This is a genomic window from Nonomuraea sp. NPDC049504 (assembly GCF_040676845.1).
In the GTDB taxonomy this organism is placed as follows: Bacteria; Actinomycetota; Actinomycetes; order Streptosporangiales; family Streptosporangiaceae; genus Nonomuraea; species Nonomuraea salmonea.
In genome coordinates this window covers 332,480-387,492 of the sequence record NZ_JBFAPT010000005.1, presented here as the reverse complement: position 1 = coordinate 387,492, position 55,013 = coordinate 332,480, and the positions used below count along the sequence as shown (strand labels likewise).

The following is a 55,013-nucleotide window of genomic DNA, read 5'->3' as shown; positions in this document are numbered from 1 at the left end:
GACCTTCTTCGACACGCTCCAGCGCGACTTCGGGGCCGAGGGCGGGCCTTTCGCGCAGGCGTACGTGATCGCCCATGAGTACGGACACCACGTACAGAACCTGCTCGGCACCATGGACCAGCGGGGCCGCGACAGCCGGCCCGGCGCCGACAGCCCTTCCGTACGTCTGGAGCTCCAGGCCGACTGCTACGCCGGCGTCTGGGCCCGCAACGCGGTCAAGACCGGCTTCTACGAGCAGCCGTTCTCGCAGAACGACATCCAGCAGGCGCTCAGCGCGGCGGCGGCCGTCGGCGACGACAGCATCCAGCGGCGCTCCCAGGGCCGCGTGACGCCGGACGCGTTCACGCACGGCACGTCGGAGCAGCGCGAGAAGTGGTTCAGCACCGGGTACGACAGCGGCGACCCCCAGCGGTGCGACACGTTCTCCGGGCGGATCTGAGCCTGGCTCGATAGAGAGGTCCTGGTTCGGGGCAGTCTGTCCTGCGGGCAATACCCCAGAAAGGGATGTCAGCATGGACTTCAGGGACCAGGCGGACCTCGACGCCTCGCAGGTGGAGGACGCGGGAGGAGGCGGCGGCTTCTCCGGCTTCTCCGGTTTCCCCGGGGGTGTGGTGGTCGGCGGTGGCGGGATCGTCGGCCTGATCGTGCTGGTGCTGGTGTTCGTCCTCAACAACGTGAGCGCCGAGCCGGGGCAGGGCAGGCCGCCCGCCGATCTGTCGGCGCGGTGTCAGAAGGGCAAGGACGCGGACCAGTCGGAGAAGTGCCGGGTGGTGGGCGTGGTCAACAGCATCCAGGACTACTGGAAGCAGGACATTTCGGAATATCGGGCGGCGAAGACCGTCCTCTACTCGGGACGGTTAAGGACCGCCTGCGGCTCCGCGAGTTCCTCCGCCGGCCCCTTCTACTGCCCCGGCGACCAGCGCGTCTACCTCGACCTCAGCTTCTTCGACCAGCTCCGATCCCAGTTCGGCGCCAAGGGCGGGCCCTTCGCGCAGGCGTACGTGATCGCCCACGAGTACGGACACCACGTACAGAATCTCCTCGGCGCCCTCGACGGCGGGAGCTCGGTCGCGGTCGAGCTGCAGGCCGACTGCTACGCCGGCGTCTGGGCCCGCAACGCGGTCAGCACCGGCTTCTACGAGCAGCCCTTCACCTCCGCCGAGATCTCCGAGGCGCTCGACGCCGCCGCGGCGGTCGGCGACGACAGCATCCAGCGGCGCACGACCGGAAGAATCGATCCTGAATCGTTCACCCACGGCAGCTCAGGGCAGCGCGTGGCCGCGTTCAAGCGCGGATACGAAAACGGCGCCCCCACCGACTGCGATCTCCAGAACCCGGCCTGACGCGACCGGACAACGCGAGGAATCGGATTCTCTCCTAAAATCGGGGGGGTGATCTTCAAGCTGGTCGGCGACGGACGCCCTTATCCCAACCACGGTCTGACGAACCGCGATTGGGCCCAAATCCCTCCACGGCAGGTCCGGCTCGACTCGTTGATCACCACGAAGGCCATGCTGGACCTGCACTCGCTGCTCGCGGCCGACTCCACGTTCTACGGGGATCTCTTCCCGCACGTGGTGCAGTGGCAGGGCGAGCTCTATCTGGAGGACGGCCTGCACCGAGCGTTGCGGGCCGCGCTGCACCAACGATCGATCCTGCACGCCAGGGTCCTCGAACTGCCCAACTGAGAAAGGGGGGCGCCGCGAATCTCGCGGCGCCCCCTTTGATTTTTTTCCGCCAACATCATTTTCCGGCCGTGAACGACCGGTGAACACGATTACGGTTGTCGCCCGCCGCATGGTCCTCGGACATGCGAAAGGGCCCCCGAGATCTCGGAGGCCCTTCGGCGTGGCGGTGGTGGTGGGATTTGAACCCACGGATGAGTTGCCCCATCACACGCTTTCGAGGCGTGCGCCCTCGGCCACTAGGCGACACCACCGCGGAAGAGCTTACCGGATCCTGCGCGTAGCGAAGAACCGCTTTAGGGCCGCACCGCACTCTTCTGCGAGCACGCCCATGACGACCTCGGGCCGATGATTGAGCCTGCGGTCGCGTACGACGTCCCAGAGCGAGCCCACGGCGCCGCCCTTCTCGTCCGTGGCGCCGTACACGATCCGCTCCACCCTGGCCAGCACCGCGGCGCCCGCGCACATCGTGCACGGCTCCAGCGTCACCACGAGCGTGCAGCCCCCGAGCCGCCACTCGCCGCGCCGTGCGGCGGCCGCGCGCAGCGCGAGCACCTCGGCGTGGGCCGTCGGGTCCGCCGTGGACTCGCGATCGTTGCCCGCCCTGGCCAGCACCTCGCCGTGCTCGTCGAGCACGACCGCGCCGACGGGGATCTCACCCCTCGCGGCGGCCGAACCGGCCTCCGCCAGGGCCAGACGCATGGCGTCCTCGTACGTCACCGCAACCGGTCGAGCTCGTCCGCGAACGACAGCCGCTCGGCGATCACCGACAGGATGTCGGCCGGCAGCATGCCCTCCTCCATGCTCAGCTCAAGCAGCTCCTCGGAGCTCACTCCCAGGTCGCTGAGCAGCTCGAAGTCGCCCGCCGGGCGTACGCCGAGCCCGTTGCCCTCCTTGTCGGGCGCCACCCCGGCGAACTCGGCGAACAGCTCGCCGAGATTGTCGGCCACGACGGCGTGCACGTCGGACAGGAAGACCCGCGGCTCCTCGATGCCGTGATAGCGGGCGATCGCGAACCACTCGTCCTCGACCTCGACGCACAGCAGGGCTAGCTCGTCGCCGGAGAGTCCCAGCGTCTCCGTGACGGCGTCACCGAAGTCGTCGACGATCTCGGCGTCCCCGAGATCGACCTCGGCACCGTTCCAGCCGTCAGAGGTCCTGACGAAGGCCGCAGAGAAGGTGTTGGACGCCATGTCCGCGCTCCAGGGGGGTCAGCCGAAGACCGATTCGATGGCACGCTCGAACGGCTCGGAGAACCCCAGCCGCGCGGCGATGCTGGACAGCACATCTTCGGGAAGCAGGTCAATGTCGCCGGAGAGGATGCCCAGCTCCATCTCGTCCAACCCGAGATCGGCGAAGATCGACAGATCTCCTGCGGGGAGCACGGTCTCCTCGTCCTGGAGGATCTCGTCGAGCTCCTCCTCGTCCGGCACGGGGACGTCGAGGTAGTGAAGGACCTGACGGGCCAGCGGGAAGTCCCACGAGGCGGCGATGTCGGACAGGAACACGTCGACCCGGTCGCCGATGACCCTGAGCGCCACGAAGAACTCGTCGCCGACCGCGATCAGCCCGATCGTGCCGCTCTCGCTCGGCTGCTGCTTCAGGGCATGGATGAGCCCGTGCAGGTCGGACGTGAGCGTGACCGGCAGGAGCTCGGCCTGCCAGCACTCGTCCTCGCGATAAACCACGATGGCGAAGTCGAGAGCGTCTTCGTCTGTCATCGCCATCCCCACCCGACCTCTGACACGGCAGATATCACCAGGACCCAATCGTTCCAGAACCGGCCACCGGGCGTGTGCCTCTCCGACCAAATTGTGATCAAAACCAAAGATGTGATGCCCCCGCACCCCTCCCGTCACGTTCGACCCTCCCCGCCGCGCCGGTTCCCGGCCTTCGGGGGGAGGGAGGAGGAAGCGCAGCCCAGCGCCCCCACCCGCACGCCTGCCACTCCCCGGCCGCGAGACTTCCCGTCCTTTGAGAAGGAGAGGAGGCCACTCCCCCGGGCACGCGGCTCTCCGTCCCTTGGAGAGGAGAGCCACTCTCCCGGACGCGGGACTTCCGTCCTTTGGGCAGAAGAGGAGGCCGCTTCCCCGGAACGGGGGACCTTCCGGCCTCCAAGGAGGGGCGGAGGCTGGTCTTTCCCGTGCTGCTGGCATGGCGGGTTGAGGGGCTGGTGGGGGGTCGATAGCAGGGTTGGGCAGGAGATAGCGTTGGGTGCCATGGAGACCCTCGTCGTCGATCATCCGCTCGTGGCCCACAAACTCACCACGTTGCGTGATGTCCGCACCGACTCGCCCACCTTCCGCAGGCTCGCGGACGAGCTGGTGACGTTGCTCGCCTACGAGGCCACGCGCGACGTCCGGGTCAGCGAGGTCACCGTGCAGACGCCGGTGGCGCAGGCCGAGGGGGTGCGGATGGCGAAGCCGTACCCGCTGGTGGTGCCCATCCTGCGGGCCGGGCTGGGCATGCTCGACGGCATGATGCGGCTGCTGCCGACGGCCGAGGTCGGGTTCCTCGGCATGATCCGCAACGAGTCGACGCTGCAGGCCGAGACGTACGCGACGCGCCTGCCCGACGACCTGTCCGGGCGCCAGTGCTACGTCGTCGACCCCATGCTGGCCACCGGTGGCACGCTGGCGGCGGCGGTGCAGTTCCTGTTCGACCGGGGCGCGGTCGACGTCACGGCCCTGTGCCTGCTGGCGGCCCCCGAGGGGCTGGCGTACATGGACAAGGTGTTCGCCAACTCCGGCAAGCCGATCCGGGTGGTCACGGCGGCCCTGGACGAGCGGCTCAACGAGAACGGTTACATCGTTCCCGGGCTCGGTGACGCCGGCGACCGCCTCTACGGCGTCGTCTGACGCACTCTCCGAGCCTCACCCCCACGTCCGAACCCCCGCCCCACGAGCCTCACCACGCGCCGCCCCCTCCGGAGCGGCGCCCATCCGCCCCGGGAAAGTTCTCTCGGAAAAGTCCACGACCCGTCACGACACGTCATCACTTCGTTACATACTGTGGTTGGGTGGGTACGAAGAGACTGGAAGACATCTTCCGCATGCGCGTGGGGGCACGATGAGCGAGCACACCGAGGCGGACCCGACTCCGTACGCCGACGTGGAGACGGTGCTGTGCGACGAGTTCGCCGGCATCCACTCCGCGACCACGGTAACGCGCTGCGTGGAGGCGGCGCACTACGGCGCGCTGGAGGTCACCGGCTACGCCCATCCGAGCCTCGTGGAGCGCATCGCGCGTAAACATCTACACGTCCTGGCTCTGGTGGCCAGCGACCGCGGCTAAGCAAGATCAGAACTTACCTGCCAAGTTACCTTTACCCCGGCATCCGGGTGGGTAATGTATAGGGCGGGTGGAGTGGGTAAGTGGGTACGGAGGCGACGGTGCAGGTCAAAAAGGTCCTCACATACGGTGGTATCGCATTTGTTGCGTACTACCTGTTCGCGCGACCAGCTGACGCCGCAGACGCGGTGAAGGGAGCGTTCGACACGGTGTTCAACGCGGCCGACTCGCTGGCCCAATTCGTGAACAGCCTCTCATGAGACTTGTGACCCACGGGGACTCTGCTCCATCGTCGGTCAACCGCTACCTCCTCCCCCAGGAACAACAGGTCATCATGGTGCGGCGGCATCCCGCCATTCTGCTGCGCCCGGTCGCCGAGGTGCTCGGCGGCCTCATCGTCGCCGGGCTCCTCAGCAGATTCTTCGGCGGTGGCGAGGCGGGCGGCACGGCCCTGGTCGTCGTCTGGTGGTTGTGGCTGCTGTTGCTGATCCGCTTCGTGTGGAAAGCCGCGGAGTGGTCGGTCGATTACTTTGTGGTGACATCCAAGCGAATGCTGCTCACCACCGGCCTCATCACGCGCAAGGTCGCGATGATGCCATTGGGCAAGGTCACCGACATGAGCTTCCAGAGATCTCTGCTTGGGCGCATGCTCGGTTACGGTGAGTTCATCCTCGAATCGGCCGGTCAGGATCAGGCTCTGTCAACGGTCGAATACATTCCGTATCCGGAGACGCTCTACCTAGAGGTCTGCCAGATGCTTTTCCCCGGCAAGGACGACGGGGACGATTAATCTCGACGTGGTCAAATTCTTCACGCGGGGATACCAGATTCGGGTACTTCATGCAATCATTGCGTGTTGTTGACCCTTCCCCGCCTTGAGAGATGAGATGCCGAGTCAGGGAACCATCGGTGACCGCGTCCGTGGATTGCGGCTGAACAGGCGGATGTCTCAGGCCCAGCTGGCCGGACCCGACCTGTCGGACAGTTATGTCTCGCTCATTGAGTCGGGTAAGCGTACGCCGACTCCTGTGGTTGCCCGGCTCCTGGCCGAGCGGCTCGGATGCACGACGGAGTTCCTCCTTCACGGGATCGAGCCTCGCCAGCGCATCGACACCGAGCTCGGCCTGCGCCATGCCGAGCTAGAACTCCAGCACGGCGACCCCGCCACCGCCGCGGACCGGTTCACGGAGATCGTGAAGGCCGCGGACGAGGAGAACGCGATGCTGACCGCGCAGGCGCGGTTCGGCAGGGCGCGTGCCCTCGAGGCCCAGGGGCGGCTCGGGCAGGCGGTGGAGGCGTTCGAGAGGCTGCGCAGAGAGGCGGCGGCTCACCCTGAGCGGCTGGCCGACCTGCCGCTCACGATCGCGTTGAGCCGCTGCTACCAGCAGGCCGGCGACCGGCTGCGGGCCCGCGACCTCGCGGCCACGGCGCTGGCGCAGGCCGAACGGCTGCGGATCACCCAGGGCGAGCTGGCCGTCGAGCTGGCCGCGGCCCTTGTCGAGGCGCGTGGTGAGAGCGAGACCGACTCCCCCGCGCTGGCCTACGTCAAGCAGGTGCTCGACACGGCGGGCGTCCCTCAGGTTGTGGACCGTTCCGCCGAGATCCGGGCTCTGTGGCACGCGAGTGCCGCCGCCGCGGCGGGCGAGGACTCCGCGCTGGCCGTCGCGCTGGCCGACGACGCCATCATGGCCGGGCGGCCGACCCGGCTCGCGCTGGTGCTGGCCGGGGCCGCCATGCACTGGGCCAGGATGGGCGTGGGACCGATCGAAGAGGCCGAGCGGCTGGCCGGCGAGGCCGTCAGCGCGTTCTCCGTCTTCCCCGCCACGGCGCGCGAATACGGCGAGAGCCTGATCGTCCACGCGCGGGTGAAGCTGCGTGCCGGCGACCTGGTGGGCGCGGGCGAGCTGGCCGTCAAGGCGTCCGGGCTCGACCACGACGGCAGCGGCACCACCGCGGCCGAGGCGCACCTGGTGCTGGCCACCGTCGCCTTCGAGCAGGCGGGCGACGCCTCCGGTCAGCTGCGCGACGCGTACGAGCTGCTCGACACCCTCGACCGGCCGGTGTTCGGCTCCGATCGGCAGGCCGCGCGGTGCTGGCGTGAGCTGGGCGACCTTTATGGCAGGGGCGAGTCCAGGGCACTTCAGACGGCGGCATATCGTAAAGCCCTCGAAGCTGCCGGAGTTCGCTCCGCCATGGCAGGGGTGACGATTGACGCCACAGTTTCTCGCTGACCCTCCGGGAGCTCCAGATTTGGCCTATTGAGTCTGGAATAATTAGGGTCTACCAGTCATTGACTCATAGGATGATTGGCTTTCCCGGAGGAGGCGGACTGTGAGTCTGCGTACGGCGCAGCGGGCTTCGCTCGTCGACCAGGTGATCGATCAGCTCAAAGAGCAGATCACCTCAGGGTCGTGGCCGATGAACGGCAAGATCCCGACCGAGACCGCGCTCGCCGAGCAGCTCGGAGTGGGTCGCAACACCGTTCGGGAGGCCGTGCGCGCGCTCACGCACGCCGGATTGCTCGAGTGCCGTCAGGGGGACGGCACTTACGTCCGCGCGACGAGCGAGCTGTCCGGCGCGATGCTGCGACGGCTGCGCCAGGCGGAGCAGCTGGAGATCCTCGAAGTACGCCGTGCGCTGGAGGTCGAGTCCGCCCGGCTGGCCGCCACCCGGCGTACGGATGAGGATATCCGGCGCATCGAGGCGGCGCTGGCCGAGCGGGAGCGGGCCTGGGAGCTCGACGACCCCGACTTCTTCGTGGAGGCCGACCTGGCCTTCCACATGGCGGTCGCGCACGCGACCCACAACCTCGTGCTGATCGACCTCTACGAGGACTTCTCGGCGGCCCTGCGGGCCAGCATCACGGCCGCGGGCACGTCGCTGAACAAGAACTACATCCCCCACGAGGCCATCGCCAGGGCCATCGCGGCCGGCGACGCCGCGGCGGCGGAGCGTGCCGGTCACGCCTGCATGGAGCACATCCTCATCGCGCTCACCGAGTCCTGAGCCGCTCGCGGGGAGCGCGGGGAGCATGGACAGGAGCCGGCGCACCCAGGAGGACCCCGATCTGGGGATGCTGAGCGGGCGCACGTTGTTCGGGCTGCAGCGGGAGCTGTTCGCCGCGCTGGCCGAGCAGGGACATCCGGGGCTGCGGCCGCGCCACGGCGCCGTGCTGGCCTACCTCGACGACGACGGCAGCCGCGCGACGGACCTCGCCGCGCGCTCGGGCCGGCACAAGCAGGTGATCGGCACGCTGGTGGACGAGCTGGTCGAGCTCGGCTACGTGGAGCGCCGGCGCGACCCCGCCGACCGGCGCGCCAAGCTGATCGTGCCCACCGAGAGGGGGCGCGACTTCATCGTGCGCTCCGACGCCATCCTGGCCGAGCTGGAGGCGGCCCACGCGCGGGCCGTGGGCGAGCAGGCGTACGCGGAGTTCAAGCGGGTCTTCAGGCTGGTCGCCGCCCGTCAGGCGGCGCTCACGTCTGACGCAGGGACATGACGAGGTAGCGGAAGGCCGGCTGGGCGTCGCCCGGCACGTCTTGGATGAGCGCGGGCCTGGTGGGCGACTCGAGGTTGATGCGGGCCAGCTCGGTCTCGATGCCGGTGAGCCCGTCGAGCAGGAACTGCGACTGGAAGGCGATCTGGATGTCGTCGCCGCGCAGCTCGCACGGCACGACTTCGGTGCCGCGGCCGATGTCGCCGCCGCCCGCCTGGATCAGCACCTGCCCCTGGCTGAACGACAGCCGCACCGCGGTGTTGCGTTCGGCCACGAGGGCCACCCGCTTGATCGCGTTGACGAACGGCGCCACCGCGATGTCGGCCCTGATCGACCACTCGGACGTGAGCCGCGCGCGGTAGTCGATGAACTGCTCGTCGAGCAGCCGCACGGTGGTGCTGCGGCCGACGCTCTCGAACCCGGCGACCCCGTCGCCCATGGCCACGGAGACCTCGCCGCCGCGCAGCGACTTGGCCACCTCGACGAGCACCCGGGCGGGCACCATGGCGGAGACGGCGACGTCGGGGGCGGCCGGACGCCAGGTGAAGTCGCGGGCGGCGATGCGGTAGCGGTCGGTGGCGGCCATGGCCACCGACTCGCCCTCGATGTCGACCCTGATGCCGGTGAGCATGGGCAGCGTGTCGTCGCGGCTGGCGGCCGGCGCGACCTGGCCGACCGCGGAGGCGAACACGCCGCCGCCGATGGCGCCGATGGCCGGCGGCATGGCGGGCAGGGCGGGGAAGTCTTCGACCGGCATGGTGATGAGGCCGAACTCGGCGCTGCCGCAGGTGAGCACCGCCTCGGCGCCCTCGGTGACCAGCTCGACGTCGTCGGCGGGCAGGCTGCGGCTGATCTCGGCGAGCAGCTTGCCGGGGATGAGCACGCGGCCCTCCTCGGACACCTCGGCCTCGATCGCGGCGCGCGCGGAGACGTCGTAGTCGAACGCCGACAGGGTGAGCTCGTCGGTCGCCTCCAGCAGCAGCCCGGACAGCACGGGCACCACGGGACGGCTGGGCAGGACTCGGGCAGCCCATGCCACCGCATCTGCCAGAACATCGCGGTTAACCCGGATTTTCACCTCATACCACCTTCTCGTCGCCGCCTGCCCTATGAAAATAGCCGGTGCCACCGACAACTCAGCGCAGTTCGGGGACAGGCGGTCAGCGGCTGTTGAGGTAGGCGAGCACGGCGAGCACCCGCCGGTTGTCGTCGTCGGACGGCGCCAGGCCGAGCTTGGCGAAGATGGAGGCCGTGTGCTTGGCCACGGCGCTCTCGCTCAGATAGAGGCGCTGGGAGATCGCCGCGTTCGAGCGTCCCTCTGCCATGGCCTCCAGGACCTCGCGCTCGCGTGGGGTGAGGCCGCCGAGCGGCTCCCGCTTGGCGTTGCTGGCCAGCAGCTTCGCGATCACCTCCGGGTCCATGGCGGTGCCGCCTGCGGCGACCCGGCGTACGGCGTCGATGAACTGCTCGGCGTTGAAGACGCGGTCTTTCAGCAGGTAGCCGATGCCGCCTGAGCCGTCGGCCAGCAGCTCGCGGGCGTAGAGCTGCTCGACGTGCTGGGACAGCACGAGGATGGGCAGCCCGGGCACCTGCCGCCTGGCCGTGAGCGAGGCCTGCAGGCCCTCGTCGGTGAGGGTGGGCGGCAGCCGTACGTCGACGATGGAGACGTCGGGGCGCAGCTCCAGCAGGCCCTTGAGCAGCTCGGGCCCGCTCTCGACGGCGGCGACGACGGTGAATCCGTGGGCCTGCAGCAGGTGGACGAGGCCGTCACGGAGCAGGTAGAGGTCTTCTGCGACGAGGACGCGGTTCATGGTTTCCAGGGCTTGACGAGCGTGAGCGGGGAGAAGTCTTGCATGAGACGCCCGTGGTCGTGGGTCGCCGGGATGCGGATGGCCATGACGTGCATGAAGACACCTACCGCGATCATGCCGATGATCGTCGGCCACTGCCAGGGCAGCGGCAGGTGCAGGGCGAGGAACCAGGTCTTCTCCTCGACGCCGAAGATCTTGAAGACGGCCGCCACGATCCCCTGGGGGAAGGTGGGGCACCAGGCCGTGGCCCAGAGGGCCGTCACGACGACCATCTTCCAGCGCGGCATCTTGCGGGCCGCGGCCTCGGGCACCGGCAGCACGCGAGGCAGCTCCATGGTGACCGTGGTCGGGCCGCCCGGCGGGCTGCGCAGGGCGAGCACGCCGTCGAAGGCCGCGATCCGCCGCTCGATGCCGGACAGGCCGCTGCCCTTGGACGGGTCGGCGCCGCCCATGCCGTCGTCCATGACCGTGACGCGCAGGTCGGCGCCGTGGGCGCTGATGTCCACGCTGACCTTCTGGGCGTCGCCGTGCCTGGCGGCGTTGGTCAGCAGCTCGCTGATCGCGAAGTAGACCGCCGCCTCCACCGGCGCCTCCGCCCGTTTCGGCAGGTCGGCGTCCACGGTGACGTGCATCGGGTGGTCCATGGCGAGGGCGCGTACGGCGTCGATCAGGCCGCGCTCGGCCAGCACCGGCGGGTGGATGCCGCGGATGACCCTGCGCAGCTCGGTCAGCGTCTCCGACGAGGCGTCCCTGGCCCTGGCCAGCAGCGCCTTGGCCGCGGCCGGGTCCTTTTCCACGAGCTCCTCGACCGCGCCCAGCGTCATGCCGATGGCGACGAGCCTGGCCTGCGTGCCGTCGTGCAGGTCGCGCTCGATCCTGCGCATCTCGGCCGCCTGGGAGTCGGCGGCCAGGTTGCGGGTGCGCGTGAGATGGCTGACCTGGCCGGCCAGGCGGCTGGCGGCGGTGGCGTCCAGCAGCAGCCGGCACCAGCGGGCGTAGATCGCCAGGCCGCGCCTCGGCACCAGCAGGAGCGCCGGGAGGAGCAGCAGCTTGACCAGCGGGTCGAGCAGCATCCAGCTCTGGTCGCGCCAGGTGCCCGGGTCGCCGAGCAGCCACTTGAACCGGTTGTTCCACTCGGGCACGCGGGGCGTCTTGTAGAGCGTACGGTCGGCGCGGTAGAAGCCGTCGGGCTGCGGCACGGGAGGCGGGGGCGCGGGCAGGTAGGGCGACTCGATGGTGACGCCGAGCCGTTCGGTGACCAGCCTGCGGTGCAGCTCGGCCATCCGCCTGACCAGCATCACCTGCGTCGGATACAGGAACACCATGCCGAGCGCGAACGACAGCATCAGCAGGAAACCGCTCACGACGATCATGGGCACCTGCAGGACACCGAGTGCCAGCAGCGTGACGACGTGACCGTACCTCTTGAGCATGACATCAGTCTGCGGCACCAGGAGGGGTCAGGTCACTGCACCTAAGTACACCCTTGCCGGGCATCTAGCGAGATTCCGCCCTCTTGTCCGCGTCCCTAGCGTCAATGGCATGAAAATCATCGAGGTCAGGAACCTGCGCAAGCAGTACCCCGATCACCTCGCGGTGGACGACGTGTCGTTCGAGGTGGCGGAGGGCGAGATCTTCGGCATCCTCGGGCCCAACGGGGCCGGCAAGACGACGACCGTCGAGTGCGTCGCCGGTCTGCGGCAGCGCGACGGCGGTACCGTACGCGTGGCCGGCCTCGACCCGGCGACCGACCGCGACGAGCTGCGCCGCGTGATCGGCATGCAGCTCCAGAGCGCCGCGCTGCCGGAGAAGATCAAAGTACGCGAGGCGCTCGACCTGTACGCCTCCTTCTACCCCGACCCCGCCGACTGGCACGAGCTGATCGACCGGGTGGGGCTCGGCGGCAAGCGCGATACCACGTTCAGGAACCTGTCGGGCGGGCAGCGGCAGCGGCTCTCCGTGGCGCTGGCCCTGGTGGGCAGGCCGCGCGTGGCCGTGCTCGACGAGCTGACCACCGGGCTCGACCCGCAGGCCCGCAGGGACACCTGGGAGCTGATCGAGCAGGTACGCGCATCCGGCGTGACCATCGTGCTGGTCACCCACTTCATGGAGGAGGCCGAGCGGCTCTGCGACCGTCTCGCCCTCATCGACGCCGGCCGCGTCGTCGCCACCGACACCCCCGAGGGGCTCATCGCCCAGGTGGGCGGCGACCAGCGGCTGCGCTTCCGCCCGTCCGCGCCGGTGGACGACGCCGTCCTGCTGGCGCTGCCCGAGGTGCGCGAGGTCACGCGGAGCGGCGAACAGGTCATCGTCAGCGGCTCGGGCAACCTCGCGCCCGCCGTCACCCTCGCCCTGGCCCACCACCAGATCGTCCCGGGAGACCTGCGCATCGAGCAGGCCACGCTGGACGACGCGTTCCTCGCGCTGACCGGAAGGAAGCTGTCATGAAGCTGCTCGTCACGGAGACCAGGCTGCACCTGAGGGAGTGGCCGCTGCTGTTCTTCACCATCGGGCTGCCGCTCGGGCTGCTGGTCGTGCTGGGGCTCAGCATCCCGTTCTTCACCGAGGCGGGCGCGGGCGGTGAGCGGTACGTGGACGCGCAGTGGCCCAGCATGATGGTGCTGCTCGCGCTGCTGACGCTGGCGTGCAGCGTGCTGCCCGCGACGCTGTCCACGTACCGGGAGCAGGGGGTGCTCAGGCGGATGTCCACCACCCCGGTCGGTCCCGCGCGGATGCTGGGGGTGCAGCTGCTGATCAACCTGGGCATCGGCGTGGTCACCACGGCGCTGCTGGTCGTCGCGGGGGCGGCGGTGTTCGGCTCGGCGCCGCCGCGGCAGCTCGCCTGGTTCGTGCTGGTGTTCCTGCTCGGCACCGCGGCGCTGCTCGCCATGGGGCTGGTCATCGCCTCCCTGGCGCCCAACGCCAAGGTCGCGCCCGGCATCGGGTCCGCGGTGATGTTCCCGCTGATGTTCCTCGCCGGGATGTGGGTGCCGCGCGACGTCATGCCGGACGTGCTGCGCACGATCAGCGACTACTCGGTGGCCGGGCCGTTCGCCGCGGCGCTCAGGGACACCTGGGCCGGGCACCCACCGCAGGTCCTCCACCTGGTGGTGGTGACGGCAGGGCTGGTCGTCTTCGGCGGTCTCGCCGTACGGCTCTTCCGATGGGAGTGAGCCGCGCACCCGCCGTCGCGGGGGCGCGGCGGGAGGAGTCAGCGCCCGGTGGCCCACACCGGGCGCGCTCCTGTGACGTTGGTCAGCAGGGAGTACAGCGAGGTCGCGGACGCGATGAACAGCCGGTTGCGCTTGGGGCCGCCGAACACCAGGTTCGCGGTCGGCTCGGGCAGGCGCAGGCGGCCGAGCAGCGTGCCGTCGGGGTCGTAGCAGAGCAGGGCCTTGCCGGCCGCGGCCCACACCCGGCCCTTGTCGTCGAGGCGCAGGCCGTCGTACGCGTCCGGCTCGCCGCCCGTCGCGAACACCTTGCCGCCGGCGAGGCTGCCGTCGTCCTGGACCTCGAACACGCGGATGTGCCTGGCCCGCGTGTCGGCCACGTAGAGGTGCCGCTCGTCCAGCGAGAACGCCAGGCCGTTGGGGCGGTCGAAGTCGTCGGCCACCCGCCGCACCTCGCCCGTCACCGGGTCGGCACGGTAGACGTGGCAGCCGCCGATCTCCTGCTCGGCGGCCACGCCCTCGTAGTCGCTGAGGATCCCGTACGGGGGGTCGGTGAACCAGATGGAGCCGTCGGAGCGTACGACGACGTCGTTGGGGCTGTTGAAGCGCTTCCCCTGCCAGCGGTCGGCGATCACGGTGATGGAGCCGTCGTGCTCGGTGCGGGTGACCCGGCGCGGGCCCTGCTCGCAGGAGATCAGCCGGCCTTCGCGGTCGAGGGTGTTGCCGTTGACGTAGCCGGACGGCAGGCGGAACGGGCCCACCGCGCCGGTCATCTCGTCCCAGCGGAGCATGCGCTCGTTCGGGATGTCGCTCCAGACCAGGAACCGGCCGGCCGGGAAGTAGACCGGCCCCTCGCCCCAGCGGGTGCCGGTGTACAGGATCTCGATTCTCGTGTCGCCGCCGATCGCGGCCATGCGCTCGTCGAGGACCTCGAACTCAGTGGGGAGCGTGTCCGTCATGGCGACCACCCTACGATCCTGAAGTAATGTCGAGGTATGACGAAGGTCGCCTGGAACACCAAGGAGCTCACCGTCGGGCAGCTCGCCGAGCGCAGCGGCGTCGCCGTCTCCGCCCTGCACTTCTACGAGGCCAAGGGCCTGCTCACCAGCCGGCGTACGGCGGGCAACCAGCGCCGCTACCCCCGCGACAGCCTGCGCAGGGTCGCCTTCATCAGACTGGCCCAGCGCATCGGCATCCCCCTCAAGGTCATCAAGGACGCCCTCAGCGAACTCCCCGACGAGCGCACCCCCACCCGCGAGGACTGGGCCCGGCTGTCGGCGGCCTGGCGCGGCGAGCTGGACGACCGGATCGAGCAGTTGCAGCGCCTGCGTGACGACCTCACCGACTGCATCGGGTGCGGCTGCCTGTCGCTCGACCGGTGCCCTGTCGCGAACCCGTACGACCGGCTGGGTGAAGAAGGGCCCGGCGCGCGCCGCATCGACACCCGCCTGTGCCCGCCCCAGCAGTGCTGCGCCTCCTGACCCTCAGTTCTTGGGGGCGGGCGGGACGATGAGGGTCGGGCGGTGGGCGTGGTGCAGCACGTGGTTGGAGACGCTGCCGAGCAGCACCGACCGTACGCCGGCCAGCCCCCGCGAGCCGGTCACGATCAGCGAGGCGTCGATCTCGTCGGCCACGTCCACGATCGTCTTCCAGATCGACTCGTTGTCGGCCACCGCCCGGTAGGTCACCTCGGAGAGCCCCGACGCGACGGCCAGCTCAGCGCCCTCCTTGGCGTGCTGCTCCGCCTGGGCGTGCGCCTCGTCCTCGGTGCCGGGGTCGATGGCCCCCGCGGCCAGCGGATACTTCTTGAGCTGGACGAGCAGCGGCTCCCAGACCGTGACGATGACCGCGGGCTCGGCCGTGAGGTGCTTGGCGGCGAACTCGATCGCGGCGCGCGCGTCGGCCGAGCCGTCGTAGGCGACGAGGATGGTCATGGTGTTTCCCTTCGCTTCAGTCCTCTCGTAGAGCACTGAGGCGATCAACCGCCATTCCGTGGCGACTTGTCTGTTAGGTCACAGCCTCGTAGTCGGGAAGGTCGACGCCGTTGATCGCGCGCTCGATCAGGTCGGCGAACCAGGCGCCGGAGAAATCGGGGCCCGGCTCGGCGTCCCCGAGGCTGTGGACGTGCAGCCGGCCCATCTCCTGGTTCGCCTCCACGTACGGGCGCATCCTCGCCTCATACCCGGCGAACCCGGCCTTCGGGTCCCACCCGGCGGCGGCCAGCTCTCCGGCCAACAGGTAGGCGCCCACCAGGGCCAGCCCGGTGCCCGCCCCCGACATCGGCGACGCGCAGAACGCCGCGTCGCCGAGCAGCCCCACCCGACCGCTCGACCAGCGGTCCATCACCACCTGAGCGACCTGGTCCAGATAGAAGTCAGGGGCGTCGTCCACGTGCGCCAGCATGCGCTGGGTCAGCCAGCCGAAACCGTCCATCCGCTCGCGCAGCAGGCGCTTCTGCGCCGCGACGTCGCGGTGATCGACGTCGAAGTCGGCCGCGGGGAAGGAGAACATGGCCATCGCCCGGGTCGCGTCAGGGACGGGCCGCAGACCGGCGGACCGTCCGCCCTCCTGGTGGTCGATCATCCAGCGGTCCACGCCGAACTCGTTGGGCACGCTGTAGAAGGCCAGCACGAGCCCGAGGTGGCGGACGAACTGCTCGCGCGGCCCGAACACCATCCCGCGCAACTGCGAGTGCAGCCCGTCGGCCCCGATCACCAGGTCGAAACGCCGCCGGTCACCGCCCTCGAAGACCACGTCGACCCCGTCCGCGTCCTGGCCGAGCTCGGCGATCCGGTCGCCGAAGACGTACTCGACGCCGTCCCTGGTGTCGTCGTAGAGCACGCGGGACAGGTCCCCGCGCAGGATCTCGATGTCCGCGATGAACCCGTCGCCGCCGTGGTCGTCCGCGCGGTGGGTCTCCAGCACGTTCCCGTCCGCGTCCACGATGTACGCGCCCGCGGTGTCGGTACGGGCCGCGCGCACCGCCGCGTCCAGCCCCATGCGCCCGATGACGTCCTTGGCGACCCCGCGCGCGTCCACCGCCTGCCCGCCGGGACGCAGCTCAGGAGCCCGCTCCACCACGGTCACCTCGGCTCCCCGCCGGCGCAGCCAGTGGGCCAGCGCCGGCCCCGCGACACTCGCCCCCGCCACCAGCACCCTGGGACCCTGCTCGGAGCCGCCAACGCTCATCACTGCCTCCATGCGCTTCCCGCCCCTGTCGATTCACCCGTATCGACCACGGACGCGCACAGAACTCATCGGTGGGAGGCGTCCCCGCGTCCGAGCGGACTGTAGGGTCTCAGTCTCTGTGTCACCCGCCGAGCGTCTGACCTGCGGAGCATGGTGGTGTCTCAGGGGCTTGGCACGGTTGTTCGTCTCACGGTGATGTCACTCTCCTCAGGTGTGAGCTCCTCTGGGGTGTGACCCAGATAGGCTCCGAACCCGCCACGAGATGATCTTGGGCCAGGCCGTCGCGACGTCGTGCCGCCCCGGACCATTGCCCGGCCTCCGCTCAGCGCTTCCGCCAGTGCCTCCGCTCAGCTCTTCCGCTCGCTCAGGACGCAGAACTCGTTGCCCTCCGGGTCGAGGAGGGTCACCCAGTGCTGCTCGTCCTGCACGGTGTCGGCGCGCCGGGCACCGAGGGAGAGCAGCCGGGCGACCTCGGCCTCCTGGTCGTCGGGGCGGAAGTCGGGGTGGAGCCGGTTCTTCGACGTCTTGCCCTCGGGAACAGGCACGAAGAGCAGCCCCGGCATCTGGTCCGGCTCAGGCCGGATCTCGATGATCTCCTCGGTTTCGTCGACCACTACCCAGCCGAGAGCCTCGGCCCACCAGCGCCCGAGAGCGACGGGGTCGGCGGAGTCGACGATGATCTGTTCCCATTCCAGTGCCATGGGCCTGAGCATAGACCGCACCGGCGGCCCACCCGTCTCTCCGTCGAGGGGGGCCGCCCGGCGGTCCTGGCTCATCATCTCTCGGCGGTGACAGGAGAGCGGTACGGTCGGACGGCTCAGTGCTGGGCCATGTCCACGAACCGGCTGTAGTGACCCTGGAAGGCGACCGTCACCGTGGCCGTGGGGCCGTTACGGTGCTTGGCCACGATCAGGTCGGCCTCACCGGCCCGCGGGGACTCCGGCTCGTACGCGTCCTCCCGGTGCAAAAGGATGACCATGTCGGCATCTTGCTCGATGCTGCCCGATTCACGTAGATCGCTCACCTGTGGGCGCTTGTCGGTGCGTTGTTCCGGGCCTCGGTTGAGCTGGGAGATCGCGATGACCGGGACCTCCAGCTCCTTCGCCAGGAGCTTGATGGCTCGGGAGATCTCCGAGACCTCGTTCTGGCGGCTTTCGACCTTCTTCGGGGAGCTCATCAGCTGGAGGTAGTCGATGACCACGAAGCGCAGGTCGTTGCGTTGCTTGAGACGGCGGCACTTGGCGCGGATCTCCATCATCGACATGTTGGGCGAGTCGTCGATGAACAGCGGGGCCTCGGCCACCTCGCTCATGCGGCGGGCCAGGCGGGTCCAGTCGTCGTCGCCCATCATGCCGGAGCGCATGTGGTGGAGGGCGACGCGGGCCTCGGCGGACAGCAGGCGCATGGTGATCTCGTTGCGGGACATCTCCAGGGAGAAGATGACCGTGGTCATGCCGTGCTTGATCGCCGCGGACCTGGCGAAGTCGAGGCCGAGCGTGGAGTTGTGGGTGGGGATCAGGGTGCGGCCGGCGAGGTAGAGGTGGTCGGCGTTGTCCACCTCCACGCAGCGCACCGGCACCGAGGGCACCGGGCGGACCTCCGTGATCGTGCGGTGGAGGGGGGCGGCGGCGGTGTCGATGCGGACGTTGGCGTCGGTGCGGCGCTGGAAGACCTTGTCGGGCGGGGTGAACGTGACCGCCGTCTCCGCGATGGCCGCCGTGTGGCCGAGGCTGTGGATCAGCTCGCGGACCTCCTCGGCCAGGCCGGGGTCCGTGAGGTCGAGGTGCACCGTTCCTGCGGCGTCGATGGTGGCCGCCGTGTCGAGCAGGCCCGCCAGGAGGTCTCTGCGCTGGTCTTCGGACGCGCGCAGGTAGGCCGTGGGGATGCGCAGCGAGCCGCCGTCCGTGCCCGCGGTGACCAGGCGGGTGCCCAGGGTGTAGGGGGGCTCAGGGAGGTCGCGCTCGGGGAGGGCCAGGGGGCTCGTGTTGGTGATCGTGTGGCCTCGGGCGAGCTCTTCCGTCGTACGGATCCGCGCCTCTCCCCCGTCGTGCCTGGTGAGCCACTGGTGATGGGCGTCGGCCACGATCACCGTGCCGTCGGCGAACTCCACCTCGTAGCAGGGCCGCCCCCGCAGCACCCCGGTGGCCGCGACCACGCGGGTGGGCCGGCCGTCGGCGCCGATGAGCAGGTCGCCCACCTGGACCTCGCCCATCGTCGTCCAGCCCGAGGGCGTGGGCAGCGGGGTGTCGAGCGCGAGGGCCTTGCCGATGGCGGGACGCGCGGCCACGACGATCATCTGGCCGGGGTGCAGGCCGTTGGTGAGCTGGTCGAGGTCGGCGAAGCCGGTGGGGACGCCGACCATCTGGCCGCCGCGGCTGCCGATGGCCTCGAGCTCGTCGAGCGCGCCGGGCATGATGTCGGCGAGCGGCGCGTAGTCTTCGGACGTGCGGCGCTCGGTGACCTGGTAGATCTCCGCCTGGGCGCGGTCGACCAGCTCGTCGACCTCTTCGTTCTGGCCGCCGTAGCCGAAGGAGACGATGCGGGTGCCGGCCTCGATGAGGCGGCGCAGGATGGCCTGCTCGCGGACGATCTTGGCGTAGTAGCCGGCGTTGGCGGCGGTGGGGACGACGGCGGTCAGCGTGTGGAGGTAGGCGGCGCCGCCCACGCGGGCCATCTCGCCGCGCTTTTGCAGCTCGTCGAAGACGGTGACGGCGTCGGCCGGCTCGCCCCTGCCGTAGAGGTCGGTGATGACGTCGTAGACCATCTGGTGGGCGGGGCGGTAGAAGTCGTCGGAGCGCAGGATCTCGACGACGTCGGCGATGGCGTCCTTCGACAGCAGCATGCCGCCGAGGACCGACTGCTCCGCCTCGATGTTGTGCGGAGGGGTGCGCTCGAACCCCGGACTGCCGACGGCCTCTTGGTCAATGCTCACCGCGCCCCCTCGTGCACCTCGCAGATGGTCGCACCACCCCCACTTGTAGTCGACCGGTGTGACAGTTTCGCGGAGTCCTGGCCACTCGGCAACGTGGCCTGTGGACAACCCTGTGGTCAACCTGTGCACGAGTGCCCCGAGGGTGTGAACGGCCTGTGGACGGGGCTGGGGATAACTCTTTCTGATATCCCCCGAAGCTCGGCTGAGCAGGGCGAACGGTATCCACCGGCTGTGGAGGAAAGAAAGTTGGCGTGACACGCCGTGTAATGTCCATAATGGACAAATGCCCATTACATCCAGAGACCGGGAGATTCTGCGGCTTGCCGTGCCCGCGTTCGGGGCGCTCGTGGCCGAGCCGCTGTTCCTGCTCGCCGACTACGCCATCGTCGGGCACGGGCTCGGCACCACGGCGGTCGGCGCTCTGGGCGTGGCGGGCACGGTCCTGACGGCACTGGTGAACCTGTGCGTCTTCCTCGCGTACGGCACCACCGCCCAGGTCGCGCGGCAGACCGGCGCAGGCGAGCACGGCCGGGCCATGCGCAGCGGCGTGGACGGCATCTGGCTGGCCATCTGCCTCGGCGTGGCGCTGATCGCGGTGATCTGGCCGCTGGCCCCGGAGATCGTGAGCTGGCTGGGCGCGAGCGGCACGCAGGCCGGGCAGGCGGTGACGTACCTGCGGATCAGTCTGCTCGGCACGCCCGGGATGCTGGTCGTGCTGGCCGGCACCGGCGTGCTGCGCGGGCTGCAGGACACGGTGACCCCGCTGGCGGTGGCCGTCGGGTCGTTCGCCGCGAACGCCGCGCTGAACGCCTGGTTCGTGCTGGGGCTGGGCTGGGGCATCGCGGGGTCGGCGTGGGGCACGGTGATCGCGCAGACCCTGGGCGCGGCCGTCTACCTGGTCGTCGTCGCGCGCGGCGCGCGCCGGCACGGCACCCCGCTCACCCCCTCCCTGTACGGCGTCAGGCAGGCCGGTACGGCGGGCATCGCCCTGTTCGTCCGCACCCTGTGCCTTCGCATCGTGCTGCTGGCCGCCACCGCGATCGCCACCAGGATGGGCGAGGCGGAGCTGGCCGCCTACGCGCTGGCCACGCAGGTCTGGACGCTGCTCGCCTTCGCGCTCGACGCCATCGCGATCGCCGGCCAGGCCATCACAGGACGCTCGCTCGGCGCCGGCGACGTGCCCGCCACCAGGGACGCCACCCGCCGCATGGTCACGTGGGGCCTGTGGTCGGGCGCGCTGCTCGGCCTGCTGGTGCTGGCGGCCAGGCCGCTGGTGCCCGGCCTGTTCGACGCCGAGCCCGCGGTGGCCGGGATGCTGCTCGACCTGCTGTGGCCGGTGGCGCTCTTCCAGCCGATCTGCGGGATCGTGTTCGTGCTCGACGGGGTGCTCATCGGCGCCGGCGACCAGCGCTACCTGGCGTGGGCCGGGGTGTGGACGACGCTCGCGTACCTGCCGGCCGCGCTGCTCGCGTCGGGGCTCGGCGTGGTCGCCCTGTGGTGTGCGCTCGGCGTGTGGATGGTGGCGCGCCTGGTCACCCTCGTACGCCGCGCCGCCGGCACCGCTTGGCTGGTGACCGGCGCGTAACCGTATTGTGCTTGCCGTTGTCCAAGAGGTGGGACAGAGTGGGCGCGTTCCCTGAGCGGGGTGTGCTTTGTCCACGATTCTGCGAAGACTGCCGCCTTCGGAGGCCACCGGGCTGCGTACGGGCGCCCGGCACAGTCTGGCCGAGGTCTACCGGCCGGCCGATCTGGTGGTGCTCGGTCTCGGCGCGATGATCGGCGCCGGCATCTTCAGCATCGCCGGCGAGCAGGCCGCCACCACGGCGGGCCCCGGTGTGATCCTGTCCTTCATGATCGCCGGCATCGCGTGCCTGCTGGCCTGCCTGTGCTACGCGGAGCTGGCGTCCACGATGCCGACCTCGGGCAGCGCCTACACCTTCACGTACGTCATCTTCGGCGAGGTCTGGGCGTGGATCATCGGCTGGGCGCTGATCCTCGAGCTGCAGTTCGCCGCCGCGCTGGTGGCCAGGGCGTGGGGCGCGATCACGGTCGGCGCGCTCGCCAACTTCGGGGTACGCGTCCCGGACGAGCGGCCGGCCCAGGACTTCCTCGTGCTCGTCATCCTCGTGCTGCTCACCGGCGTCGTCTCGCTCGGCGCCAGGGTCGGGCTGCGCGCCCTGTGGATCATGGTGTCGGCCAAGCTGCTGGCCGTCGGCGCGGTCATCGTCGTCGGCCTGCCGCACATCGACGCGGCCAACTTCGGCGACTTCTTCGTCCCGCCGCAGACGCTCGACACCCCGCCCGCGACCGTGCTGGAGACGCTCATCGGGGAGGGGCAGGCGTTCGGCTGGTTCGGCATCTTCGCGGCGGCCTCGGCGATCGCGTTCGCGTACATCGGGTTCGACATCGTCGCGACCTCGGCCGAGGAGACCGTGAACGCCCGCAGGGCCATCCCCCAGGGCATGATCCGCAGCCTGGTGATCGCCACCGTCATCTACATCGCGGTGGGCCTGGTCATGGTCGGCATGGTCCCCTACACGCGGATCTCCGAGCAGGCGCCGCTGGCCAGCGCTTTCCAGGCCGCCGACCTCGGGTGGATGGCGCACGTCATCGACGTCGGCGCGGTGCTCGGGCTCACCACCGTGATCCTGGTGCTGATCGTGGGGCAGACGCGGGTGCTGTTCTCGATGGCGCGCGACGGGCTGATCCCGCGCGGGCTGGCCACGGTCAGCCGGCGCTACCACACGCCGACGCGGGTGACGCTGGTGATCGGGGCCGTGGCGATCGTGCTGGCGGAGTTCGTCCCTGTGGTGCCGCTGCGGGAGCTGGTGGTGATCGGGACGTTGTTCGCCTTCGCGTTCGTGGCGGCCGGGGTGATCGTGATGCGGCGCCGCATGCCCGATCTGGAGCGGGGGTTCCGGGTGCCGCTCTCGCCGCTGCTGCCCGCGCTTTCGCTGGTCGCCACGTTCTGGCTGATGATCAACCTGCGGGTGCTCACCTGGGCGTGGTTCGTCCTGTGGATGGCCTTCGGCCTGCTCGTCTACCTCGTGTACGGCCGCCGCCACAGCCTCCTCGCCCGCCCGCGTACCGAACCGGCGCGGCCCGCCCAGGGCGGCCGGCACCGCCGCTAGAGCCGGCCCGAGTCCAGCACGCTGCGCAGGAACTCGCGCGTGCGGGGATGCTCGGGCTCGCTGAAGATCTTCTCCGGCGGCCCCTTCTCGACGAGCACGCCGCCGTCCAGGAAGCACACGGTGTCGGAGATGTCCCGGCAGAAGCTCATCTCGTGCGTGGTCAGGATCATCGTCATGCCCGACTCCTTGAGCTCCCTGATGATCCCCAGCACCTCCACCACGAGCTGCGGGTCGAGCGCCGAGGTCACCTCGTCGAGCAGCATCAGCCTGGGCTGCGTGGCCAGTGCCCTGATGATGGCCACGCGCTGCTGCTGGCCGCCGGAGAGCTGGTCGGGGTAGGCCCGCACCTTGTCGGCCAGCCCGAACGTGGTGAGCAGCTCGTGCGCCTGCTCCTCCGCCTGCGCCCTGGCCACGCCGTGCACCCGCCGGGGCGCGAGCGTGATGTTGTCCAGCACGGTCATGTGCGGGAACAGGTTGAACGCCTGGAAGACGATGCCGAGCCGCTTGCGCACCTGGTCGACGTTCACCCCGGGGTCGGTGATCTCGTCGCCGTCGAGGTAGATGGCGCCGTCGTCCACCGTCTCCAGCAGGTTGACGCAGCGCAGCAGCGTGGACTTGCCGGAACCGGAAGCGCCGATGAGGCTCACCACCTCGTGCGGGGCCACGTCCAGGTCGATGCCGCGTAGCACGCTGTGGCCGTGGAAGTTCTTCCACACGCCCTCGATGGTCAGGACGCTCATGCGCCGCGCCTCCTGCGGGTGCGTGCGGCCAGGTGGTCGGTGAGCCTGGCCATCGGGATGGTGAGCAGGATGAACAGCAGCGCCGCCGCCAGGTAGGGGGTGTAGTTGAAGGTGTCGGCGGTGTGAATGTACGCCTGCCTGAGCGCCTCGAGCGGCCCGATCGTGGCCACCAGCGCCGTGTCCTTCTGCAGCGAGGCGAAGTCGTTCAGCAGCGGCGGTACGACCCGGCGCACGGCCTGCGGCACGACCACGTGCCTCATGGTCTTGACGTGGCTGAGGCCCAGCGACCGCGCCGCCGCGATCTGGCTGGGGTGCACGGACTCGATGCCCGCCCTGAACACCTCGGCGACGTACGCGCCGTACGAGAGCGTCAGCGCGATGATGCCCAGCGTCGCGAGATCGGACGGGATGCCCTGCAGCCGCAGCGCGGGCAGCCCGAAACCGACCAGGTAGATGACCAGGATCGTCGGCACGCCTCTGAACAGGTCGGTGTAGAGCGTCGCGAGCGCCCTGATCGGGAAGAACGCCGGCGCGGTGATGCCCCTGGCCAGCGCCACCAGCAGCCCGATCACCAGGACCAGCACCTCGGCGATCAGGAAGATCTTGACGTTGAGCAGGAACCCGCTCAGCACGTCGGGCAGCGCGGCGACGAACTGCTCACCGTCGAAGAACGTCGCGCGCACCGCCGGCCAGCCCGGGGAGCTGGTGACTCCCCAGACGACGAGGACGAGGAAGACGACCGTCGAGGCCGTCGCGATCGAGGCCGAGCGGCGGCCACGCGACCTGCGGACGCGCTCCCGCTCGATCTGCCGCTCTGACTTGACCCACTCGCTCATTTCAGCTCGGGCGCGCCCGCCGCCGATCCCAGCCACTGCTCCTCGATCTTGGCCAGCTCGCCCTTGGACTTGAGCGCGTCGACGGCCTTGTCCACGCACGGCTTGATCGGGCTGCCCTTGCCCATGACCAGCCCGAACTCCTCAGGGGTGCCGCCGGTCGAGCTGAACTGGCCGACGATCGTGGAGTTCTCGACCTGCGCGGCCGTGACGTAGAACGCCGTCGGCAGGTCCACCACCGCCGCGTCGATCTGCTTGTTCTTCAGCGCGTTCACGACGTCGATCTGGTCGTTGTAGACGTTGGGGTCGGACGACGGCTTGATGACGTCCCTGACCGCGTTGAACGAGGTCGTCCCGGCCTGTACGCCGATCTTCGCATCCTTCAGCTCGGCCAGGCTCTTCGCGTCCGCGACCTTGCCGCCCTCGGCCGCCACCACGGCCTGCTTGACCGTGTAGTAGCCGTTGCTGAAGTCGACCGCCTTGGCCCGCGCCGGGGTGATCGAAATCTGGTTGATGTCGAAGTCGAACTTCTTGTCACCCGGCGCGAAGGCGACGTCGAACTTGACCGTCGTCCACTGCACCTCGCTGCGGTCGAAGCCCAGCTCCCCCGCCACCGCGAACGCGACCGCGCTCTCGAAGCCCTGCCCGTTGCTCGGGTCGTCGTCCTTGAACCACGGCTCGTAGGCGGGCTTGTCGGTGCCGATGGTGAGCTTGCCCGGCGTGATCAGCTTGAGCTGGTCTTTCGTGCACGCGGTGGAGGTGGTGGGAGCGGCCGCGATGCTCGCCGGGTCGTCGACCGGTGCGCAGGCGACGCTCGCCACCGCCAGGGCTCCGATGGCGAGCAGCATCGAGGGACGGGCCATGGCCTCTGCCTCCAGGGGGACGTGCGAAAGAACGAGGCGATTCTACGCGGTTGATGTCGGAAATATGCCGCCAGGGTGCCCTGGCCTGGACATACAGAAGGCCCCCTCGAAGAGGGGGCCCGCTGCTGCTGAGGTCAGCCTGCGACGACCTCGACGTCGACCGAGGCGGAGACCTCCGGGTGGAGCTTGACGGTCACCCGGTGGGAGCCGACGCTCTTGATCGGGTTGACGATCTCGATGCGCCGCCGGTCGAGGAGCGGCCCGCCGGCGGCCTTGACGGCCTCGGCGATGTCGCCCGTGGTGATCGAGCCGAACAGCCGGCCCGACTCGCCCGCGCGGGTGGACAGCCGCACGCGCAGGGCGCCCAGCTGGCCCGCGACCTCCTTGGCGGTGCCGAGGTCACGGATCTCGCGGGCGTCGCGCGCCTTGCGGATGGTCTCGATCTGCTTCTCGGCGCCGCGCGTCCAGCGCATGGCGTAGCCGCGCGGGATGAGGTAGTTACGGCCGTAGCCGTCCTTGACCTCGACGACGTCGCCGGGGGTGCCGAGGCCGGAGACCTCGTTGGTGAGGATGAGCTTCATGTCGACGAACCTCCCTTAGCGCGCCGTGCTCGTGTAAGGCAGCAGAGCCACCTCACGGGCATTCTTGATCGCCGTCGCCACGTCGCGCTGGTGCTGGGTGCAGTTGCCCGTCACCCGGCGCGCACGGATCTTGCCGCGGTCGGAGATGAACTTCCGCAGCAGCGCCGTGTCCTTGTAGTCGACGTAGGAGATCTTGTCGTGGCAGAACAGGCAAACCTTCTTCTTCGGCTTGCGCAGTGCCGGCTTTGCCATCGTGGTGCTCCTTTCAGAGCCCCGCCGTCAGAGCGGGAATGGACTCGGGCTTGTGGACAGGATTTAGAAAGGCGGTTCGTCGCTGAAGTCGTTGCCGCCGCCGCCGCCGAAGCCGCCGCCGCCGCCCTGCTGGCCACCGCCACCGAAGCCGCCGCCACCGCCGCCGCCGCCCTGGAAGCCGCCGCCCTGAGGCGGGGCGGGCGTCGCGGAGGCCCACGGGTCGTCGGCGGGACCGCCGCCGAAGCCGCCGCCGCCACCCTGACGGGAGGTGCGGTTGACCTTGGCGGTCGCGTTACGCAGGGACGGGCCGACCTCGTCGACCTCGACCTCGTAGACCGTGCGCTTCTCGCCTTCCTTGGTCTCGTAAGACCGTTGCTTGAGCCGCCCCTGCACGATGACCCGCATGCCGCGCTGGAGGCTCTCGGCGGCGTTCTCCGCCGCCTGCCGCCAGACGTTGCAGGTCAGGAAGAGGCTTTCGCCGTCTTTCCACTCGTTGGTCTGTCGATCCATGTACCGCGGAGTGGACGCGATGCGGAATCGAGCCACCGCTTGCCCCGTCGGGGTGAAGCGCAGCTCCGGGTCGTCGACCAGGTTGCCGACGATGGTGATTACGGTGTCGCCTGCTGCCATGGCTAGCGCTCGCCTTCCTGCACGCCTTCGCTTGGGTTACGGCTCAGAGTACGGGGCTTCCCCGACAAAAGCCGGAGGTTAGTGCACGTCCGGACGCAGGACCTTGGTGCGCAGAATGCCCTCGTTGAGGTTCATCTGGCGGTCGAGCTCCTTGACCGTCGCGGGCTCCGCGGACAGGTCGATGACGGCGTAGATGCCCTCGGACTTCTTGTCGATGTCGTAGGCGAGCCGGCGACGGCCCCAGACGTCGACCTTCTCGACCGTGCCGCCGTCGTTGCGGACGACGGTGAGGAACTGGTCGAGGGACGGAGCGACGGTGCGCTCATCGAGCGAAGGGTCCAGGATGACCATTACTTCGTAACGACGCATGCGGACTCCAACCTCCTCTGGACTCTTGCGGTCACGACACTCTGCCGTGACAGGAGGACGCTGACGCTTGAACCCGGGCGGGCCCCTTTCGGCACCCCGGGGCGATGGATCACCCATCACAACGCAGCGTGCCCCAGGTTACCAGCCACAGGTAGGTGGGAAGGCCCTTAGGAAACCAAGGGGGTGGTGGCTGTGCCACATGTGCTTCAGCCCTCCGAGAGGGAGCGGTTCAGGTTCACGCTCAACACTGACGGACGCCCGCACCGGGCCGAGAACGCCCTGGCCGTCATCACGCTCGTGTGCGGGGTGGTCGCGTTCGTCGCGACCTTCTGGACCTCGGCGCACATGATCGCGTCGTGGGCCGGCACGCTCGGCTTCGGCGTGGGTCTCTATTCGCAGTACATCTCGGCGACCACGCCGCAGCGCTCGCTCAACGTGGTGGGCCTGGTCGGGTCGTTCGTGGGGGCCGCGCTCGGCATCGCGCACGGCGGTTTCCTCCCGCACCCGTGATCCCCCCGTGCATGAGCGACGGCCCCGGCGCATGGTCCGGGGCCGTTGTATATGTGGATCACCCGATGTGCAGGTCGATGCCGAGCAGGACCAGGAACCACAGGAACACCGCGAGCAGCGCCTCCGCGAGATCCCTGAGCAGTCCCGGCGTGATGTAGTCGTAGACCCAGGCGACGTAGATGCCGACGACGACGTAGACAAGAACGATCAGCGCCCGTAAGCGCCAGCGGCTCATGGCGGTTTCTCCTCGGGTAGGGGGTGCCTCCCGACTGCCCTGGAGCCCGCCGGGCAAACCCGGCCGTACCCTGCTCGGGCGGCGGATAGCCTTACCTGCATGGTGCGAATCGGAGCTCATGTCGACCAGGACGACCCCGCCGCCAGGGGCGCCGAGGTGGGGGCCGAGGTGGTGCAGTTCTTCCTCGGAGATCCGCAGGGCTACGCCAAGCCGGTGCTGCCGGACAAGCCGGTCGAGGGCGTCGACGTCTACATCCACGCCCCCTATCTGATCAACGTGGCGACCACCAACAACCGCATCAGGATCCCCAGCCGCAAGCTGCTGGAGCAGCACCTCAAGGCGGCGGCGGGGCTCGGCGCCAAGGGCCTGGTCGTGCACGGCGGCCACGTCAACAAGAGCGACGACCCGCAGGCCGGCTTCGACAACTGGCGCAAGGTGTTCGAGCGCATGGAGTGCCCGATCCCCGTGCTGATCGAGAACACCGCGGGCGGCGGCAACGCGATGGCGCGCAAGCTCGACCGCATCGCGCGGCTGTGGGACGCGCTCGACGGGTTCGACGTGGGCTTCTGCCTCGACACCTGCCACGCCCACGCGGGCGGGGAAGAGCTGATCGACCTGGTCGAGCGGGTCAAGGCCATCACCGGCCGGATCGACCTCGTCCACTGCAACGACTCGCGCGACGAGTTCGACTCGGGCGCCGACCGGCACGCGAACCTCGGTCAGGGGAAGATCGACCCCGAGCTGATCCTCGCGGTGTGCCGGGCGGCGGGCGCGCCGATCGTGGTGGAGACGCCGGGCGCGGGCCAGGCGGACGACATCGCGTTCCTGAGGAAGAACCTCTAGCGTTTACACACAGCCTGTGGATAACTTCCCTGGATTACCAGGAGAAGAAAGCGGGTAGAAAGATCAGCCCGCCCAGGCGCCGCTGAGGAACCGGGCCGTGTTGACCAGCATCAACGGGCCCGAGATCAGCAGATAGAGCACGAAAAGCCACGGCCGCCTGGTCGCCACCCGAGCCACCAGCACCCACAGCGGAAACCACAGCAGCAGCGAGCGCGGGATCGACAGGTAATAGGCCGACGTCATCAGCGCCGCCGCCTGCAGGCCCGTGTAGACGGCCTCGCTCCACCGCCGCAGCACCAGCAGCCAGACGAGCGCGGCCACGACCACCACGGCGCCGGCGATCTCCATCCTGAACGCCACCGCGAAGTCGTCGGAGCCCATCGCCGAGCGCCAGGTCGTCCGCCACGCCTCCCACGGCCAGGCGAAGTCGCGCCCCCACCCGGCCTCCTGCGCGTGCTTCCACGCCAGCCAGTCGCCGGTCCTGCGGAAGTGGTAGAACGCGTACGCCACCAGCGGCACGAACGGCACCACCAGCCACCCGGCCCGCCGCACCGGCTCCCCGCGCATGACGAACTCCACGAGCAGCGCGGCGGCCAGGAACAACCCGGTGATCCGCACGCACGACGCCCCCGCGGCCAGCACCACCGCGAGCGGCCAGCGTCCCTGCCTGGCGGCCAGCCACGCGGGGATCGCGAAGGCCAGGAAGAGCGACTCGCTGTAGCCCGCGGCCAGGAACACCGCCATGGGGAAGGCCAGCAGCCCCAGCACCGCCGCCCACCCGTGGGCGCCCTCGGTCTCGGCCAGCCGGGCCAGCGCCACCATGGCGACCGCGCCGGAGACCAGCGAGACCACCAGCCCGGCCGCCGCCCAGTCGGGGACGACCAGGTGCACCAGGCGCAGCGCGAGAGGCAGCCCGGGGAAGAACGCCGGCAGGCCGTCGTCGGCAGGCTGTCCCGGCTCGCCGTCGTAGCCGTACTCGGCGATCGTGACGAACAGCGTGGTGTCCCACTTGCTCCACCGGTGCGGGTAGCCGGCCAGCGTCGCGCCGAGCAGGGTGGCGACCAGCAACCCGGCACGCGAGCCGAACCAGAGCAGCAGCGCGTCCCGGGTGGCCGAGCGGGTGATCATCTGTTCAGTGACGCCAGCGTGAACCGGTCAGGGGCGCCGTCGAACACGCCGCCCGTCTGGTCGTCGACGCCGGTCGCGCGGACGACGTCCTTCTCGGGTCGCAGGATGTCGCGCACCACGAACGCCATCATGATGCCGATCGTGATGATCCGTCCCCAGACGGCGGTGAAGTAGGTGTCGTCGCCGATGCCCAGGTCGTCGCGCTCCAGCGGCGGCTGCGAGAGCAGGTAGAGCCAGATCGCGACGAAGTACCACACCTCGGCGAGCTGCCACAGCGCGAGCGGCCTCCAGTTGGGCCTGGCCAGCACCGCGAACGGCACCAGCCACAGCACGAACTGCGGCGACCACACCTTGTTCGTCATCATGAACGCGGCCAGCGCGAGGAAGCAGATCTGCGCCAGCCGGGGCCGCTGCGGCGCGCCCAGCGTCAGCACCGCGATGCCGAGGCACATGAGGGCCAGCGACACCATGCCGAGCGTGCTCACGTCGGTCTCGCCGAGTATCGGCCAGCCCTTGTTCTGGAAGAACAGCCACGGCGAGCCCCAGTCGACGCCGCGCTCCTGGGAGAAGACGTAGAAGCGGCGCCAGCCGTCCCACGCGAAGACCATGAACGGCACGTTGACGAGGATCCACGCCGCCACCGCGGCGCCCATCGTCTCCAGGAACGGCCGCCACCGCCCGGTGCGCCAGGTCAGCAGGAACAGCGCGCCGACGAACATCAGCGGATAGAACTTGGTCGCGATCGCGAGGCCGAGCAGCACGCCCGCGGCCACCTGCCGCTCGCGCTTCCAGGCCAGCAGCATGCCCATGGACAGCGCGCCGGCGACGAGGTCCCAGTTGATGTACGCGGCCAGCACGACGGCCGGCGAGATCGCGTACCAGAGGGGGTCCCAGCGCCTGGCGGGGCCGGCCACCGCGGCCATCAGCAGCACCCCGGCCACCAGGCACAGGCCGAGCAGGATCACCGTCAGGTCGTAGAAGCGCACCGCCTGCACGACCTTGTCGGGGCTGAGCGCGCGGGCGATCCAGGCGAACACCTGCATGACCTCGCCCAGCACCACCGGGTACTCGACCTGCTTGTCGAACGGCACCGCCGCGAAGTAGGGGTTCTGGGTGTCGAGGGCGCGGTCGAAGTAGAGGGGGTAGATGTCGGTGTAGCAGAAGTTGGTGTACGTGGTGACCTGGTCGTTCCACCCGCCGGTACGGCACGGCAGCCGCACCACGTACGCGAGGCTCGCCCCCAGGGCCGCGATGAGCCCCAGGGGCAGATACGGCACGGCACGCGCCACCCAGGGGGCGCGTGCCTCGGTGCTCGTCACTGGTTCCGTCACTGATCCTCGGGCCTGCCTGGCATCGGCCGGCTGCCGCTGGGTCTGGCGTTGGGCGCCGATCCGCCTCCCGCGACGTCCACATCGCTGTCCGGCAGGCCGAGCTGGTCGGTCTCGGTGCCGGCGTCGTCGTTCACGTCACCCTCGGGGATGCCGGGGTCGTCGTTGTCGCAGTTGATGAAGCAGTCGTCACCCTGGTCGAACGGGTCGCCGGTGCCGAGCGGGTTGTCGTCGGCTTCGGGCGTCGGGGTCGGCGTGGGCGTCGGGCTCGGCACGATGTTCTCCGGCGTGCCGACCTCGGCCCGGTCGGGGAACTGCTCGACCGGCATGCCCTCGTGGGCGAGCTGCATGAACTTCTGCCAGACGATCGTGGGCGGGCCCGCGCCCTCGAAGCCCAGGGAGACCTCCTTGACCCTGGTGTAGGGGTTGTTCGGGCCGTACTTCTTGCTGGTGCCACGGGTGATCGGGCAGTTGGAGTGCTGGGGCGGGACGACCTTGCCGGTCTTCGTCACGCACTGCTCGCGGTAGAAGCCGACCGCCGTGGAGATCTGCGGCGTGTAGCCGACGAACCAGGCTTCCTTCTCGTCGTTGTTGGTGCCGGTCTTGCCGGCCGCCGGACGGGAGCCGAGGCCCTTGCCCGCCGCGGTGCCCGACTTGAGCACCTCCTGCATGGCGATCGTCGAGTCCGCGGCGACCCCCTCGTCGATGACCCGCTTGGCGGCCGCCATCTCGGGGTAGACCACCCGGCCGTCACGCGCCTTGACCTGGCGTACGACGTGGTAGCGGGTGTACTTGCCGCCGTTGGCGAAGATCGCGTAGCCGGCCGCCTGCTCCACCGGCGTCACCAGGGCGCTGCCGATGGCGAACTGGTAGTGGTGCTCCTTGACGTCCTCCTCCATGCGCTTCTGGTTGAAGCCGGCCTCCTCGACCAGGTTCTTGACGTCGTCGAGCTGGTTGGGCAGCGCGTAGGCCATCGACACGAACGCGGTGTTCACCGACTGCGCCGTGGCCTTGACCACGTCGACGGCGACGCCCACGTTGTGGCTGTTCCTGATGCCGCCCTCCTGCTGGCCCGGCAGTTCCTTCGGCACGGTCTCGTTGCCCGGCACGTAGCTCTTGAGCGAGTAGCCGGCCTGCAGCCAGGCGGCCAGCACGTACGGCTTGAACGCCGAAGCGGCCTGCTTGGTGGACTGGAAGGGCTCGTTCCACGGGTCGTTGAGGTAGTTGTCGCCGCCGTAGAAGGCGAGCACCCGTCCGTTCCTCGGGTCCACGGCGGCCAGGCCTGCGTGGTACTCCGTGGACATGTTGTAGGCCTTCATCGTCTCCTTGACCGCGGTCTTCGCGTGCTGCATCATCTTGCGGTCGAAGGTGGAGATGATCTTGTAGCCGCCGCTCCTGACCTTGTCGCGGGTCAGCCCGCGGCCCTCGAGCTCCTGCAGCACCTGCTCGACCATGTAGCCCCTGATCCCGCCGAGCTCGTTGTCGGTCGCGCTCTTCTTGGTCTTGGGGAACTTCGCGGTCTTCGGCAGATCGCCGTACTTGTCGGGCCACTGCTTCGACATGTAGTCGACGACGGTCTTCCAGCGCTCCTTCAGCGCGGGCGAGTCGTGGTCCCAGTTGGGCTGCTGGATGCGCGCGGCGAGGTAGGCGCCCTGCGAGGGCGTGAGGTTCTTCGCGTGGACGTTCTTGCCCGGGAAGTACGCCTTCGCCGCGGCCTCGACGCCGTACGCGCGGCCGAAGTTGATGGTGTTGAGGTAGTTCGCGAGGATCTGGTCCTTGGACAGTTCGTCATCGAGCTTGACCGCGACGAAGATCTCCATGACCTTGCGCTTGATCGACACTTCCTGGCTGAGGCCGTCGTAGTAGTTACGGGCCATCTGCTGGGTGATGGTCGAGGCGCCCTGGAGCTGCTGGCCGGTCGCGGTCATCCAGACCGAGCGGGCCATGCCGGAGATGGAGATGCCGGAGTCTTCGTAGAACGTGTCGTTCTCAATCGCGACGGCGGCGTCCTTCACGCTGTCGGCCATCTCGGTGATCGGCACGCTCTCGCGCTTGAAACCGAGCGTGGCGATCGGGGTCTTGCCGTCGCGGTAGTAGATGGTGCTCTGCTCGGCCAGCGCCTCGGCCTGGGCCTCGGTCGGGACGGGCGTGTTGGCGTACGCGACCATGATCATGCCGAACAGGCCGGCCGCGAGCACCACGACGCCGGCCACGACGATCTTCCAGCTAGGTATGAACCTGCGCCAGCCGCCGCGGCCGCCGCCTCGTTGGACCGGCGGCTCCGGAGGTTCTGACGGCGGGCCGGAGCCGCGCCGGCGCGAGCGGCGCGGCGCGTCGCTGACGATCGTCTCCTGGTTGCTCATCGCGCGCGTGTCGGGGCGGGCGTGGGAGCGCGACGGCGGCTGGTCGCCGCGCTCCTGCGGGTATGCGGCGGTGCGCCGCTCGCGCGGCGGGTGGTCGCCGCGCTCCTGCGGATGCTCGGCACGCGCGCGGCGGCGTGGCGGCGGCTCGTCGTACGGCTGCGCCGCCATGGCGCCGGTCTGCTCGTATGCGGCTTCAGGACGACGCGGCGGCTGAGCCGCGCCCCAAGCCGGATCGCCGGTTTGGGGAGGAGAACTCTGGGGCACAGAACGGGATGAGCTGGAGCGACGGCGCCTCCCCGGGCGGGCCGTCCCCTCATTCATGCTGTTACTCACACGTCCTCGCAACGTCGTCGGAACATAAACGGCGGTCGGGCGTGAGGCTGCTCGCCGCCCTCGGTCTTCACGCTTGATCGACGAGGTCAGGCGGTCCGTTCCCGAGGACGTACGAAACCGTCAGGTGATTCCAGGAACAACCTTGGCAGACCTCGACAACGTACACCCGGAACTCATCGTAATCATGAGCCATGGCGACGAGTTCTGATGTGACCTTTGCCTGACCGGCATGCCGCCCGAGGGCGTCGCCGTAGACATAGGTCACGTTGGTGACGTTCTCCTGTTCGCAGACCGGGCAGAGGCGTTCGGTCGGCTCGCCGAAGTGGCGGGCCGCGCGAAGGAGGTAGGGCTGTGCGTCACAGACGTCGCGGCGCGACGATCGCCCCGCCCGCAGGGAGCGGACCACCGCCCTTTTCGCCAGGCCGTAATCCACCACCCTTCTCTGTGACCACATGAGCGCCAGACTACGGCGTTTCGGAGGTTGATCCCAACGACTTGCCGGATTCGCAGATTGCGGCCATATAGCGCCCCGACGTATCCTCAGGATGTATCGGCTCGATACATCGACGCGAGAGGGGGCGGTTCCAGTGGCCAGCGGACAGGGCAGGGTTCTGGAGCTGGCCGTGCTCGGGTCGCTGCACGAGACGCCGCTCCATGGCTACGAGCTGCGCAAACGGCTCAACGCCTTGCTGGGGATGTTCCGTGCGTTCTCCTACGGGTCGCTGTACCCCTGTCTGCGATCACTGCTGGCTCAGGGCCTCATCGCCGAGGAGCAGCCGGCCCCGTCCACGATCGTCGGCGGCCGGTCGAAGATCGTCTACAAGCTGACCGCCGAGGGCAAGGAAAGGCTGCAGGAGCTGCTCACCCAGGCGGGCCCGTCCGCCTGGGAGGACGAGAGCTTCGGCGTGCACTTCGCGTTCTTCCGGCACACGGAGGCCGAGGTGCGCCTGCGCATCCTCGAAGGCCGCCGCAGCCGGCTCGAGGAGCGGCTCGACGCGGTGCGCACCGCGCTGGCACGCACCAGGGAGCGGCTCGACAGCTACACGCTCGAGCTGCAGCGCCACGGGCTCGAATCCGTCGAGCGCGAGGTGCGCTGGCTGAACGAGCTGATCGCAACTGAGCGTCGGGCCTCGTCCGAGGACAGGCCCGAGAGAGATACCACGTCAACTGATGAGTAAGGGAGCGAGTGCGATGGGTTCGGTTCGCGTCGCCATTGTCGGTGTCGGCAACTGCGCGTCGTCGCTGGTCCAGGGGGTTCACTACTACAGGGACGCGGATCCCGACGTACGGGTCCCTGGCCTGATGCACGTGAAGTTCGGCGACTACCACGTGGGCGACGTCGAGTTCGTCGCCGCGTTCGACGTGGACGCCAAGAAGGTCGGCCGCGACCTGTCCGAGGCGATCGTCGCCAGCGAGAACAACACGATCAAGATCTGCGACGTGCCCCCGACCGGGGTCACCGTGCAGCGTGGGCACACCTTCGACGGCCTTGGCGAGTACTACCGCGAGATCATCGAGGAGTCCGACGAGGACCCCGTGGACGTGGTCCAGGTGTTGCGTGACAACCAGGTGGACGTGCTGGTGTCGTACCTGCCGGTGGGCTCGGAAGAGGCCGACCGCTTCTACGCGCAGTGCGCCATCGAGGCCAAGGTGGCGTTCGTGAACGCGCTGCCGGTCTTCATCGCCTCCGACCCCGTGTGGGCCGAGAAGTTCACCGAGGCGGGCGTGCCGATCGTGGGCGACGACATCAAGTCGCAGGTGGGCGCCACCATCACGCACCGCGTGCTGGCCAAGCTGTTCGAGGACCGCGGGGTCGAGCTGCTGCGCACGTACCAGCTCAACTTCGGCGGCAACATGGACTTCATGAACATGCTGGAGCGCACCCGCCTCCAGTCGAAGAAGATCTCCAAGACGCAGTCGGTCACCTCGCAGATCCCGCACGAGATGGGCAAGGCCGACGTGCACATCGGCCCGTCCGACCACGTGCCGTGGCTCGACGACCGCAAGTGGGCCTACGTCCGCCTGGAGGGGCGCTCGTTCGGTGACACGCCGCTCAACCTGGAGTACAAGCTCGAGGTGTGGGACTCGCCGAACTCGGCCGGCATCATCATCGACGCCGTGCGGGCCGCCAAGATCGCCCTCGACCGGGGCATCGGCGGGCCGATCCTGTCGGCGTCGTCCTACTTCATGAAGTCGCCGCCGGAGCAGTACTCCGACGACCAGGCGCGCGAGTACGTCGAGAAGTTCATCAGGGGCGAGGTCGAGCGCTGACCTTCATCGGCGCCGCGACTCCTCATCGAGGGGCGCGGCGCCGTTCGTCTGTCAGGGACGTGCGGCGGGCGGCAGCGCGTCGGCGCCGGCCGGCTGCCAGGACAGCGGGTCGGCGCCCAGCTCGGTCAGCAGCGGCACCTGCTCCCTGCACCACGGCGAGATCGCCAGCAGGCCGTTCTGGGCCCCCTCGGCGAACTCCTTCCACGGCATCCACAGCGTCTCCCCCACCTCGTCGGGGTTCGGCGTGACGGGCGCGTCGACCGTGACGCGATAGACCGGGCACAGCTCGTGCTCCACGATGCCGTTGGCCATCACCGCGCGGTAGGCGAACGAGGGCAGCATCAGATCGACGCTCTCGACGGCCAGGCCCAGCTCGTAGGACAGGCGGCGCACCACCGCCCGGTCGAGCGCCTCGCCAGGAAGGGGGTGGCCGCAGCAGCTGTTGGTCCACACGCTCGGCCAGGTCAGCTTGTGATCGGCTCTCCTGGTGAGCAGCACGCGGCCGTCGGAGTCGAAGACGTAGCTGGAGAAAGCCAGATGGAGGGGGGTCTCGCGACCGTGCACCGACGTCTTGGGCGCGGTGCCCAGCGCCCGGCCGTCGCGATCTACCAGCACAACGTGTTCGTCGCTCGTCACGCTTTGAAGCGTACGAGATCATGGCCACCACTTGGAACCCCGGCGTGGCAGCCGACCAGCGCGGGCTAGGCTGACGGCGTGTCTTTCGTCGCCGATCTCCGCACGGTTCTGCGGGGCAGGGACTTCAGGCGGCTGTTCGGCACCCGGCTGGTCTCGCAGTTCTCCGACGGCATCTTCCAGTTCGGGGTGACCGGGTTCGCCTTCTTCAGCCCCGAGAACCAGACGACCGCCGTCGAGGTGGCGGCCGGGCTGGCGGTGCTGCTGCTGCCGTACAGCGTGCTCGGGCCCTTCGTCGGCGTCTTCATCGACCGCTGGTCGCGGCGGCAGATCCTCATGGTGGCGCCGTTCATCCGCGGCGGGCTGCTGCTCGTCGCCGCCGCGCTCGTGGCGGCCGACGTGCCCGATCCCGCGTTCTACGCGGCGGCGCTGGCCGTGCTCGGCGTCAACCGGTTCTTCCTGGCCGCCCTCGGCGCCTCGCTGCCCCACGTGGTGCCGCCCGAGCGGCTGATCTCGGCCAACGCGGTCGTGCCCACCTCGGGCACGGTGGCCACGTTCCTCGGCGCCGGCGTGGGCTTCCTGCTGCGCGAGCTGTTCGGCGGCGACGACCTGGGCGTGGCGCTGCTGCTGGTGACGTCCGGCGTGGTGTTCACGATGAGCGCGCTGGTGGCGCGCACCATGGAGCGGCAGCTGCTCGGCCCGTGGCCCGACCCCGACCGGCCGCAGGCCCGCCAGGAGCTGCGCAACGTCGTCACCGGGCTCCTCGACGGCGCCCGCCACCTCCTGCACCACCGCGTGGCCGCCGCGACGCTGGGCGCGATGGCCACCCACCGCTTCCTGTTCGGCATGTGCACCGCGCTCGGCATCATCCTCTACCGCTACTACTTCGCCCACGGCGACGCCGAGGCCGCGCTGCGCGGCATCGGCCTGGTGGTGATCGCCGCCGGGCTCGGCACCGCGCTGGCCGTCGTCATCACGCCGTACGCGACCGAGTGGTTCGGCATCGAGCGGTGGGTGCAGATCGCGCTGGTCGCGGCCGGGGCACTGACCGCGGTGCTGGTGCTGCCCTTCCAGGAGTGGGGGCTGCCGGTCGCCGGGTTCGTGCTGGGGGTGGCCGGGCAGAGCGTGAAGATCTGCGCCGACACCACCGTCCAGCGCGACGTGGAGGACATCTACAGGGGCCGCGCCTTCTCCATCTACGACATGCTCTTCAACGGCATGTACGTGCTGGCCGCGGCCCTGTCGGCGGCGATCCTGCCGGCCGACGGCAAGTCGTACGCCGCCGTCGCCATCATCTCGCTCGGCTACCCGCTGGCCGCCCTCGGCTACCGCCTGATCACCGCGCCCTCACGCACCGAGGTCGGTTGACCTCGCCCACTCCAGCAACGCCTCGGTGGCGGCCTCCTTGCCGATGACGCCCTTGTCGAGCCTGAGGTCGAGCAGGAACTTGTAGGCCCGCCCCACGACCGGCCCCGGGCCGACGCCGAGCACTTGCTGGATCTCGTTGCCGTCGAGCTCGGGCCTCATCTTGGCCAGCTCCTCCTCCTCGGCCAGCCTGGCGATGCGCTCCTCCAGGTGGTCGTAGGTGCGCGACAGCGCCGCCGCCTTGCGCTTGTTGCGGGTGGTGCAGTCGGCCCTGGTCAGCTTGTGCAGCCGGTCGAGCAGGTGGCCGGCGTCGCGGACGTAGCGGCGTACGGCGCTGTCGGTCCACTCCCCCGTGCCGTAGCCGTGGAAGCGCAGGTGCAGCTCCACCAGCCGCGACACGTCGGCGACGACGTCCTTCGGGAAGCGCAGCTCCGTCATGCGCTTCTTCGTCATCTGCGCCCCGACCACCTCGTGGTGGTGGAACGAGACCCGGCCGCCCGCCTCGTGGCGGCGCGTCTTGGGCTTGCCGATGTCGTGCATGATCGCCGCCCAGCGCAGGACGCGGTCGGGGCCGTCCTCCTCCTGCGCGATGGCCTGGTCGAGCACGGTCAGCGTGTGCTCGTAGACGTCCTTGTGCCGGTGGTGCTCGTCGATCTCCAGCCGCAGCTTGGGCAGCTCGGGCAGCACGTGGGCGGCCAGCCCCGTCTCGACCAGCAGCCGCAGGCCCTCACGCGGGCGGGCGCCGCAGATCAGCTTGTCGAGCTCGTCGCGGATGCGCTCGGCCGAGACGATCTCGATGCGGTCGGCCATCTCGGTCATCGCCGTCACCGCCGCCGGATCGACCCTGAAGCCGAGCTGCGCGGCGAACCTGGCCGCGCGCAGCATGCGCAGCGGGTCGTCGCCGAACGACTGCTCGGGGGTGCCCGGCGTGCGCAGCAGCCCCGCCCGCAGGTCGGACAGGCCGCCGTAGGGGTCGACGAACTCGTGCGCGGGCAGCCGCACCGCCATCGCGTTGACCGCGAAGTCGCGCCGCTCCAGGTCGCCCTCAAGGGTGTCGCCGTAGACGACCTCGGGCTTGCGCGACTTGGGGTCGTAGGACTCGCTGCGGTACGTCGTGATCTCGATCAGCCGGTCGCCCTTGCGCAGGCCGACCGTGCCGAAGTCGATGCCGATCGTCCACACGGCGTCGGCCCAGTCTCTGGCGATCTCCAGCACTTGCTCGGGGCGGGCGTCGGTGGTCAGGTCGAGGTCGTTGCCTGCGCGCCCGAGCAACAGGTCGCGTACGGGCCCGCCGACGAGGGCGAGCTCGTGGCCCTGCGCGGCGAACAGGCGGCCGAGCTCGTCGGCCACGGGGGCGATCTTGCGGAACAGGTCGTTCATGGCCTGCTGCTGGCTTTCGGTCAGAGTTGAGTCGGACAAACTGCGATCGGCCTTATCTGAGTGTGCTTCCGGAACATATCCCCCGAGCCACACCAGGTCCGGGTTACCGTCGGTCAAGGGACCGTCGGGGGGCACTGGAATGCGGCAAGGAGGACTATATGAAGGACGCCCTCGCGCTCCACCGCTGGCTCCTCGCACACCAGGTCCATCATGAGATCGTACGCCTTCCGCGTCCCATGACATGCGCGGAAGAGCTGCCGGAGACGGTCTTCGCGGCCGCCGGGCGCTGCCTCATGGTCACGGTGCTGGACGTCACGACCAGGGTCGGCAGCGAGGTCGTCATCGCCGTCACCACCCCCGTCTCGTCGCCGCCGCAGCCCGGGATCGTCGGAGGGCTGCTCGGCGCCCGCCAGGTACGCCCCGCGCCCGCCCACGTCGTCAACGCGGCCACCGACTACGCCGACGGGCTCGTGTGCCCGCTGCTGCTGCCCGCCGCGCTGCCGATGTTCATCGACGACCGGCTGCACGCGGACGACGAACTCCTCTACACGCCCACGGGAGAGCGGCACACCGCGCTCGCCATGAGGGCTCTCGACCTGCTGGCCGTCCTGCCGGGGAAGATGGTGGACCTCCGCGGCACACGCCCGCGAGGATCACGTGCGGCGGTCGCGCGACGGCACTGAACCCGTACCATTGCGGGCGTGTGTCGTCCTCGTCCGGCTCGGGCCTGCGCGTGATCCGTAAGACCACGCTGCTCGCCGCGCTGTCCGCCGCGTTGCTCGCCCCCACGATGGCGGTGACGCCCGGCGAGGCTGCCGCGACACCGGTCCTGACCGAGATCAGGCGGCAGACGCTCGCCGTGTCGATCACGTCGATCACGCCCGAGGTGCCGAAGAGCCTGACCGATGTGATCAAGATCACCGGCACCGTGCGCAACGACACGGGCACCGCGATGTCCGGCCTCCAGGTGCGGCTGCGCTACAGCGCCCTGCCCTTCACCGACCGCGCCTCGATGGCCACCTACCAGGCCGACCAGAACAACGCGACGCTGCCGAGCAGCGTCTCCACGCGCAACTCGTTCCAGAATCTCGAGCCGCTCGATGTGGGCGGCACCGCGCGCTGGGAGATCACGGCCACACCCGTGCAGCTCGGCCTGCGGCAGTTCGGCGTCTATCCCATCGCGGTCGACGTCGCCCAATGGGGTGTGCCGCTCAGCGCGCAGCGCACCTTCCTGACGTACGCGCCGCCCACCACGCCGCGCCCGCCGCGCAACAAGCTCGCCGTCGTGCTGCCCGTCATCGACCAGCCGCGCCGGGCCACCGACACCGACCCCGACGCGCCCGGCAAGGGCCCGTTGTTCCTCGACGACAAGCTGAGCCAGGCCGTGACCGGCCGCGGCCGCCTGGCCGACCTGCTCAGCATCGCGCAGTCGGCGCCGAGCAGCGTCACCTGGGTGGTCGATCCCGCGCTGCTCGACGACCTCAGCGCGATGACCAAGGGCTACCAGGTCAAGACGAAGGACGGCAAGCGCTCCCAGCCGCCGAGCGCAGCGGCGGGCCAGTGGCTGACCGACATGCGCACCTCGCTGGCCGCCTCCCCCGTGGTGGCCCTCCCCTACGCCGACCCCGACGTGGCGGCGCTTGCCCACCAGGGGCTCGACCCGCAGACCCGCAGGGCAGTCGAGCTCGGCGGGCAGAAGGCCCAGCAGTTGCTCAGCGCCAAGGCCAAGACCAACCTCAACTGGCCGGCCGCCGGCGTGCTCGACCCCGACGCGCTCGACCTGCTCGCCGTCAGCGGCGTCAACACCGTGCTGCTCAACTCCACCAACCTGCCGCCGCAGCCGCCCGTGCCCACCACGCCCGACGCCGCCGCGACGCTCGACTCGGTCAACGGCCCGGTCACCGCGCTGGTCGCCGACCCCGAGCTGAGCCGCCTGTTCGAGCCGGCCGGGCCCACCTCGCAGGCGCTGACCAGGCAGCGGTTCATCGCCGAGACCGCGATGATCGCCGCGGAGCCGGGCCAGACCGTGCCGCGGTCGCTGGTCGTCGCGCCCTCCCGGCGGTGGAACCCCAACCCGGCGCTGATCAGCTCGCTGCTCAAGACCGCGGGCCGGCTGCCCTGGCTGCAGCTGACCACGCTGGAGTCGCTCAAGCCGGGCAAGACGTCCGTGCCGCGCGCCGGGCTGACCTACACCGACCAGAACCGCAAGCAGGAGCTGTCCGGCAAATACCTCGACTCGGTGAAGGAGTCGTGGTCGATGGCGCAGCTGCTGTCCCGGGTCACCACCGACGGCGCGCCGTCCAGCTTCGACGCCGCCGTGCTCCGCCTGACCTCGTCGGCCTGGCGCGACAGCACCCGCGCAGGACGCGCCGCGGCCAAGATGGTCGGCACCGCCGTCACCAACACCACCAACAAGATCCAGATCTTCGGCGTGGGCGGCCCCCGCACCCTGGCCGGCAGCAGCGGCGTGGTGCCCATCAGCGTGAAGAACGGCATGGGTCACCCCGTCGCCCTCTACATCGACGTCAAGTCCGACAACCCCGAGCTGCTGCAGATCAAGATCGTCGAGGAGACGCGGACGATCGGCCCGGGCCAGAGCACCACGTTCCAGGTGACGATGAACGCCACCCCCGACACCAGCGGCGACGCCACCGTGACCGTGCAGCTCAAGACCCCCGACGGCCAGCCCTACGGCAAGCCGCAGCGGCTGACGATCCGCACCACCGGCTACACCGGCATCGCCCTGGTGATCGTGGGCGCCGCGCTGACCGTGATGCTCGCCGCCGTCGTCACACGGCTCTTGCGGCGCAGGTCGCAGCGCAAGCTCGCGCGTACCAAGACCCGGGAGAGTGAGACCGTATGAGCCGCATGCTGCGGGCCAGCGCCATCATGGCGGCCGGCACCATGGTGTCCAGGGTCACGGGGTTCGTGCGGACGATGGTGCTGGCCTACGCCATCGGCACGGCGGCGCTCGGCGACGCCTACAACGCCGCGTACGCGATCCCGTACAGCATCCTCGACCTGCTGCTGCTCGGCGTGCTGAGCAGCGTCGTGGTGCCGATGATCGTGCGGGCCCAGCAGCACGACGCCGACGGCGGCAGGGCCTACGAGCAGCGGCTGCTGACGCTCTCCACCGGCGCGCTCATCGTGGTCGCCGCGATCGCCGTGCTGGCCGCGCCGCTGCTCATCGACCTCTACACGGTCTGGGACCACGGCAGCAGGGAATACGACGTCGCGGTCACGCTGGCCAGGTTCATCCTGCCGCAGCTCGCCTTCTTCGGCGTGGGCGCGGTGGCCGGCGCCATCCTCAACACCCGCGACCGCTACGGCGCCCCCATGTGGGCCCCGGTCGTCAACAACCTGGTCGTCATCTGCGTCTTCCTGCTCTACGCGGTGGCCGGTCCCGGCAACGACATCTCCCGCGTCACCACCGGCGATCTGGCGCTGCTCGGCGTCGGCACCACGGCCGGCATCGTGGCGCAGGCGGCGGTGCTCATCGTGGCGCTGCGGCGGGCCGGGTTCCAGTTCGTGCCGCGCTTCGACCTGCGCAACGCGCGGCTCGGCGAGATGGGCAAGGCCGGCGTCTGGACGATCGGCTACGTCATCGTCACGCAGGCCGGCTTCATGCTGACGACCAACCTCGCGAGCGCCGCGGGTGACGAGGTGGCGGGGCACGGCATCAGCCCGTACACGCTGGCGTTCCAGCTTTTCCAGCTTCCTTACGGCGTGATCGGCGTCTCCGTGATCACCGCGATGCTGCCCAGGATGAGCAGGGCCGTCGCCGACGGGCGCTTCGGTGACGTGCGGGCCGAGTTCGGGTCGAGCGTACGGCTGGTCTGCGCGCTCATGGTGCCCGTGTCGTTGCTGCTCATGGTGGTCGGGCCGGCGATCACCGTACCCATCTACGGCCACGGCGCCAACTCCGTGGCCGACGCCGTCTACATCGGCAACGTGCTGCAGGTCTACGGGCTCGCGCTGGTGCCGTTCGCGGTGTTCCAGCTGCTGCTGCGGGTCTTCTACAGCTTCGGCGACACGCGTACGCCCGTCTTCATCGGGGCCGGCACGACCGCGGTCAACGCGGTGCTCATGGTGCTGTTCCACCTCCTGCTGCCGGCCAGGTACGCGGTGATGGGACTGGCGCTGGCGTACACGGTGGCCTACGGGCTGGGCGCGGTGCTGGCCTGGTGGCTGGCCGCCCGCCGGGTGCAGGGGCTGGACGGCTGGGCCGTCGGCATGGCGATGACCAGGATGTATCTCGCGGCGCTGCCCACCGCCGTGCTCGCGCTCGCCACGGTCTGGGTGATCACCACGGTGTTCGGCGGGCTCGACTTCCTCAACTCCGTGATCGTTCTGGCGATCGGCGGTGGCCTGGGAATGTTGCTCTATCTCGGCGTAGCCCACAGAATGCGCATCCCGGAGGTCAACTCGATCGTTGGGATGGTCGCGAGGCGGGTAGGTCGGTAAAGAACGCGGGCGGAATCTCCTCGGCACTACCATGGAGCCCGACACGCGCGAATGGAAGCAGGAGGGGCGTGGGCGGATCCACCCGGCATAGCGTGCCTTCGTGGGACACCACCACGCAGGTGAGTCGAACCATGAGCACGCCCGATCGGCCAAGCGGAGTGAGCCAGTGAGCAGCACGTCGGCCGTCGCACCCGGCACCCGTCTCGCCGAGCGTTTCCGGCTCGAAGATCGCGTCAGCGAGTCCGACGGCGCCACCCTGTGGAAGGCGATCGACGAGATCCTCGCCCGTCCCGTCGCCGTCCACACCTTCGCCCCCGACTTCCCGCGCGTCCACGAGGTCGTCACGGCCGCCCGCGCGGCCAGCCGGCTCACCGACCCCCGGCTGACGCAGGTCTTCGACGCCGCCGAGGACGACAAGTCCGCCTACGTCGTCAGCGAGTGGGTCACCGGCGAGTCGCTGACCGACCTGCTCGCCGCCGGCCCGCTGGAGCCCGAGCGTGCGGCCGGGCTGATCGCCGAGGCCGCGGAGGCGCTCTCACACGCCCACGAGGCCCACCTCTACCACCTGTGCCTGCGCCCCTCCCACCTGGTGTGGACGACCGGCAACACGGTCAAGGTGCTCGGCGTCGCGGTCGACGCCGCCATGTGGGGCCTGACCACCGACCAGCCGGCGCTCGACGACGCCGAGGGCCTCGGCCGGCTGCTGTACGCGGGCCTGACGGGCCACTGGCCGGGCGACGAGGAAGAGGGCGGGCTGCCCGCCGCCCCCATGAACGACGGCCACTTCTGCACGCCCCGCCAGGTGACCGCGGGCGTGCCCGGCTACCTCGACACGGTCACCGTGCGGGCCTGCCTGCCCGAGTCGCGCAGGGGGCAGGGCGCGCTGTCGAGCCCGTCCGAGGTGGCCGAGGCGCTGGCCGACGTCGCCAGGCCGATGCCGATCCCGATCTCCTACCCCTCCACCCCGGCGGTCGCCTCGGCGTCCCACACCGAGGGCCTCGACATCGCCCACCGGCAGCAGTCGGCGCCGCCTCCCCTGCCGCCGGTGATGCAGCCGCGCCGGCCGTCCGGCGGGGGCGGCAGCACGCTCAACCGGGTGCTGATGACGCTCGTGGTGCTGCTCGTCATCGCCGCCGTGGGCGTGGGCGCGTGGACGATCGGCCGCAGCCTGGGCAGCCCGACGACGTCGCAGACGACCAGCGCCAGCCCCACCGCATCGGCCTCCGCGCCGGCGGAGACGCAGGCCGTCAAGCCGGTCAAGGCGCAGGGCTTCGACCCGCTCGGCGACGGCGACGAGAAGCCCGACCTCGCCAAGCTGGCCATCGACGGCAAGCCCAGCACGCTGTGGAAGACCGAGACCTACACCAGCGCCGACCTGGGCAGACTCAAGGACGGCGTGGGCCTGCTGCTCGACATGGGCAAGTCCGTGCAGATCAGCGACGTGGTCGCTACGCTGTCCGACGCGTCGGGCGCGACCGTCGAGCTCAAGGTGGGCGACTCCCCTGAGCTCGGGTCGCTCAAGACAGTCGCCACGAAGAAGAACGCCGCAGGTAAAACCACCCTCGCTCCGGAACAGGCGGTGACCGGCCAGTACGTTTTGATCTGGTTTACGCGCGTTCCGACAGATGCGGGCACTTTTCATGGCACCATCTATGAGGTAGTGGTGCACTCTCCCGGATCGGCATAATCAGGAAACTCTCTTGTGAACTCCCCACCCGAGACACCCTCAGCAGCGGAGCGGCCGGCGGTCACAGACGCCGAGCTGCTGACCGCACATATCCACGGGGATCCACACGCCTTCAGCGAAATCGTCAAGAGACACCGCGACCGCATGTGGGCGGTCGCCCTGCGCACGCTCGGTGACCCCGACGAGGCCGCCGACGCCGTGCAGGACGCCTTCGTCTCCGCTTACCGTAAGGCCGCCACGTTTCGCGGCGAAGCGGCCGTCACCACCTGGCTGCACCGCATCGTGGTCAACGCCTGCCTTGACAGGATGCGCCGTAAATCCGTCCGGCCCGTCGCCGACGACGAGCTGATCGAGGCCGCGGAGCGCGAGACCCCGCTGCCCGACCAGACCGTCGAGCGCGAGGTGTCGATGGAGGTTTCGGCCGCGCTGAAAATGCTGCCCGCCGACCAGCGGGCCGCGCTCGTGCTGGTGGACATGATGGGCTACTCAGTAGAAGACGCAGCTCAGGTGCTGCAAGTGCCGAGTGGCACGGTGAAGAGCCGGTGCGCCCGAGGGCGCGCGAAACTTGCCCCAATTCTTTCGCATCTGCGGAACCGAACCGACCTGAACCGCGTCTCATCCGCGAAGGGAGCAGAACTTCGTGACGGGTGATACGCACTACGATCTGGAAATCCTCGCCGAGCTGGCCGAGGGTCTCCTGGACGCCGACACGGCACGCCAGGTCCGCGAGCATCTCGCGGTCTGCGACCCCTGTGGGGAGCTACTGGCCGACCTGGCGGCGGTTCGCGAGGTGCTGGCCGCGACGCCCACACCGGCCATGCCGATGGGTGTCGCACTGCGCATCGACAAGGCGCTGGCCGCCGAGGCCGAGTCCAGGCGTGGCGGGGGTGTCGGCCTCGCGGAACCACCGGACTGGGATGAGCTCATGCGGGACGCCCCGTGGGAGCGGCCGGCGGAGGTCCCCGAGCCCGTGCGGCTCCATCGGGACGTGCCTGCTCAGGTCCCGGAGCCGACGCGTCTGTCCGGGGACTCGCCCGCCGAGGTCCCCGAGCCGGCTTCGACCGGACCGGCCGGCGTGCCTGAGCCGGTGCGGCTCGGCGTGGTCTCCGACGACGGCACGGTCGTCCCGGCGAAGAGCCGGTCGATCAGGCGGCGCCGGTGGGCGATGCCCGCGGTCGCGGCAGCCGCCGCGGCGGCCGTCGTGGCCGGGTCCGCGGTGGCCGGAACGGCCCTGCTGGCCAGTGGCGGTGAGTCGCCGGCGCCTCCGGTGGCGCTGCCGGTTCCCTCGTCGTCCTCCGCCGCCCCGCAGCCCGAGCGGAGCTCGGTACGGGCGACACCGTCGAAGCCGCCGCGGGGCTACGCCCTGACCAACAGCGACCACAACTACAGCGACCCCGAGCTGCGCAGGCCGCTCGAGCTGTTCCTGGCGCCCGCTCCGATACTGCACGGCGACTCCAACGACGCCGACAAGGTCGCCAAGTGCGTCAGCGCGGTCTCCAACCGCTCCAAGCTCGACGTGTTCGCGGTGGACCAGGGCCAGTACAACGGCCAGGAGGCGCTGCTGGTGGCGAGCTGGAAGCAGCAGTCGACCAAGAGGATCCGCATCGACGTCGTCGATCCGTTCAACTGCAAGAACCTGCGCAAGCCCGCCCTGGGCCGCTGGTAGACCACCGTCACCGGCCAGGTCCGCCGGCTGCGAAGCCCGACGTCAGAGCCCGCTTCTCGCGGGCTCTTTCGTTTGTCCCGGCGTTGTGGGGTAGGGCGGGAATCACTGCGGCCTAGGATCTGTTGTCGCCGGTGGCATCGACAGACGAGGAAGGCGTGGGAGCGTTGAGCGACGTTCGTAACGTGATCATCATTGGTTCCGGCCCTGCCGGTTACACGGCGGCCGTCTACTCCGCTCGTGCCGAGCTCAAGCCGCTCGTCTTCGAGGGCTCCGTCACCGCGGGTGGCGCGCTCATGAACACCACCGACGTGGAGAACTTCCCCGGGTTCCCCGACGGCATCATGGGTCCCGACCTGATGGACAACCTGCGCAAGCAGGCCGAGCGCTTCGGCGCCGAGCTGGTCGCCGACGACGTGGTCGAGGTCGATCTGCAGGCTGACCCCAAGGTGGTCAAGACCCACACCGAGACCTACTACGCCAAGTCGGTCATCCTGGCCATGGGCTCCGGCTACCGCGAGCTCGGACTGGAGAACGAGAAGCGGCTCTCCGGCCGCGGCGTGTCCTGGTGTGCGACCTGTGACGGGTTCTTCTTCCGCAACAAGGACATCGTGGTCGTCGGCGGCGGCGACACCGCGATGGAGGAGGCCACGTTCCTGACCAGGTTCGGGCGCATGGTGACCGTCGTGCACCGCCGCGACACGCTGCGGGCCAGCAAGATCATGCAGGATCGCGCGCTCGCCAACGACAAGATCCGCTTCGTCTGGGACTCCGAGGTCGTCGACGTGCTCGGCGAGTCCAGGGTCGAGGCGGTCAAGCTGCGCAACGTCAAGACCGGCGAGGAGTGCGAGCTCGCGACCGACGCGCTGTTCCTCGCCATCGGCCACGACCCGCGCACCGAGTTGGTCAAGGGCCAGATCGACCTCGACGAGAACGGCTACATCAAGGTGGCGTCCCCCTCCACCGCGACCAACATCGAGGGCGTGTTCGCCGCCGGCGACGTCGTCGACCACACCTACCGCCAGGCCATCACCGCGGCCGGCACCGGCTGCGCCGCCTCGCTCGACTCCGAGCGCTGGCTGGCCAACAACGAGAAGTAAGGAGCGCACCGTGAAGGCTGTCACCGACGCCAATTTCGATTCCGAGGTCCTCAAGAGCGACAAGCCCGTCCTGGTCGACTTCTGGGCCGAGTGGTGCGGCCCGTGCCGTCAGGTCGCGCCCATCCTCGAGGAGATCGCCAAGGAGCACGGCGACAAGCTGGAGATCGTCAAGCTCGACATCGACGCCAACCCCGAAGTTCCGCGCCAGTTCGGTGTACTCCAGATCCCGACCCTGAACGTCTATAAGAACGGCGAGGTCGTGAAGCAGATCATCGGCGCCAAGCCGAAGGCCATGCTGCTGCGCGAGCTCGAGGGCATCATCTAGCTCGTCTTCCGGCGGATGGGTTGCCCCCTCGGGGGACGCGCTGCGCCCTGCGAAAGCCCCTCGTGGTTCGGTCCGCGAGGGGCTTTCCGCTTGGCGGGTGTGCGTAGGGGGTTGTGACGCTGTGGCGCCTGCGGCACCGTCAGGCGGGCCCGTGAAGCGGTCAGGCGGGCCTGTGAAGCGGTTGGACGGGCCTGTGAAGCCGTCAGACGGGACGCAGGGCGCGTTCCGGACTCATGGAGCCCAGGAGGCGTTCGAGAGCCACCTCGACGTCCTCACGCCACGAGACAGCGCTCTTGAGCTCCAGCCGCAAGCGCGGAAAACGCAAATGCGGACGCACGGTCTTAAACCCCACAGAAAGCAAGTATTCCGCTGGAACTACGCAACTTGGTTCTTCCCACTTCAAGTCCCCGAAAGCTTCAATGGCTTTCACCCCGCGCCGCGTCAGGTCTTTGGCGACACCCTGAATCAGCATGCGCCCGAGCCCGCCACCCGAGAACTCCGGAATGATGTGGGCCGTCATCAGCAAGACCGCGTCGGCGCTGACCGGCGAGGTGGGAAAGGCCACCGAGCGCGGGCTGTAAAGGGGTGGGCTGTAGAGCACGAACCCGGCAGGCACCCCGTCGACGTACACGATCTTGCCGCAGCTGCCCCACTCCAGCAGCGTGCCTGAGAGCCACGCCTCCTTCTCAAGGCCCGGATCGCCCGAGCCGAGCGCCCGCTCCCCGTTGACGGGATCCAGCTCCCAGAACACGCACCGCCGGCAGCGGCGCGGCAGATCTTCAAGATTGTCCAGGGTTATGTTGACCAGCCGGCGCGACAACTACCGCCCCTATCGTTGACCCGGAAAAGCGCGCGAAAACCGCGTCCACAGGTGGCATCGTAGCCCAGTACAGATGTCGTCAGCGGACACCACGACGGTCCAGCCCGGTCACGGGCGACATGTCCGTCTGGCGTAATCTGGTATTTCAGTCCGATATAGACACTTAGGAGGTGGGCCGTGACAGAAGAGCTGGATCACGGTCAGACACCCGCGACCCAAGGGTCGCGCATTGACGCCTACGTCGATCGGTACGCCGCGCGAGCTACCGGGATGGTCGCCTCCGAGATCCGAGCTCTCTTCGCCGTCGCGTCGAGGCCCGAGGTGGTCTCGCTCGCCGGCGGCATGCCGTACGTCACGGCCCTCCCCCTCGACATGGTCGGCGAGCTCGTCTCCGACCTCGTCACGCGGCGCGGCCCCGTCGCGCTGCAATACGGCTCCGGCCAGGGTGACCCGCACCTGCGCGAGCAGATCTGCGAGGTCATGAAGCTGGAGGGGATCAACGCCGGGGCGAACGACGTCGTCGTCACCGTGGGGTCGCAGCAGGCCCTCGACCTCATCACCCGCATCTTCATCGACCCGGGCGACGTGGTGCTCGCCGAGGGCCCCTCCTACGTGGGCGCCCTCGGCACGTTCGCCGCTTATCAGGCCAAGGTCGTCCACATCGCCATGGACGACCAGGGCATCGTGCCCGAGTCGCTGGCCCAGACGATCTACGCCCTCGAAACCGCGGGCGCGCCCGTCAAGTTCCTCTACACCATCCCGACCTTCCAGAACCCGGCCGGTGTCACGCTCAACATCGCCCGCCGCCAGCAGGTGCTCGACATCTGCCAGCGGGCCGGGATCCTGGTCATCGAGGACAACCCGTACGGACTGCTCGGCTTCGACGGCGAGCCGCTGCGCGCGCTGCGCGCCGACAACCCCGACGGCGTCGTCTACCTCGGCTCCTTCTCCAAGACGCTGGCCCCCGGCTTCCGCGTCGGCTGGGCGCTCGCGCCCCACGCCATCCGCGACAAGCTCGTGCTCGCCATGGAGTCGGCCGTGCTGTCCCACTCCTCGTTCACGCAGCTCGCCGTCGGCCAATACCTGGCCACGCAGCCGTGGCGCGAGCAGATCAAATCCTTCCGCGAGCTCTACCGCGAGCGCCGCGACGCGATGCTCGACGCGCTCGAATCGCTGATGCCGCCCGAGGTGACGTGGACCCGTCCCGGAGGCGGCTTCTTCGTGTGGGCCACCCTGCCCGAAGGGCTCGACTCCAAGGCGATCCTGCCGCGAGCCGTGGCCGAACGGGTCGCGTTCGTGCCCGGCACCGGGTTCTTCTCCGACGGCAGCGGGGCCCGCCACATGCGGCTGTCCTTCTGCTTCCCCCAGCCCGACCGCATCCGCGAGGGCGTACGCAGGCTCGCCGGGGTGATCGAGCAGGAGATGCAGCTGCGCGACACGTTCGGCACGGGGTCCACGCGCGAGCACCAGGGCGTGGACACGCCAGGGCCCGACCTGGCCTAGCCGGCTGATCCGCCGGAACGGGAGGGCGCTTCATGCGCCCTCCCGTTCTCCTTTTCCCCAAGGAATCCGGCTGAGATGGGATGGGATCGCCGCACATAGCACCTCACGTACACCCCCCATCCCCAGCGCCGGTACGGTTGGACAGCGTGTCGTCAGCGGAGGAGTTGTGATGAGCGATCTGGGCCACGTGCTCGTGCTGGCCGGAGGTCTCTCCTACGAGCGAGAGGTGTCTCTGCGCTCAGGTCGCCGGGTCAGCGAGGTGCTGCGGGCCACGGGCATCGACGTCGAGGCGCGCGACACCGATGCCTCGCTCGTCCCCTCGATCCTGGCCGACCCGCCCGACGCGGTCTTCGTCACGCTCCACGGCGGCGCGGGCGAGGACGGCGCCATCCGTTCCGTGCTTGAGCTGCTCGACGTCCCCTACGTCGGCGCCGACCCCGACGCGTGCCGGGTCGCCTTCGACAAGCCGACCGCCAAGGCCGTCGTACGCTCCGTCGGCCTCCGCACCCCCGAGTCCGTCACCCTGCCGAAGGAGACCTTCCACGACCTCGGCGCGACCGTGGTGCTCGGGCGCATCGTCGAGCGGCTCGGGCTGCCGCTGTTCGTCAAGCCCGCACGTGGCGGCTCGGCGCTCGGCGCCTCCTTCGTCCGTACGGCCGAGGAGCTGCCCGCCGCCATGGTCGGCTGTTTCGCGTACGGCGACACGGCGCTCATCGAGCGGTACGTCGAAGGTGTCGAAGTGGCGGTCTCCGTCGTCGACCTCGGCAACGGCCCGGTCGCGCTGCCGGCCGTGGAGATCGTGCCCGACGAAGGGGTCTACGACTACGCCGCCCGCTACACCGCCGGCCACACCGAGTTCTTCGCCCCCGCCCGCCTGTCCGCCGCGGCCGCCGCGGCGTGCGCCGAGACCGCCGTGACGGCGCACACGGCGCTGGGGCTGCGGGACGTCTCGCGTACAGACCTGATCGTGGACGCCGCCGGCGTGCCCCACTTCCTTGAGGTGAACGTGGCGCCGGGGATGACGGAGACGTCCCTGCTGCCGATGGCGGCGGAGGCGGCCGGGCAGGACCTGGGTGAGCTCTGCCGCGCCCTGCTCCAGAACGCCGCCAGCCGCGCCAGTCGCTGAGGGGCGCTTGCATTGGCGCGCTTGCATTGGGGCGCCTGCCGTGGTGGGCACCTGCGTAGGGGGCGCTTCGCGCAAGGTGGCGCAGTGGGCGGGCAGGGGCTTCGCGCAAGGGGGGGTGCCAACCGGTCCCAGTGGGCCGCTAGGGGGGGCGCTTCGCGCGAGGTTGGCTTGGCACCGACTCGGTGTCAGTGACCTAAGTAGCCTTACGGTGTGCTGTTCGATTCCATGTACCCCAAGAGCTTCGCCAGCGACAACCACGCAGGCGTACACCCGACGATCCTCGCCGCCATGACCGCCGCGAACCACGGGGACGCCCCCGCCTACGGCGACGACACCTGGACGGCCACCTTCGAGGACAAGATCAGGGAAGTCTTCGGCCCGACCGCCCAAGGCTTCCCCGTCCTCAACGGCGCAGGCGCCAACATGGTCGGCCTGGCCCCCATGCTCGGCCGCTACGACGGCATCATCTGCGCCGAGACCGCCCACATCGCCACGCACGAGACGGGCGCCACGGAACGCCTGCTCGGGGTGAAGCTCCTGACGGTCCCCACGGAAGACGGCAAACTCCGCCCTGCGGACATCAAGTCCCGCCTCAACGTCCTGGGCCTCCACCACGAGCCCCAGCCCACGGTCGTCTCGATCTCCCAGGTAACAGAACTAGGAACCTGCTACTCCCCCGAGGAGATAGTCGCCCTCGCCGAGACAGCCCACGAGTCAGGTTTGCGGCTCCACGTCGACGGCGCCCGCCTCGCGAACGCCGCCGCGTACCTGGGCTGTGACCTGAGGTCGATCACCACCGACGCAGGCGTGGACATCTTCAGCTTCGGCGGCACCAAGAACGGCGCCCTAGCCGCAGAGGCCGTAGTGGTCCTGAACCCATCTTTGGCAACCGCAATCCCCTTCCTCCGCCGCCAGTCCCTCCAACTGGCTTCCAAGATGCGCTTCATCTCAACCCAACTGACGGCCCTCCTAACGGACGACCTTTGGCGCGAGAACGCCACCCACGCCAACCACATGGCCATCCGCCTAGCGGACGGCTTGAAGGACATCTCAGGCGTGTCCCTGGCCCACCCCGTACAAAGCAACGCCGTCTTCGCCACCCTCCCCCACGAGGTCGCGAAATCCCTCCTGCAGCGCTACCTGTTCCACTTCTGGGACGAGCCCGCCGGCACCGTCCGCTGGATGACCGCCTTCGACACAACAGAGGACCACGTGGACGACTTCCTAGACTCCCTCCGCAAAGCCTCCACGAGCTAACCCAAGGCACCGCCGGCTCCACGTGAAACCACTCCCACAGCGGCAGCTCCCCCACTCTCCACCAAAGCCGAACTCTTGAGCTCCACCACCACGAGGGCAAGAGCCGCAACCACGAACCCACAGACCCGCCCACGCCTGAGGCCAGCTACCCCCCACCACCGGCACCCGCATGAGACGAACAACCCGCCGTCTCCCGCTGCCTCGTTTCACGTGAAACAAGGCAGCGAGAGGGCGCGGCGGGAGGGCAAGCACTCGCCCCCGACGGCCGAGGATCGCAGAAACCGAGCACTCCCACTCAACCTCCAACGCACCCGCCGCCGCAGCGCCAGCCCTAGCCCCAGCTCAGCTCCAGCCGAACCGCAACCCCGACCAAAACCAGAACCGCAACGGGCAATGGACCATCGACAGCGGGCAACGGCATGGAGCAAACAGCACGGGCACGAGCACCGCACGAGCACGGGCACGGGCACGGGCAGGGGCGCCGCACGGCACGGGTACCGCACGGCGACGGCGACGGCGACGGCGACGGCGACGGCGACGGCGACGGCGACGGCGACGGCGACGGCGACTAAACCACAGCAACGTTTCACGTGAAACACGCCCAACCACACCACCGCTGAGGGACTTCTCAAGAACCGGTTCCCCAGACACACGGCGCTCTGCTCAGCACCGCAGCAACAGCTCGTGCGGTTCGCATAGGTGCTCCTGCCCGGATTCGGGGTCGGTGTCGGTGGCCCGGACACAACTGGCCCACCACTCACCAACCAGCCGGCACCTCTCCCTGTCCCCGCTAACCCCACCGCCTGACCGACTCCCGCTCGCCGTCTCCCTCCTCCCCCGCTTCACCATCACCCACCTGGCTGTCGCCACCCCACGTTTCCCACCCACACGGGGGGGCACGCAACGCCCTGCACCCCGATTGAGCCAACGCACACTCCCCGCCCCGCGGCCCCTCCGCCCCCACATGTCACGCCTCAAGCCGCCCCACCCCATGTCTGAGCCAAGGCACACCTCCCGGCTCCCCGGCTCCCCGGCTCCCCGGCTCCCCGGCTCCCCGGCTCCCCGGCTCCCCGGCATGTTCACCCTTCAGAGTGGTCCACCCTTCGGGATGACTCACCCCTCGGATGGCTCACCTCGCCCTTGCCTCCTCCCGCACTACTCCGCTTGGCGATGCCGCGCACCCCGGCGCTGCCTTCCAAGACGCCACGCCTCCGCTCGGCTCACCGATTCGGTCAGCGTGCCTCTCCTTGCTCGCGCGCTGCGGATGCCACCGCACACGACCCACCGACGGCTACAAAGGCGGGCTACCCGCCCAGCTGCCGCCCCCGCCCACCACGCGCTGAGCAACGTGTTTCACGTGAAACACCGAGATGCCGCGCTCACCCTTGTTGGGCCTTAGAGCCTGGCCTCGGTCCCCGAGACATCCTGAGAACAGGTGACCGGCCTGATCCCCAGAATGGTCAGCACCCCGGACGGTCGGTCCTCAACCACTAACCGGCCCGGACCGTCTCGGCAAGGCGCTGACGGCTCGGACGCGGTGTCCGTGGGAGATGCCGAGTCGGGGTCGCCGTCGCCGTGCATCTCGCCCTTGCGCCCATGCCGTCGGTTCCGGTCTCAGTCCCGGGGGTGCGGTCTTCGAATCTCCTCAGTGCGGCGGGCGTATCGCTCGTGTCCTTAGACCTGATGCGAGTGACAGACGGGCCCAG

At 69.5% G+C, this 55,013-nt stretch carries 58 protein-coding genes and 1 tRNA gene (1 of these 59 cut by a window edge); 32 read left to right on the top strand and 27 right to left on the bottom strand.

The genetic code is table 11. The features are described 5' to 3' along the window. From AB0K28_RS13315 to AB0K28_RS13305, 3 genes are all read left to right on the top strand, one after another. On the top strand, positions 1–439 hold the 3' portion of the coding sequence (locus AB0K28_RS13315; protein WP_364368820.1) for a neutral zinc metallopeptidase. The gene continues 512 nt to the left of window position 1, outside the view; only the last 439 of its 951 coding nucleotides appear in the window; the start codon falls outside the window, past its left edge; it ends in the stop codon at positions 437–439. 73 nt (positions 440–512) lie between these two features. Continuing rightward, on the top strand, positions 513–1,343 hold the full coding sequence (locus AB0K28_RS13310; RefSeq protein ID WP_345393027.1) for a neutral zinc metallopeptidase: 831 nt from the start codon (positions 513–515) through the stop codon (positions 1,341–1,343). Positions 1,344–1,391: 48 nt separating this feature from the next. Continuing rightward, on the top strand, positions 1,392–1,688 hold the full coding sequence (locus AB0K28_RS13305) for a type II toxin-antitoxin system VapB family antitoxin (RefSeq protein WP_345393030.1): 297 nt from the start codon (positions 1,392–1,394) through the stop codon (positions 1,686–1,688). Between the two features lie 161 nt (positions 1,689–1,849). Here AB0K28_RS13305 and AB0K28_RS13300 read toward each other — a convergent pair. The 4 genes from AB0K28_RS13300 to AB0K28_RS13285 all read right to left on the bottom strand — a co-directional run bounded on the left by AB0K28_RS13300 (position 1,850) and on the right by AB0K28_RS13285 (position 3,406). Next, positions 1,850–1,939 (bottom strand) — tRNA-Ser (locus AB0K28_RS13300). 10 nt (positions 1,940–1,949) lie between these two features. Beyond that, positions 1,950–2,387 carry a tRNA adenosine(34) deaminase TadA gene (gene tadA / locus AB0K28_RS13295; RefSeq protein WP_345393033.1) on the bottom strand — a complete coding sequence of 146 codons (438 nt, stop codon included), beginning with the start codon at positions 2,385–2,387 and terminating at the stop codon, positions 1,950–1,952. Between the two features lie 14 nt (positions 2,388–2,401). Beyond that, positions 2,402–2,878 carry a tRNA adenosine deaminase-associated protein gene (locus AB0K28_RS13290; RefSeq protein ID WP_345393036.1) on the bottom strand — a complete coding sequence of 159 codons (477 nt, stop codon included), beginning with the start codon at positions 2,876–2,878 and terminating at the stop codon, positions 2,402–2,404. Between the two features lie 18 nt (positions 2,879–2,896). Beyond that, on the bottom strand, positions 2,897–3,406 hold the full coding sequence (locus tag AB0K28_RS13285) for a tRNA adenosine deaminase-associated protein (protein ID WP_345393039.1): 510 nt from the start codon (positions 3,404–3,406) through the stop codon (positions 2,897–2,899). 498 nt (positions 3,407–3,904) lie between these two features. On the opposite strand from AB0K28_RS13285, the gene upp reads away from it, so the two are divergent. The 7 genes from upp (at position 3,905) to AB0K28_RS13250 (ending at position 8,475) form a co-directional block, all read left to right on the top strand. Beyond that, the gene (gene upp / locus AB0K28_RS13280) at positions 3,905–4,543 is read left to right on the top strand and encodes a uracil phosphoribosyltransferase (RefSeq protein WP_355417477.1); all 639 of its coding nucleotides are present in this window, start codon (positions 3,905–3,907) and stop codon (positions 4,541–4,543) included. Positions 4,544–4,754: 211 nt separating this feature from the next. Then, a complete protein-coding gene (locus AB0K28_RS13275; protein WP_345393042.1) occupies positions 4,755–4,979 on the top strand; it encodes a hypothetical protein in 225 nt (74 codons plus the stop codon). 80 nt (positions 4,980–5,059) lie between these two features. Continuing rightward, a complete protein-coding gene (locus tag AB0K28_RS13270; RefSeq protein ID WP_345393045.1) occupies positions 5,060–5,236 on the top strand; it encodes a hypothetical protein in 177 nt (58 codons plus the stop codon). Continuing rightward, positions 5,233–5,766 carry a PH domain-containing protein gene (locus tag AB0K28_RS13265; protein WP_364368810.1) on the top strand — a complete coding sequence of 178 codons (534 nt, stop codon included), beginning with the start codon at positions 5,233–5,235 and terminating at the stop codon, positions 5,764–5,766. The genes AB0K28_RS13270 and AB0K28_RS13265 overlap by 4 nt, the downstream gene beginning before the upstream one ends. A 97-nt stretch (positions 5,767–5,863) precedes the next feature. Further along, positions 5,864–7,207 (top strand): helix-turn-helix domain-containing protein, encoded by a 1,344-nt coding sequence (locus AB0K28_RS13260; protein WP_364368807.1) that lies wholly within the window; start codon positions 5,864–5,866, stop codon positions 7,205–7,207. 100 nt (positions 7,208–7,307) lie between these two features. After that, positions 7,308–7,982, top strand: coding sequence for a FadR/GntR family transcriptional regulator (locus tag AB0K28_RS13255; protein ID WP_355417489.1), 675 nt, complete (start codon positions 7,308–7,310; stop codon positions 7,980–7,982). Positions 7,983–8,007: 25 nt separating this feature from the next. Next, on the top strand, positions 8,008–8,475 hold the full coding sequence (locus AB0K28_RS13250; RefSeq protein ID WP_364368803.1) for a MarR family winged helix-turn-helix transcriptional regulator: 468 nt from the start codon (positions 8,008–8,010) through the stop codon (positions 8,473–8,475). On the opposite strand, the gene dnaN is transcribed toward AB0K28_RS13250, so the two are convergent. The 3 genes from dnaN to AB0K28_RS13235 all read right to left on the bottom strand — a co-directional run bounded on the left by dnaN (position 8,453) and on the right by AB0K28_RS13235 (position 11,716). Beyond that, positions 8,453–9,550 (bottom strand): DNA polymerase III subunit beta, encoded by a 1,098-nt coding sequence (gene dnaN / locus AB0K28_RS13245; protein WP_364368800.1) that lies wholly within the window; start codon positions 9,548–9,550, stop codon positions 8,453–8,455. The genes AB0K28_RS13250 and dnaN overlap by 23 nt on opposite strands. Positions 9,551–9,632: 82 nt before the next feature. Then, positions 9,633–10,283, bottom strand: a complete 651-nt coding sequence (locus AB0K28_RS13240; RefSeq protein ID WP_345393051.1) for a response regulator transcription factor — start codon at positions 10,281–10,283, stop codon at positions 9,633–9,635. Then, positions 10,280–11,716: a histidine kinase gene (locus AB0K28_RS13235; protein WP_364368797.1), complete on the bottom strand. Its 1,437-nt coding sequence runs from the start codon at positions 11,714–11,716 to the stop codon at positions 10,280–10,282. Before AB0K28_RS13235 ends, AB0K28_RS13240 begins: the two co-directional genes overlap by 4 nt. A 109-nt stretch (positions 11,717–11,825) precedes the next feature. On the opposite strand from AB0K28_RS13235, the gene AB0K28_RS13230 reads away from it, so the two are divergent. Next, positions 11,826–12,731 carry an ABC transporter ATP-binding protein gene (locus tag AB0K28_RS13230; protein WP_364368794.1) on the top strand — a complete coding sequence of 302 codons (906 nt, stop codon included), beginning with the start codon at positions 11,826–11,828 and terminating at the stop codon, positions 12,729–12,731. Next, positions 12,728–13,456 (top strand): ABC transporter permease, encoded by a 729-nt coding sequence (locus AB0K28_RS13225; protein ID WP_364368792.1) that lies wholly within the window; start codon positions 12,728–12,730, stop codon positions 13,454–13,456. Before AB0K28_RS13230 ends, AB0K28_RS13225 begins: the two co-directional genes overlap by 4 nt. Before the next feature lie 38 nt (positions 13,457–13,494). Here AB0K28_RS13225 and AB0K28_RS13220 read toward each other — a convergent pair whose 3' ends face one another. Beyond that, entirely contained in the window at positions 13,495–14,412 is a 918-nt protein-coding gene (locus AB0K28_RS13220) for an SMP-30/gluconolactonase/LRE family protein (protein ID WP_364368789.1), read from the bottom strand. Positions 14,413–14,448: 36 nt separating this feature from the next. Here AB0K28_RS13220 and soxR point away from each other — a divergent pair, with 36 nt between their 5' ends. After that, positions 14,449–14,934: a redox-sensitive transcriptional activator SoxR gene (gene soxR / locus AB0K28_RS13215; protein WP_364368786.1), complete on the top strand. Its 486-nt coding sequence runs from the start codon at positions 14,449–14,451 to the stop codon at positions 14,932–14,934. 3 nt (positions 14,935–14,937) lie between these two features. On the opposite strand, the gene AB0K28_RS13210 is transcribed toward soxR, so the two are convergent. The 4 genes from AB0K28_RS13210 to dnaB all read right to left on the bottom strand — a co-directional run bounded on the left by AB0K28_RS13210 (position 14,938) and on the right by dnaB (position 19,574). Beyond that, positions 14,938–15,387 (bottom strand): universal stress protein, encoded by a 450-nt coding sequence (locus AB0K28_RS13210; RefSeq protein WP_364368783.1) that lies wholly within the window; start codon positions 15,385–15,387, stop codon positions 14,938–14,940. 73 nt (positions 15,388–15,460) lie between these two features. Next, complete coding sequence (locus AB0K28_RS13205; RefSeq protein WP_364368780.1) at positions 15,461–16,642, bottom strand: FAD-dependent monooxygenase; 1,182 nt, start codon at positions 16,640–16,642, stop codon at positions 15,461–15,463. A gap of 347 nt (positions 16,643–16,989) precedes the next feature. Continuing rightward, positions 16,990–17,343 (bottom strand): VOC family protein, encoded by a 354-nt coding sequence (locus AB0K28_RS13200; protein WP_345393065.1) that lies wholly within the window; start codon positions 17,341–17,343, stop codon positions 16,990–16,992. 116 nt (positions 17,344–17,459) lie between these two features. Further along, entirely contained in the window at positions 17,460–19,574 is a 2,115-nt protein-coding gene (dnaB, locus tag AB0K28_RS13195; RefSeq protein WP_364368777.1) for a replicative DNA helicase, read from the bottom strand. A gap of 283 nt (positions 19,575–19,857) precedes the next feature. Between dnaB and AB0K28_RS13190 the strand changes: the two genes are divergently transcribed. Together AB0K28_RS13190 and AB0K28_RS13185 are read left to right on the top strand one after the other, a co-directional pair. Further along, positions 19,858–21,159, top strand: coding sequence for an MATE family efflux transporter (locus tag AB0K28_RS13190; RefSeq protein ID WP_364368774.1), 1,302 nt, complete (start codon positions 19,858–19,860; stop codon positions 21,157–21,159). A gap of 67 nt (positions 21,160–21,226) precedes the next feature. Continuing rightward, complete coding sequence (locus AB0K28_RS13185; protein ID WP_364368771.1) at positions 21,227–22,705, top strand: amino acid permease; 1,479 nt, start codon at positions 21,227–21,229, stop codon at positions 22,703–22,705. Here AB0K28_RS13185 and AB0K28_RS13180 read toward each other — a convergent pair. From AB0K28_RS13180 to rpsF, 7 genes are all read right to left on the bottom strand, one after another. Further along, positions 22,702–23,445, bottom strand: coding sequence for an amino acid ABC transporter ATP-binding protein (locus tag AB0K28_RS13180; RefSeq protein WP_364368768.1), 744 nt, complete (start codon positions 23,443–23,445; stop codon positions 22,702–22,704). The genes AB0K28_RS13185 and AB0K28_RS13180 overlap by 4 nt on opposite strands. Next, entirely contained in the window at positions 23,442–24,281 is an 840-nt protein-coding gene (locus AB0K28_RS13175; protein WP_345393077.1) for an amino acid ABC transporter permease, read from the bottom strand. The genes AB0K28_RS13180 and AB0K28_RS13175 overlap by 4 nt, the downstream gene beginning before the upstream one ends. After that, on the bottom strand, positions 24,278–25,141 hold the full coding sequence (locus AB0K28_RS13170) for an ABC transporter substrate-binding protein (RefSeq protein WP_364368764.1): 864 nt from the start codon (positions 25,139–25,141) through the stop codon (positions 24,278–24,280). Before AB0K28_RS13170 ends, AB0K28_RS13175 begins: the two co-directional genes overlap by 4 nt. 134 nt (positions 25,142–25,275) lie before the next feature. After that, a complete protein-coding gene (gene rplI, locus AB0K28_RS13165) occupies positions 25,276–25,722 on the bottom strand; it encodes a 50S ribosomal protein L9 (protein ID WP_345393083.1) in 447 nt (148 codons plus the stop codon). A gap of 15 nt (positions 25,723–25,737) precedes the next feature. After that, a complete protein-coding gene (gene rpsR / locus AB0K28_RS13160) occupies positions 25,738–25,974 on the bottom strand; it encodes a 30S ribosomal protein S18 (RefSeq protein WP_020543048.1) in 237 nt (78 codons plus the stop codon). A 63-nt stretch (positions 25,975–26,037) separates the two neighbouring features. After that, positions 26,038–26,604 carry a single-stranded DNA-binding protein gene (locus tag AB0K28_RS13155; protein WP_364368761.1) on the bottom strand — a complete coding sequence of 189 codons (567 nt, stop codon included), beginning with the start codon at positions 26,602–26,604 and terminating at the stop codon, positions 26,038–26,040. A 78-nt stretch (positions 26,605–26,682) separates the two neighbouring features. Continuing rightward, entirely contained in the window at positions 26,683–26,973 is a 291-nt protein-coding gene (gene rpsF / locus AB0K28_RS13150; protein WP_026214314.1) for a 30S ribosomal protein S6, read from the bottom strand. A 192-nt stretch (positions 26,974–27,165) separates the two neighbouring features. On the opposite strand from rpsF, the gene AB0K28_RS13145 reads away from it, so the two are divergent. Further along, positions 27,166–27,483, top strand: coding sequence for a hypothetical protein (locus AB0K28_RS13145; RefSeq protein ID WP_364368758.1), 318 nt, complete (start codon positions 27,166–27,168; stop codon positions 27,481–27,483). 58 nt (positions 27,484–27,541) lie between these two features. Here the strand turns inward: AB0K28_RS13145 and AB0K28_RS13140 are convergent, their stop codons facing one another. Further along, complete coding sequence (locus AB0K28_RS13140; protein ID WP_345393090.1) at positions 27,542–27,718, bottom strand: hypothetical protein; 177 nt, start codon at positions 27,716–27,718, stop codon at positions 27,542–27,544. Between the two features lie 99 nt (positions 27,719–27,817). Between AB0K28_RS13140 and AB0K28_RS13135 the strand changes: the two genes are divergently transcribed. Then, positions 27,818–28,561: a deoxyribonuclease IV gene (locus AB0K28_RS13135; RefSeq protein ID WP_364368755.1), complete on the top strand. Its 744-nt coding sequence runs from the start codon at positions 27,818–27,820 to the stop codon at positions 28,559–28,561. A 63-nt stretch (positions 28,562–28,624) separates the two neighbouring features. Here AB0K28_RS13135 and AB0K28_RS13130 read toward each other — a convergent pair whose 3' ends face one another. From AB0K28_RS13130 to AB0K28_RS13115, 4 genes are all read right to left on the bottom strand, one after another. After that, positions 28,625–29,689, bottom strand: a complete 1,065-nt coding sequence (locus tag AB0K28_RS13130; RefSeq protein ID WP_364368752.1) for a mannosyltransferase family protein — start codon at positions 29,687–29,689, stop codon at positions 28,625–28,627. Continuing rightward, positions 29,686–31,020: a glycosyltransferase 87 family protein gene (locus AB0K28_RS13125; RefSeq protein ID WP_364368749.1), complete on the bottom strand. Its 1,335-nt coding sequence runs from the start codon at positions 31,018–31,020 to the stop codon at positions 29,686–29,688. The genes AB0K28_RS13130 and AB0K28_RS13125 overlap by 4 nt, the downstream gene beginning before the upstream one ends. Next, on the bottom strand, positions 31,017–33,548 hold the full coding sequence (locus AB0K28_RS13120) for a transglycosylase domain-containing protein (protein ID WP_364368746.1): 2,532 nt from the start codon (positions 33,546–33,548) through the stop codon (positions 31,017–31,019). Before AB0K28_RS13120 ends, AB0K28_RS13125 begins: the two co-directional genes overlap by 4 nt. Before the next feature lie 232 nt (positions 33,549–33,780). Beyond that, positions 33,781–34,167, bottom strand: a complete 387-nt coding sequence (locus AB0K28_RS13115) for a DUF5318 family protein (RefSeq protein ID WP_345393108.1) — start codon at positions 34,165–34,167, stop codon at positions 33,781–33,783. 133 nt (positions 34,168–34,300) lie between these two features. Between AB0K28_RS13115 and AB0K28_RS13110 the strand changes: the two genes are divergently transcribed. Together AB0K28_RS13110 and AB0K28_RS13105 are read left to right on the top strand one after the other, a co-directional pair. Beyond that, positions 34,301–34,891: a PadR family transcriptional regulator gene (locus AB0K28_RS13110; RefSeq protein WP_345393111.1), complete on the top strand. Its 591-nt coding sequence runs from the start codon at positions 34,301–34,303 to the stop codon at positions 34,889–34,891. A 13-nt stretch (positions 34,892–34,904) separates the two neighbouring features. Continuing rightward, positions 34,905–35,984 carry an inositol-3-phosphate synthase gene (locus AB0K28_RS13105; RefSeq protein ID WP_345393114.1) on the top strand — a complete coding sequence of 360 codons (1,080 nt, stop codon included), beginning with the start codon at positions 34,905–34,907 and terminating at the stop codon, positions 35,982–35,984. Positions 35,985–36,035: 51 nt separating this feature from the next. On the opposite strand, the gene idi is transcribed toward AB0K28_RS13105, so the two are convergent. Beyond that, entirely contained in the window at positions 36,036–36,620 is a 585-nt protein-coding gene (gene idi / locus AB0K28_RS13100; protein WP_364368741.1) for an isopentenyl-diphosphate Delta-isomerase, read from the bottom strand. A 78-nt stretch (positions 36,621–36,698) separates the two neighbouring features. Between idi and AB0K28_RS13095 the strand changes: the two genes are divergently transcribed. Continuing rightward, positions 36,699–37,985, top strand: coding sequence for an MFS transporter (locus AB0K28_RS13095; protein ID WP_345393116.1), 1,287 nt, complete (start codon positions 36,699–36,701; stop codon positions 37,983–37,985). Here AB0K28_RS13095 and AB0K28_RS13090 read toward each other — a convergent pair. Further along, a complete protein-coding gene (locus tag AB0K28_RS13090; RefSeq protein WP_345393119.1) occupies positions 37,965–39,362 on the bottom strand; it encodes a CCA tRNA nucleotidyltransferase in 1,398 nt (465 codons plus the stop codon). The genes AB0K28_RS13095 and AB0K28_RS13090 overlap by 21 nt on opposite strands. 158 nt (positions 39,363–39,520) lie before the next feature. Between AB0K28_RS13090 and AB0K28_RS13085 the strand changes: the two genes are divergently transcribed. From AB0K28_RS13085 to trxA, 8 genes are all read left to right on the top strand, one after another. Further along, the gene (locus tag AB0K28_RS13085) at positions 39,521–40,045 is read left to right on the top strand and encodes a YbaK/EbsC family protein (protein WP_364368737.1); all 525 of its coding nucleotides are present in this window, start codon (positions 39,521–39,523) and stop codon (positions 40,043–40,045) included. Between the two features lie 20 nt (positions 40,046–40,065). Further along, the gene (locus tag AB0K28_RS13080; RefSeq protein WP_364368734.1) at positions 40,066–42,225 is read left to right on the top strand and encodes a DUF6049 family protein; all 2,160 of its coding nucleotides are present in this window, start codon (positions 40,066–40,068) and stop codon (positions 42,223–42,225) included. After that, entirely contained in the window at positions 42,222–43,826 is a 1,605-nt protein-coding gene (gene murJ, locus AB0K28_RS13075) for a murein biosynthesis integral membrane protein MurJ (RefSeq protein WP_345393127.1), read from the top strand. Before AB0K28_RS13080 ends, murJ begins: the two co-directional genes overlap by 4 nt. Positions 43,827–43,992: 166 nt before the next feature. Continuing rightward, on the top strand, positions 43,993–45,513 hold the full coding sequence (locus AB0K28_RS13070) for a protein kinase family protein (protein WP_364368729.1): 1,521 nt from the start codon (positions 43,993–43,995) through the stop codon (positions 45,511–45,513). Positions 45,514–45,528: 15 nt separating this feature from the next. Continuing rightward, the gene (gene sigM, locus AB0K28_RS13065) at positions 45,529–46,164 is read left to right on the top strand and encodes an RNA polymerase sigma factor SigM (RefSeq protein ID WP_345393136.1); all 636 of its coding nucleotides are present in this window, start codon (positions 45,529–45,531) and stop codon (positions 46,162–46,164) included. Beyond that, the gene (locus tag AB0K28_RS13060; protein WP_364368726.1) at positions 46,154–47,179 is read left to right on the top strand and encodes a zf-HC2 domain-containing protein; all 1,026 of its coding nucleotides are present in this window, start codon (positions 46,154–46,156) and stop codon (positions 47,177–47,179) included. Before sigM ends, AB0K28_RS13060 begins: the two co-directional genes overlap by 11 nt. A gap of 164 nt (positions 47,180–47,343) precedes the next feature. Then, the gene (gene trxB / locus AB0K28_RS13055; protein ID WP_345393142.1) at positions 47,344–48,276 is read left to right on the top strand and encodes a thioredoxin-disulfide reductase; all 933 of its coding nucleotides are present in this window, start codon (positions 47,344–47,346) and stop codon (positions 48,274–48,276) included. A gap of 10 nt (positions 48,277–48,286) precedes the next feature. Next, complete coding sequence (gene trxA, locus AB0K28_RS13050) at positions 48,287–48,601, top strand: thioredoxin (RefSeq protein WP_345393145.1); 315 nt, start codon at positions 48,287–48,289, stop codon at positions 48,599–48,601. A gap of 202 nt (positions 48,602–48,803) precedes the next feature. Here the strand turns inward: trxA and AB0K28_RS13045 are convergent, their stop codons facing one another. Continuing rightward, a complete protein-coding gene (locus AB0K28_RS13045) occupies positions 48,804–49,421 on the bottom strand; it encodes a GNAT family N-acetyltransferase (protein ID WP_345393148.1) in 618 nt (205 codons plus the stop codon). A gap of 270 nt (positions 49,422–49,691) precedes the next feature. On the opposite strand from AB0K28_RS13045, the gene AB0K28_RS13040 reads away from it, so the two are divergent. The 4 genes from AB0K28_RS13040 to AB0K28_RS13025 all read left to right on the top strand — a co-directional run bounded on the left by AB0K28_RS13040 (position 49,692) and on the right by AB0K28_RS13025 (position 53,879). Next, entirely contained in the window at positions 49,692–50,924 is a 1,233-nt protein-coding gene (locus AB0K28_RS13040; protein WP_364368950.1) for a PLP-dependent aminotransferase family protein, read from the top strand. Between the two features lie 169 nt (positions 50,925–51,093). After that, positions 51,094–52,050, top strand: a complete 957-nt coding sequence (locus tag AB0K28_RS13035; protein ID WP_364368722.1) for a D-alanine--D-alanine ligase — start codon at positions 51,094–51,096, stop codon at positions 52,048–52,050. A gap of 210 nt (positions 52,051–52,260) precedes the next feature. Further along, entirely contained in the window at positions 52,261–53,307 is a 1,047-nt protein-coding gene (locus AB0K28_RS13030) for a low specificity L-threonine aldolase (protein WP_364368719.1), read from the top strand. Positions 53,308–53,726: 419 nt separating this feature from the next. Continuing rightward, positions 53,727–53,879, top strand: coding sequence for a hypothetical protein (locus tag AB0K28_RS13025; protein WP_364368716.1), 153 nt, complete (start codon positions 53,727–53,729; stop codon positions 53,877–53,879). The last annotated feature ends 1,134 nt before the right edge of the window (positions 53,880–55,013 follow it).

Bases quoted from the DNA above. Each gene is read 5' to 3' on its own strand.
- AB0K28_RS13310 (WP_345393027.1), top strand. From the start codon at position 513: ATGGACTTCAGGGACCAGGCGGACCTCGACGCCTCGCAGGTGGAGGAC.
- tadA (WP_345393033.1), bottom strand. From the start codon at position 2,387: ATGCGTCTGGCCCTGGCGGAGGCCGGTTCGGCCGCCGCGAGGGGTGAG.
- AB0K28_RS13290 (WP_345393036.1), bottom strand. From the start codon at position 2,878: ATGGCGTCCAACACCTTCTCTGCGGCCTTCGTCAGGACCTCTGACGGC.
- AB0K28_RS13285 (WP_345393039.1), bottom strand. From the start codon at position 3,406: ATGACAGACGAAGACGCTCTCGACTTCGCCATCGTGGTTTATCGCGAG.
- upp (WP_355417477.1), top strand. From the start codon at position 3,905: ATGGAGACCCTCGTCGTCGATCATCCGCTCGTGGCCCACAAACTCACC.
- AB0K28_RS13275 (WP_345393042.1), top strand. From the start codon at position 4,755: ATGAGCGAGCACACCGAGGCGGACCCGACTCCGTACGCCGACGTGGAG.
- AB0K28_RS13265 (WP_364368810.1), top strand. From the start codon at position 5,233: ATGAGACTTGTGACCCACGGGGACTCTGCTCCATCGTCGGTCAACCGC.
- AB0K28_RS13260 (WP_364368807.1), top strand. From the start codon at position 5,864: ATGCCGAGTCAGGGAACCATCGGTGACCGCGTCCGTGGATTGCGGCTG.
- AB0K28_RS13250 (WP_364368803.1), top strand. From the start codon at position 8,008: ATGGACAGGAGCCGGCGCACCCAGGAGGACCCCGATCTGGGGATGCTG.
- AB0K28_RS13240 (WP_345393051.1), bottom strand. From the start codon at position 10,283: ATGAACCGCGTCCTCGTCGCAGAAGACCTCTACCTGCTCCGTGACGGC.
- AB0K28_RS13235 (WP_364368797.1), bottom strand. From the start codon at position 11,716: ATGCTCAAGAGGTACGGTCACGTCGTCACGCTGCTGGCACTCGGTGTC.
- AB0K28_RS13230 (WP_364368794.1), top strand. From the start codon at position 11,826: ATGAAAATCATCGAGGTCAGGAACCTGCGCAAGCAGTACCCCGATCAC.
- AB0K28_RS13225 (WP_364368792.1), top strand. From the start codon at position 12,728: ATGAAGCTGCTCGTCACGGAGACCAGGCTGCACCTGAGGGAGTGGCCG.
- AB0K28_RS13220 (WP_364368789.1), bottom strand. From the start codon at position 14,412: ATGACGGACACGCTCCCCACTGAGTTCGAGGTCCTCGACGAGCGCATG.
- soxR (WP_364368786.1), top strand. From the start codon at position 14,449: ATGACGAAGGTCGCCTGGAACACCAAGGAGCTCACCGTCGGGCAGCTC.
- AB0K28_RS13210 (WP_364368783.1), bottom strand. From the start codon at position 15,387: ATGACCATCCTCGTCGCCTACGACGGCTCGGCCGACGCGCGCGCCGCG.
- AB0K28_RS13205 (WP_364368780.1), bottom strand. From the start codon at position 16,642: ATGAGCGTTGGCGGCTCCGAGCAGGGTCCCAGGGTGCTGGTGGCGGGG.
- AB0K28_RS13200 (WP_345393065.1), bottom strand. From the start codon at position 17,343: ATGGCACTGGAATGGGAACAGATCATCGTCGACTCCGCCGACCCCGTC.
- AB0K28_RS13190 (WP_364368774.1), top strand. From the start codon at position 19,858: ATGCCCATTACATCCAGAGACCGGGAGATTCTGCGGCTTGCCGTGCCC.
- AB0K28_RS13180 (WP_364368768.1), bottom strand. From the start codon at position 23,445: ATGAGCGTCCTGACCATCGAGGGCGTGTGGAAGAACTTCCACGGCCAC.
- AB0K28_RS13175 (WP_345393077.1), bottom strand. From the start codon at position 24,281: ATGAGCGAGTGGGTCAAGTCAGAGCGGCAGATCGAGCGGGAGCGCGTC.
- AB0K28_RS13170 (WP_364368764.1), bottom strand. From the start codon at position 25,141: ATGGCCCGTCCCTCGATGCTGCTCGCCATCGGAGCCCTGGCGGTGGCG.
- rplI (WP_345393083.1), bottom strand. From the start codon at position 25,722: ATGAAGCTCATCCTCACCAACGAGGTCTCCGGCCTCGGCACCCCCGGC.
- rpsR (WP_020543048.1), bottom strand. From the start codon at position 25,974: ATGGCAAAGCCGGCACTGCGCAAGCCGAAGAAGAAGGTTTGCCTGTTC.
- AB0K28_RS13155 (WP_364368761.1), bottom strand. From the start codon at position 26,604: ATGGCAGCAGGCGACACCGTAATCACCATCGTCGGCAACCTGGTCGAC.
- rpsF (WP_026214314.1), bottom strand. From the start codon at position 26,973: ATGCGTCGTTACGAAGTAATGGTCATCCTGGACCCTTCGCTCGATGAG.
- AB0K28_RS13140 (WP_345393090.1), bottom strand. From the start codon at position 27,718: ATGAGCCGCTGGCGCTTACGGGCGCTGATCGTTCTTGTCTACGTCGTC.
- AB0K28_RS13135 (WP_364368755.1), top strand. From the start codon at position 27,818: ATGGTGCGAATCGGAGCTCATGTCGACCAGGACGACCCCGCCGCCAGG.
- AB0K28_RS13130 (WP_364368752.1), bottom strand. From the start codon at position 29,689: ATGATCACCCGCTCGGCCACCCGGGACGCGCTGCTGCTCTGGTTCGGC.
- AB0K28_RS13120 (WP_364368746.1), bottom strand. From the start codon at position 33,548: ATGGCGGCGCAGCCGTACGACGAGCCGCCGCCACGCCGCCGCGCGCGT.
- AB0K28_RS13115 (WP_345393108.1), bottom strand. From the start codon at position 34,167: ATGTGGTCACAGAGAAGGGTGGTGGATTACGGCCTGGCGAAAAGGGCG.
- AB0K28_RS13105 (WP_345393114.1), top strand. From the start codon at position 34,905: ATGGGTTCGGTTCGCGTCGCCATTGTCGGTGTCGGCAACTGCGCGTCG.
- AB0K28_RS13090 (WP_345393119.1), bottom strand. From the start codon at position 39,362: ATGAACGACCTGTTCCGCAAGATCGCCCCCGTGGCCGACGAGCTCGGC.
- AB0K28_RS13085 (WP_364368737.1), top strand. From the start codon at position 39,521: ATGAAGGACGCCCTCGCGCTCCACCGCTGGCTCCTCGCACACCAGGTC.
- murJ (WP_345393127.1), top strand. From the start codon at position 42,222: ATGAGCCGCATGCTGCGGGCCAGCGCCATCATGGCGGCCGGCACCATG.
- AB0K28_RS13040 (WP_364368950.1), top strand. From the start codon at position 49,692: ATGGTCGCCTCCGAGATCCGAGCTCTCTTCGCCGTCGCGTCGAGGCCC.
- AB0K28_RS13035 (WP_364368722.1), top strand. From the start codon at position 51,094: ATGAGCGATCTGGGCCACGTGCTCGTGCTGGCCGGAGGTCTCTCCTAC.
- AB0K28_RS13025 (WP_364368716.1), top strand. From the start codon at position 53,727: ATGGAGCAAACAGCACGGGCACGAGCACCGCACGAGCACGGGCACGGG.